This is a genomic window from Corallococcus carmarthensis, assembly GCF_003611695.1.
In the GTDB taxonomy this organism is placed as follows: Bacteria; Myxococcota; Myxococcia; order Myxococcales; family Myxococcaceae; genus Corallococcus; species Corallococcus carmarthensis.
On record NZ_RAWE01000008.1, the window covers coordinates 57,672 to 109,422 of the forward strand.

A 51,751-nucleotide genomic window follows, 5' to 3' on the forward strand; every position below is an offset into this window, starting at 1 on the left:
GACACGGGACACCCCGCGGAGCAGTCATAGGTCTTGTGCCGGGCCATGGTTCCCTTTTGGTGCGTATGGGCGGAAATCCTGCGTACTTGTCCGTTCCAACCTTCGGGACGATGTTGCACGCAAAGGAGCCCCCAATGCGAGCCGTTGCCCTCACGAAGTACCTCCCCAGTGATCATCCCGAGGCCTTTGCCGACGTGGAGCTGCCGGACCCCACGCCCGGCCCCGGCGACCTCCTGGTGCGCGTGCGCGCCGTGTCCGTGAACCCCGTGGACGTGAAGGTGCGCGCGCCCAAGGACAAGGTGGAGGCCTCGCCGCGCGTGCTCGGCTGGGACGCGGCGGGCGTGGTGGAGGCCGTGGGCAAGGACGTGAAGCGCTTCCGCCCCGGGGATGAGGTGTTCTACGCGGGCTCCATCGCGAAGCCCGGCACGGACTCCGAGCTGCACGTCGTGGACGCGCGCATCGTCGGCCGCAAGCCGAAGGGGCTGACGTTCGCCCAGGCGGCCGCGCTGCCGCTCACCTCCATCACCGCGTGGGAGCTGCTGTTCGAGCGCCTGGGCGTGCCCCAGCGCAAGACGGGCACTCCGAAGGACGCGCTGCTCGTGGTGGGCGGCGCGGGTGGCGTGGGTTCCATGGCCATTCAAATCGCCAGCAAGCTGACGGACCTCACGGTCATCGCCACGGCGTCGCGGCCGGAGACGGTGGAGTGGTGCAAGTCGTTGGGCGCGCACCATGTGGTGGACCACCGCCAGCCGCTGGCGGCGCAGGTGCAGGCGCTGGTGCCGGGTGGCGTGCGCTACGTGATGGCGCTCACCGCGACGGAGCAGCACTTCGCGCAGCTGGTGGAGTTGATGGCGCCGTTCGGCCAGCTGGGCATCATCGACGACCCGCAGACGCCGCTCGACGTGAACGCGATGAAGCGCAAGAGCCTGGCGCTCCACTGGGAGCTGATGTTCACCCGCGCCCTCTACGACGCGGATCCGCTCTCCCAGCAGCGGCTGCTCGACAGCGTGGCGGACCTGGTGGACGCCGGGACGCTGCGCACCACCATGACCCAGGACTTCGGACCGCTCACCGCCGCCAACCTGCGGCGCGCGCACGCGGCGGTGGAGACAGGCCGCACGCTGGGCAAGATTGTCTTGAGCGGCTTCCCCTGAGCCGTTCCGGAGGCGGTGAAGTCCGCCGCGCGCGCCGGTAGACTCGCGGCCCTCTTGGGCTTCGTGGAAGACACCTCCGGAAACACGTGGCGCGCCTGGGCGAAGCGGGCCGCCGCGTGGTCCGCGCCCGCGCTCTTCTCCGCGCTGGAGACCTACACGTTCAGCCGGGGCATGCCCGAGCCGCCCGCGCTGTGGCGGGTGCTCGCCGCGCAGATGCCCGCCTGGTACGTGTGGCTGCCGCTCACGCCGTGGCTCACCCTGCTCGCGGCGCGTGAGCCCCTGAGCCCCCCGAAGCCGCGCCCGGTCCTCGTGCACCTGGCGGCGTGCCTGGGGATGGGGGCCCTGTTCGCCGCCGTGTATGCGGTGACGACGGCGGGGTTCATGCCTACGGCCGGGAGGGACGCCGCCTGGGCCGCGCGCTGGCTGCGCGCGTGGTGGGGCTGGCTGCCGATGATGGGCATGGCCTACGCGACGGTGCTGGCGGTGGCCTCCGCCACCCGGGCCTCCCTCCGTGCGCGGGACAGCGAGCGGCAGGCCGCGGCGCTCGCGGTGCAGCTGGCCGAGTCCCGATTGCTCGCGCTCCAGACGCAGCTGCAGCCGCACTTCCTCTTCAACACGCTCAACGCCATTGTCGTGCTGGTGCGCGAGCGGGAGACGGAGGAGGCCGCGCGCATGCTGGTGCTGCTGAGCGACCTGCTCCGCCAGTTGCTCCAACAGGGAGCCACTCAAGAGGTGCCCCTGCGCGACGAGGTGGCGGTGCTGTCGCGCTACCTGGAGCTCCAGCAGCTGCGCTTCGCGGACCGGTTGCGCGTGGAGTGGGCCGTGGAGCCGGATGCGCTGGAGGCCCGCGTGCCCCATCTGGTGCTCCAGCCGCTCGCGGAGAATGCGCTCCGTCATGGCATCGGCATGCGCTCCGCGTCCGGGGTGCTGCGCATCAGCGCGAGGCGGTGCGGCGACGCGCTGGAGCTGACCGTGCGCGACGACGGCCCGGGGCTGCCCGGGGACTTCGACCTGGAGGCGGCCCAGGGGATCGGCCTGTCGAACACGCGTGCGCGGCTGTCGCAGCTCTATGGCGAAGCGGGGCAGCTGCGCGTCGCCAACGCGGAAGGGCAGGGCACCGTGGCCACCGTTCTCCTTCCGTGGCGCTCCATGTCGGGCACCGCCGGGGTGGCGCATGGCTGAGTTGCGCGTGCTGCGGGTGGCCGACGGACCACGAGTTCAGCACGAGCAGGTGCGGGCCCTGGCGCGCCAACCGGACGCCTCCGGGGTGGTGTATGGCTGAGCTTCGGGTACTGCGGGTGAATAGCGAGCCGTGGATCCGCCGCAAGCGGGTGCGGGCCCTGGTGTGCCAGCCAGACGCCTCCAGGGTGGCGCATGGCTGAGCTGCGGGTGCTGCTGGTGGATGACGAGCCGCTGGCCCGGAAGGGATTGCGTCAGGCCCTGGCGCGTCATCCGGACGTGGTGGTGTGCGGCGAGTGCCGCGACGGCCGGGAGGCGGTGGAGGCCATTCGCGGTCAGCGTCCCCACCTGGTGCTGCTGGACGTACAGATGCCGGAGCTGGACGGCTTCGGTGTGCTGCGCGAGGTGGGCGCGGAGCACATGCCCGCCGTCATCTTCATCACCGCGTTCGACACCTTCGCCGTGAAGGCCTTCACCGTGCACGCGGTGGACTACCTGGTGAAGCCCTTCGACGATGCACGCTTCGACGAGGCGCTGGCCCGGGCCCGGCAGCGGCTGCGCGCGGGCGAGGCCGCGGAGCTGGGGCGGCGGCTGGCGGACCTGCTGGCGGACGCGGGCCCGGCACCCAGGCCCGCCGAACCCCCAGCGGACCGGCTGCTGGTGCGCGTGGGGCTGCGCTCCGTGCTCGTCCCCGTCGCGGACATCGAGTGGGTGGAGGCGGACGACTACTGCGTCACGCTGCACGCGGATGGCAAGGCCCACGTACTGCGCGAGAGCCTGGCGGCGCTGGAGGCGCGGTTGGATCCGGAGCGCTTCGTGCGCATCCACCGCTCCGCCATTGTCAACGTGGAGTGCATCCAGGAGGTGCACCGGCCCTCGCCCACGGAGCAGGTGGTGGTGCTGCGAAGCGGCCAACGGCTCCGTGTGAGCCGCAGCCGCCGCGAGCACCTGGAGCGGCGGCTGGGCCGGGCCCGCTAAGCCCCCCGGACATCCCTGCTGTCCACCTCCCGTCTGGCGCGGTCCTCCAAAACCTGTCCGACAGTCGGACAGGTTTCCGCTGTGCGCCGCCGACAGGGAGCCCCGGCAGGGTTCTCACCTTCTCATCCGCGGGGACCGGACTCATGTCCGGGGGCAGGGCCTCAGGGCGCTCGGGCCTTCTGCACGGCGGTGGTGAGCGTGCTCCAGTCCGTGGGCTTCAGGTGCATGCCGAACACCCGGGCCACCGGAAGCTTCTCGCGCGCGGCCACCTGCACTGTTTCGTCCACCTGCTGCACGTTGAAGAACGTGCCGTCCGGCTGGGGCTGCACCAGGTCGGACGTGTAGAGCAGCCCGTGCTCCGGCAGCCACGCGAACAGCATCCGCTCCCCCGTCTCCGTGCGCACGGGGACGAGCTCCAGCCGGTTCTTCCCGCTGCCCACCACCCGCCGCCCCTCCACGACCTGGAGCTTCGCGGCGCGCGGCTTCCGGGCGAGCGCGTCCGGCAGCAATGTACGCGGCGACGCCACCAGCCGCTCCACCAGCGCGCGGTTGAGGTCCAGCACGTACACCGGGATGCCCCGGGCCACGTACTCGCGCAGCCCGCCGATGTGCGGCCACGCGTCGCTGGTGGACACCACCGCCTTCACCTTCAGGCCCGGGAAGCGCTTCGCGGCCTCGTCCAGCACGCGCGCCGAATAGCCGGACGCGAGCGGGCCCTCCACCACCACCAGGCCGTCGTCCTGCGCCACCAGGGCCACGTTCCACGCGCCCGGCAGCTGCACCACGCCGGGCGCCAGCTCCACGGGCGGCGCGTCCGGACGGAGCACGGGCGTGTCGTCCAGCTTCCTCGCGCGGCGCGCCTCGAAGCCCTGCTTCACGTCGTCCGTCACGGTGAAGTCCGCGTCCGCGAGCGGCGGATCCACCGTCACCGCCGTCACGGTCACGGAGTGGTGGGGCTGCCCGTTGCGCGCCCACTCCCAGTGGCGCGGGTAGCGCAGGCCGCCCGGCTCCAGGGCCCACGCCTGGAAGGACAGCACGGTGCGCACGTCGCCCCAGACGCTCCAGAAGGGGTCTTCCGGATGCGCGTCCACCGTCTCCACCGCTGTGGGCAGGCCCGTGCGGGCGTTGAGGAACAGGCGCACGCTCGCGCGGTCCAGGTGGAAGGCGACGACGTGGTGGGGCACTTCCTGCAACACCGTGTCCGCCTGGGCGCGCAGGTCCTTCGCGTCCAGGGCCGCGAGCAGCACGTGCTCCGGCGCGAAGGCCAGCCGCTCCTGCATGTCCTGGAGCTGGGCCGCGCCCATGGGCCGCCACTTCCCATCGAACTCCGCCGCGGCCACGCCGTCGGCCAGCAGCATCGTCACGCCCTTCCAGGCGTCCATCACCATGCCGCGCCCTTCGGACTTCTGGCGCAGGCGGCTCCGGCGCAGGTCGCGCAGCTCGTCGAACTGCTCGTAAATCACGAGGAAGGGCGGGGTGGGGCGCTCGGACTGCTCCAGCAGGTTCCAGTGGCCCACGCCGCGCACGCGCAGGCCGGTGAGCGCGCGGAGCCGGGCTTCGCCGCCCATGGCCTCGGCGGCGGCGCGGACGTGGGCGCGGCCGGCGTCCTCGGCGGCGGAGGCGGGCAGGGTGAGCAGCAGCACGGCGACAGCTGACAGCAGCAGAGGTCTTCGCATGGCCGCGAGGATGTCGCGGTTGGAACCTGCCCTCGGGGGCCATGCCGCCAGTGACGCGAACGGCGCGGCGAACGGTGCGCGGGGCGCGGCGAATGGTGGATGCACGGCAGTCCCTCCCGCCCCGGGCAGCCAGCCTTGCGAGGGGCCCGCCCGCACGGCCGGTCGCAGGGCGGCGGGACGGTGCACATCTTCGCCCGAAGTGAAGCGGCCCTGGCGAGGAGCGGACCATGAAGAAGACGGTGGCGGACCAGTTCGTGGAGGTCCTCGCGCTCGCGGGGGTGAAGCGCATCTACGGCGTGGTGGGTGACAGCCTCAACGCCCTCACGGAATCGCTGCGCCGGCGCGGCGACATCGAATGGGTCCCCATGCGCAACGAGGAGTCCGCCGCCTTCGCGGCCGGCGCGGAAGCGCACCTCACCGGGCAGCTCGCCGTGTGCGCGGGGAGCTGCGGCCCCGGCAACCTTCACCTCATCAACGGTCTGTATGACTGTCACCGCAGCCGGGCGCCGGTGCTGGCCATCGCCGCGCAGATTCCCTCCGTGGAGCTGGGCACCGGCTACTTCCAGGAGACGCATCCGGAGGTGCTCTTCAAGGAGTGCAGCCACTACTGCGAGCTGGTCTCCGGGCCCAACCAGATGCAGCGCACGGCGGAGATCGCCGTCCGCAACGCGGTGGGCAAGGGCGGCGTGGCCGTGGTGGTGCTCCCCGGCGACATCGCCATGCTGAAGGCGGAGGACGCGCGGGCCCCCACGCCGGAGTCGCTGCGCGTCTCCGCCTCCCAGCTGATGCCCGCCCAGGAGCAGGTGGAGCAGATGGCCGCGCTGCTCAACCGCGGAGGGCGCGTGACACTGCTGTGCGGCGCGGGCTGCGAGGGCGCGGGCGCGCAGGTGGTGGAGCTGGCGAAGCGGCTCCAGGCGCCCGTCGTCTCCGCGCTCCGGGGCAAGGAGTTCCTGGAGAAGGACAACCCCCACTTCGTGGGGCTCACGGGGCTCATTGGCTACGCGTCCGGGTACTGGGCGATGATCGACTGCGACGTGCTCCTGATGCTGGGCACGGACTTCCCCTACCGGCAGTTCTACCCGGACGGCGCGGACACCCGCATCATCCAGGTGGACGCGCGCGCGGAGAACATCGGCAAGCGCACGCGCGTGGACCTGGGCGTGGTGGGCAGCGTGTCCGCCACCGTCCAGGCGCTCCTGCCCCGCCTCGAAACGAAGCGCGACACGAAGCACCTGGAGCGGGCGCTCGCGCACTACCGCAAGACGCGCGAGGAGCTGGACTCCCTGGGACAGGGCACGGTGGGCAAGAAGCCCATCCACCCGCCACAGGTGGCCCGAGCCTTCGACCTCCAGGCGTCCGACGACGCCATCTTCACCTGTGACGTGGGCCTGCCCACGGTGTGGGCCGCGCGCTACGCGACCATGAAGGGCGGCCGGCGGCTGGTGGGCTCCTTCAACCACGGCTCCATGGCCAGCGCGCTCGCGCAAGCGATTGGCGCGCAGAAGGCCTTCCCGGACCGGCAGGTCATCTCCTTCTCCGGTGACGGCGGCTTCACGATGTTGATGGGGGACTTCATCGGCCTGGTGCAGCTGGGGCTGCCCATCAAGGTCGTGGTGTTCAACAACAGCTCCCTGGGCTTCGTGGCCATGGAGCAGCAGGTGGGCGGCATGCTCGACGTGGGCACGGCGCTGAAGAACCCGGACTTCGCCGCGCTGGCGGAGGCCGTGGGCGTCAAGGGCCTGCGCGTGGAGGACCCGGGTCAGGTGGACGAAGCTGTAAGGCAGGCGCTCGCGACGCCCGGGCCCGTGCTGGTGGACGCCGTGGTCAGCAAGGCGGAGCTGGTGATGCCCCCGCGCATCACCGCGTCCATGGCCGCCGGCTTCACCCTGTTCGGCATCAAGGCCCTGCTCAACGGCCGCACCAACGAGGTCCTGGAGCTGGCGCGCACCAACCTCTGGCGCTGAAAACCCTGTTGTTCCAGGGGGTTGGACGGGGTCGGAGAAAAATCAGCGGTGCCGCGAATCCATTCGGCCCGTGGCTGCCTCTTAGCTTGCGAATGGGGATTTTCCCCGCCGCATGAGGCAGGTCCATGGGCTCGACCACCACCCCCGACGCGTTGTTGCTGGCGGCCCACGGCGGTGACCGGGACGCGATGGTGCACCTGCTCCAGGTGCACCAGCCCAGCCTCCGGCGCTACGCGCAGAAGCGCTGCCTCATCAGCGACGTGGACGACGCGGTCCAGGAGACCCTGCTGGTGATGTCCCGCCACCTGACCGCCGTGCGCAAGCTGGCGTCGTTCACCGGGTGGATGTTCAAGATCGTCCAGCGCGAGTGCCGCCGCCTGGCCCGCACGGTGCTGAAGCAGGACCCCTACGAGGAAGCGCTCGCGGACCAGTGGGTGTCCGCGCACACGCCGGACTCGCTGCGGCTGGACCTGGCGTCCGCGCTGGAGTCGCTGCCGCCGCAGTACCTGGAGGTCGTCGTGCTGCGCGACTTCGAAGCGCTGTCCATCCGCGAGATGGCCGAGCGCCTGTCGCTGGACCCGGCGGCGGTGAAGAGCCGCCTGCACCGCGCCCGCGTGATGATCCGCGAATACCTGCTGGCCTGAATTCCAAACCCTCTCATCCGGAGTCCTTCCATGGCGAACCCCCTGTCCATCCTTGGCATCATCCACACGCTCGTGAGCGTGCCTCCCATCGTCTTCGGCGTCTGGGGCTTCGTGCGCGACGGGCGCATCGACCCGGGGACGCGCGTCGGCAAGGCGTACATCGTCAGCATGGTGACGTCGGTGGTGACGTCGTTCGGCCTGTCGAGCACGGGCGGCTTCAACCCGGGCCACGCGCTGGGCATCCTGGCGCTGCTGCTGATGGCGGTGGGCGCGGCGGCCCCGGCCCTGGGCGTGTTCGGCCGCGCCACGGAGTACGTGCGGACCCTCACGTACTCGGCCAGCTTCATGGTGTTGCTGGTGCCGGGCATCAACGAGACGCTGACCCGGCTGCCCGCGAACAAGCCCCTGGCGGACAGCCCCCAGTCCCCCCTGGTGCAGGCGGCCCTGGCGACGCTGCTGGGCCTGTTCCTCTGCGGCGCCTCGTACCAGGTGGTCCGGCTGCGCGCACGGACGCAGTCCCGGCCCCACCTTCAGGCGTAAAGCCCGTGTGGGCCCAGGTGCGGTAGGGCCCGGCGGGAAAGTGAAGAGGCGTGTCGATTGGTGGGGCCTTCATTCGACGTGGAGTAGAAGGCCCGCCTTTCCATTTGAACGGAGCACGCCATGGACGCCACCCTTTCCTCCTCCACCTCCGGGGTGGAAGCCGCCTCGAAGAAGAAGTCGTTCGCCCGCTACCTGCCGACGGTGGCCCGCGTCTTCATGGGGTTGGTGTTCTTCGTCTTCGGTCTGAACGGGTTCCTGGAGTTCATCCCCACGCCCAAGGACCTGAACCCGGCGGACCCGGCGGTGGCCTTCGGGATGGCGATGAAGGCGACGGGCTTCCTGTTCTGGCTGGTGAAGGGCACGGAGACGGTGGCGGGGCTGCTGCTGCTGTCCAACCGCTTCGTCCCGCTGGCGCTGGCGCTCATCGCGCCGGTCATCGTGAACATCTTCCTGACGCACGCCTTCCTGGCGCCGTCGGGCCTGGGGCTGGCGGTGGTGCTCCTGGCGGCGGAGCTCTTCCTCGCCTGGTCCTACCGGGCGGTGTACCGCCCGATGCTCGCCATGCGTGCGATGCCTTCCTGAGGGACGCGAAGGACCTTCGCCGCTCACGAGTCCGGTGGCCCCAGGGCGTGAGCAATAGAGCGCCAGAGCCGAGCAGCCCACCGGCCCATGTGGCCCAGGAAGTGGTGAAGCGGTCCGCCCTCCTTGTGCACCGTCACACCGGCTTGTCCGCGGGAGCCGGTGGGTGGGGGCTCGGACTGGCGGCCTTTCTCGGGAGCGGCCGCGCTCTGCTCGTCCTCATTGGCGGACTCAACACCCGGCTTGTCGGGCGTAAGCCCCAAGGCGGATGGAGACAGCAGCACCTCGCTGTCCGGTTCCCCGGGGCAAGCCTCCGCATGGGAGCGGGGGGCAACCTCGAGCACCTCGGTGTTCCTGGCTGGCGCAAGGCCGTCGAGGCCTGGCTCCGTCACGAGGGAACGTGCCTCCAGCGCCGCGTCCTGCTCGGGGAGGAGTGCAGGAGGATCCAGGAGGCACTCTTGGGCGCGCGTGGCTTCGGAGGGCGACTGCCTTTGGGGTGCAGGGGCAAAGGCGTCCATCACGCGCTCATCGCACGCATTCAGGAGCACTGGCAGTTGGTGCTGGAGGGCCCGCGCGTCGCGCTCCCCCAGGGCCACCATCGCGCAGTTGGCCCACTGGCGCAGCGCCTCGCCCCCCATGAAGGGTACCAGCTGGGCCACGCCTCCCAGGAAGGCCCGTTGTAGGGATTGAACAAGGAGCACGTGCCCGGGACGCGACGCCACCCGGGCCGCCAGCCGCAGCAAGTCGAATTCCACCTGCGCGCACCGGGCCCCATCCTCCCAGCGCGCCGCGTCCCAGAGACGGAAGCACATGCTCTCCAACTGGGACATGTCCGACGCAGAGGCCCTCTCACAGCAGTCGGTCAGGAGTTCCACCAGCACCTGCCGCTTGAGGCTGAAGTAGCCCTCCAGGAGCCACCGGGCTTGTGGGCTGCCTGCTTCATGCAGCGCCAGTCCCAGGTTCTCCAGCGTCAGCGACTCATCCAACGCTACCGCGCGCGTCTTGCGCCCCGGGCGCTGCACCACCAGGCCCCGCGCAGCCAGCCGCCGCAGCGCCTCACGGATGGTGCCTCGGCATACATCATAGCGACGCGCGAGCTTCGCTTCCGAGCCGAACTGCCCGCATGGCGGCAGCCTCCTGAGCGCAATATCGCGCTCGAGCTGCGCCTCCACGTACGCCACGAGCCCTCCCCGTCCCATCCCCGTCCCCTTCCTCGTCCCAACGCCGCCATCCAACCACAGGGGTCTGACATTCACGCGCGGCCCACGCGTCCTCCTTCGTTGCCTGCCGGGATGGCGCGTCCCCGGGCGCCGGGCGGCGAGAACCTGTCCGACAGTCGGACCGGTTCGCGGGCTCGGGTCTCACGCGGCGAAAGCCTGTCCGACAGTCGGACAGGTTTCCGGAACGCGCGCCCGGCGGGCGGCTTTGCCCGTGGGCCTGTCTCGCGGTCCGCGCACGCACACCGTCACGGACCACGTCTCCGCTCCGCGGGGAATGCGTCCTCGCGGAGAACCCGGGTTGCGGCTGGGGGCAACGAACGTCTGGCGGTCTATCTGGCCGCCGCGCGCAGCTCCAGGAGAAGGCGGCCCAGCATGTTGCTGCCGCTGCCGTCTCCCCCGTCGCCCCAGGAGTCGTCGTGCTCTGTGGGCTCCACCAGCTTCGCGTCGCCGATGGCCTGGAGCAGGCGGGCGAGGTCCTCGTGTTGGGAGAACTTCGCCTGGAGCGCCTCCCGCATCACCGCCACCTTCACGGATTCCCAGTCGCGGCGGAGCTTGCGCTTGCGGTCTTGGCCCATGCGCGCCGCCAACATCGGAGAGTTGGCCCGGCGGAGTTCCTCCTGGTCCGAGGCGTTCTCGAACTTCTGGGCCTGGAAGAAGTGCTCGGTGGTGGGCCAGGTCTTGCCGCGGACCTTGATGGGGGAGTGCGCGAAGTTCGAGCAATCCCCCGAGATCGAGCGGAGCTTCGCGCACCGCTCACGCTCGTGCCAGGGACGGAGGGGGCCCGGCCTACTTGAGGCTCTTCGCATCAATGACGAAACGGTACTTCACGTCGCCCTTCTCCAGCCGATCGAAGGCGTCGTTGATGCCCTGGATGGGAATGAGCTCGATGTCGGAGACGATGCCGTGCTTGCCGCAGAAGTCGAGCATCGCCTGCGTCTCCGGCAGGCCGCCGGTGCCAGAGCCGGAGAAGCTGGCGCGCCGGGAGAGGAGCGCGACCGGGGCCACCTCCAGCGGCTTCGCCGGGAATCCCACCAGCACCAGGTGGCCGTCGCGCCGCAGCAGCCCCAGGTAGGCGTTGACGTCGTGGGCCGCTGAAACCGTGTCGAGGATGAAGTCGAGCGAGTTCGCCTTCGCCGCCATCTCCTCCGGCTTCGACGACACCACCACCTCGTGCGCTCCCAGCCGCAGCGCGTCCTGCTTCTTGCGGTCCGTGTGGCTGAAGACGGTGACGTGCGCGCCCAGCGCGAGCGCGAACTTCACGCCCAGATGCCCCAGCCCGCCCAGCCCCACCACGCCCACCTTCTGGCCGGGCCCCACCTTCCAGTGTCGCAGCGGTGAGTATGTGGTGATGCCCGCGCACAGCAGAGGCGCCACCGCCGCCGGATCCAGGTTCGTGGGCACCTTCAGCACGAAGTGCTCGTCCACCACGACGCTGTCCGAGTACCCGCCCTGCGTGAAACTCTTCCCGTCCTGTTCTGGGCTGCCGTACGTCAGGACACCGCGGACCTTGCAGTACTGCTCATACCCGTCCTTGCAATCCACGCAGGCGCGGCATGAGTCCACCATCGTGCCCACGCCGGCCAGGTCCCCCGGCTGGAACTTCTTCACGTCGCGGCCTACTCGCACCACGCGGCCCACGATTTCGTGCCCCGGCACCAGCGGGTAGGGGGAGAAGCTCCAGTCGTTCCGGGCCATGTGCAGGTCCGTGTGGCAGACGCCGCAGTAGAGGATCTCCAGTTGCACATCGCGCGGACCGGGGTCGCGGCGCTCGAACTGGAAGGGCGTGAGAGGGGACCGGGCATCCGGGGCCGCGTAGCCGCGAGCGGGAATCATGGGCAGTGCTCCTGGGGTGGTACCGCGTGACGCCCGGAAGCATGCGGTGGGGCCTCCCTTCGCGAAACCGATGGAATCCGCACGTGGCATGTCGGAAAACTTCGGAATGGCCCTCACCCCGCTCAATGCCCTGAATGCCTTCCTCGCCGTGGGGCGCCGGCGCAGCTTCGCGGCGGCGGCCACGGAGCTGGGTATCTCCCCGTCCGCGCTGAGCCAGCAGGTGCGCCAGCTGGAGTCGCGGCTGGGCGTGCCGCTGCTCACCCGCACGACGCGCAGCGTGGCGCTGACGGACGCGGGCCGGCGGCTGCTGGAGCGCGCGGGCCCTTCCGTGGAGCAGGCGTTGGAGGCGCTCCAGGCGGCCACCGCCAGCGCGGGCGAGGTGACGGGCCGCGTGCGGCTGTCCGTGCCCACCATCTCCCTGTCCACGGTGGTGACGCCCATCCTGTTGCGCTTCGCCCAACGCCATCCCCAGGTGGAGGTGGAGCTGCGCATCGAGGACCGCTTCGTGGACATCGTGGCGGAGGGCCTGGACGCGGGCATCCGCCCGTTCGAGGCCGTCGAGCGGGACATGGTGCAGGTCCGCCTGTCCAAGCGCTTCCGCTACGTCGTCGTGGGGTCTCCCGCGTACCTCAAGCGCAAGGGCATTCCCCAGCGCCCGGAGGACCTGCTGGACCATGACTGCGTGAACATCCTCCTGCCGTCCACCGGGGCGAAGTACGCGTGGGAGCTGGAGCGCGGCAGGAAGACCTGGCGCATCCCGGTGCGCGGCCCCGTGCTCGCCACCCACGAAGGGGTGCTGGTGGCGATGGCGGAGGCGGGCCTGGCCCTCATGTATGCGTTTGAGCCCACCGTGGCGCCGCACCTGAAGCGCGGCACCCTGAAGCTCGTCCTGGAACCCTACGCGGCGTGGGTCGAGGGGTTGTTCCTCTACTTCCCCAGCCGCGCCCAGGTGTCCCCCGCGTTCCGCGCCTTCCTCGACGTGGCCCGCGAGGTGACGGCCGAAAGGGCCTGAGGGTCAGTCGCGCGGCGGGCCGCGGCGGCGGTCCACCACGCCCGTGGTGACAGGCAGCTGCGCGGACTTCGCGCTCCGGGCCCGCAGGCTCATGGCCGCGGCGCTCTCCGCGGGCAGACCCGCCCAGGTCCGCAGCCGCTCCAACGCCACGGCCTGCTCCGCTTCCGGCAGGCCCAGGATGCTGGAGCCGTGGTTGCCGCCCGGCTCGTAGAACCGGTACGAGTCATTGCGCGCGCTCACGCTGAAGGCGCCCGTGGACCACGGGTCGTTCTCTCCGTAGACCAGCAGGATGCGCTCGCCGAACGCCTTCACCCAGCCCTCCACGAGCGGCATGACGAAGGGGTTGAAGGGGTACGGCCTCATGTCGAAGGGCACGAGCGCCCGCGGGTCGTAGCCTCGGGGATAGCGCAGGACGCCGCGCAGGTGCTCCTCCGCGGACGCGTAGCTGCCCAGCTGCGTGCCGGCCTGGAAGTCGTAGGGCGCGTAGTAGTCCAGGTCGCCGTCGCTCATGTACGAGAGGCCGACCACCTCATCCAGCGTGTCCACCAGCGTCTGCGCGGGGCCGCCCGGAGGGGGAATCCTGTCGCACAGCGACGCGTCGCCGTACTGCCAGAAGGCGAAGGCGAACTCGAGGACGCTGAACTCCAGCGCCTTGTCCACGCCCAGGAAGTCATAGGTGCTGCCGTAAGACGACGCCCCCGTCGCCTGGAAGAGGGGCTCCGTCTCCGCGCGCCGCTCCAGCACCTCGCGCTGGAAGACGCGGATGCTCTCACGGCACGCGGGCGTGCCCAGCTTGCCCAGGAACTTCACGTAGCGCGGGTCCTGCGTGCCGTAGCTGTTGGGGGCCACGTAGGCCACCGTGGCGTCCACGTCGCGTGGGAAGAACGCCCGGTGGTAGAGCGACGTCATGCCGCCCTTGCTGCCGCCGGTGCTGATCCACCTGGCGGGGAAGAGCGGCTTGAAGGCCTGGACGATGCGGTGGTGGTCCGCCGCCGCCTGCTCGATGCCGAGCAGCTTCCAGTTCGCGGGCTGCGGGATGGAGGGCGTGAAGAAGCGGTGCTCCACCGTCAGTTGATTGCCCTGCACCAGGTAGGTGGGCTCCCACTGGGAGGGGGACGTGCCAATGCCATAACCGGTGCTGGCCAGCACCATGGGCGCTTCCGCGCTCCGGAAGCGCAGCGTCATCCGCTGCTGGAAGCGTGTGCCATTCGGGTGCAGGTGGTCCGCCGGCTGGTCATAGCTCAGCAGGAAGAAGCGCACGCCCGGCGCGGGGGCCGGCCGCTCCTGCACCACCGTCAGGCCGGGAATCGCCTGCAATTGCGCGAGGATGTCCGGCGCCGCGTCCTGCGCGCGCTCCTGTGTCTGGAGTTGCTGCGTGCCTGGGGCCTCTGCCTCGTTGGGAAGTTCGCTGCCGCCACAGGCCTGGAGCCCCAGGGCCAGCGCGCACGCGAGCACCGCGGGACGACGGAAGAAACGTGACATGGGTAAAGCCCTCCTTGTTCGAAAGACAGAACGAACATGCCGGTCCTGTATTTCCAGAAGAAGGACTTCCCAGGTGCCTCCGGCCAACTACTTGCGTCTTGGATGTGAATCGCGCAGCAGCGGTTGGCCTTGACGCAGGTGCTTCGCCAGCGCGGCGTAGGAGCCCTGCTGGTACCTGGCCCACGCCTCGGGATGCAGCAGCTGCTCCAGCGCCCCGGCGATGACCTGGGCGTGTCCCTGGAGGTGCGTGTCGGCGTGGAGTTGGTCCACGGCGTCGGCGCGGTCGTCGGCCACCACGGCTCGGGCCGTCAGCGTGTCCGCGTAGGTGGAGTAGTCGTTGTAGTAGGTCCAGGCCGCGCCGCGCAGGGTGAGGCCTTCCAGCGCGACCAGCTCTCCGTGGAAGAGGAGGTTGTCCGCCTGGATGGAGCCGCCCGCGAAGAGCAGGGCGTAGTCGAACCCTTCGTGGACGATGTTGCCCTCCACGACCACATCCCCCGCGACCAGCAGGCGGGACTGGTCGTCCAGGAGGAGGTGGCCCTTCACGTGGAGGCTGCCCTCTTCGACGAGGAGGTCCGTGCCTTCGGAGAGCGTCAGGTCGCCGTCCACCTGTCTTGTCGCGGCGGAGGGCGGAAGACTGGCTTTGAGGAGGGCCCGCTTCGCGGCAGTCCCGCAGGGGGCATGGAGCGAGGGGTGTTCCATCAACTTCTGGAGCAGTGACATGGCGGGACCCTGTTCGGTGTGGAGTCCTGGCTCTAAGGTCATACGTCATGAACGTCTACGAGATTCGCGGTGCCTTCGGTCTGGACAACCTGGTGCGCGCGGAGCGGCCGGACCCCGTGCCTGGACCCTTCCAGGTGCGCGTGCGGGTGAAGGCCACGAGCCTCAACTCGCGCGACCTGATGATGATTGAGGGCCGCTACAACCCGCGCCAGAAGCTGCCGCTGGTGCCCAACTCGGACGGCGCGGGCGTGGTGGACGCGGTGGGCCCGGGCGTCACCCGCGTGAAGCCCGGGGACCGGGTGATGACGCTGTTCGCGCAGGCGTGGCAGGCCGGCGAGCCCACGAAGGCCATCACCACCACGACGCTGGGCGGTCCGCTGGACGGCGCGCTCGCGGACACGATGCTGCTGCATGAGGACGGCGTGGTGCCCACGCCCGCGTACCTGACGGACGAGGAGGCCGCCACGCTGCCGTGCGCGGCGGTGACGGCGTGGAGCGCGCTGGTCACGCAGGGCGGGCTCAAGGCCGGGGACACCGTGCTGGTCCAGGGCACGGGCGGCGTGTCCATCTTCGCGCTGCAGATTGCCCGGCTGTCCGGCGCGCACGTCATCGTCACGTCCAGCCGCGACGACAAGTTGGAGCGTGCCCTGAAGCTGGGCGCGCAGGAGGGCATCAACTACGTCACCACGCCGGACTGGGAGAAGGCGGCGCGCACGCTCACCGCGGGCGTGGGCGTGGACCACGTGGTGGAGGTGGGCGGCTCGGGCACCTTCGAGAAGTCACTCAAGGCGGTGCGCGTGGGCGGCACCGTGTCCGTCATCGGCGTGCTGTCCGGCGGGGCGGGCTCCGTGTCCCTCATCCCCATCCTGATGCAGAACCTGCGCGTGCAGGGCGTGCTGGTGGGCCACCGTCAGTCCTTCGAGGCCCTCACCCGCGCGTTCGCGCTCAATGACATCCACCCGGTGGTGGACCGCGTGTTCCCCTTCGCGGAGGCGCGCGCCGCCTTCGAGCACATGAAGCAGGGCGCGCACTTCGGGAAGATTGTCATCAAGGTGAGCTGACCCACGCGAAGTGGAAGTGGGCTTCCAGCGTGGGCGCGGTGGCGTTCTTCGGCAGGGGCGGGAAGGGAGCCGCCTTCTTCACCGCGGCGAGCGCGGCGGCGTCCCACGCCTTGGAGCCGGACTCCGTGAGGATGGCGGTGGAGATGAGCTTGCCGTCCTTGCCGAGGACGGCCTGGACGATGGTCTTCTGCCCCAGCGCCGGCGTGCCCTTGGGGCCCGGCTGCTTCCAGACCTTCGCGACGCGCTGGAAGGCCTGCTGCTGGTAGGCAGGGCTGTCCACCGAGCCCTGGAAGTAGGTCTGGAGCTGGGGACTGCCGCTCGCGGCCAGGGCCCCGGAAGCGAGGGCCAGCGCGAGCACCACCACGGCGGTTTTCGGGATGCGGAGCATGGGCCGAATATAGGGCCCGCTCAGTTCCTCGGCTGCGGCCCGCGAGGCGGCGGCGCCTTCGCTTCGGGCGGTTTGCCGGCGCTCTTCTCCGGCAGCCAGGACAGGTCGTACACCGCCGCGTCGCCCGCGCTGCGCATCAGCACCACGGAGGCGCCCTGCGCGCCGCTCTTCTCCAGGCCGGCGGCGAACAGGCCCCGGTAGAAGCCCGCCACCACCACCGGGCGGCAGGTGAGCACGTAGCGCGTGGGCCCCGTCTGCTCCAGCCGCGCCTCCAGGTAGTTGGTGCCCGTGCGCAGGTTGCGCGTCATCCGCTCCAGCATCCGGTGCGGCCCCAACAGCCGCACACCCGCCAGCAGCGCGCTGCCGATGAGCGTGGCCCCGTAGCCTTCCAGGAAGCGCCGGCCCACCACCTCCGCGCCGTCGTCCAGCGTGGCCGCGGGCGCGAGCACGGAGGCCGCCAGCTTCAGCGACTCCACCCACACCTCCAGCGGATAGGCCACCGCCAGCTTTCCGCGCGGGTCGATGCCGGCCTCGCGCAACTGGCGCGCGCACGGCTCGTCCAGGTGGTCACCCAGGGCGCGAATCAGCCCTTCGAAGCTCTGCTGGAACACGAGGCGTTCGGGGGTCGTCGGCATGCCTTCCCACGCTACCCGTGTGAGCGGGGCTGTCTCAACCCGGTAGGTTCCCAGACTTCAAGAACTTTACGTGGATTGTTCGAAAACGCAGTGCGGCAGGGGGGCCGACGGGTCGGTCGACGCGGTTTCGACGCGTCGAAAGGGGGGCGTGGCGTGGCCTCCAGAGGGAGCGGGGCGTGGCATCGCGGTTGCTCTGGGGGGAGGCGTCACCTCAACCACCTGAAGGAGCAAGACCATGGGCACTCCCTCCGTGATTTTCGTCGCCAACAACACCAGCGGCGCCAACTGGCTGCCGGGCACCCCCACCATCGACCACGGCGCCATCAACCCGTCGTCGCTGCCCAACGTGACGGCGCAGTCGGGCACGCAGAACCTGTTCACCGCGGAGCCCAACTGGGGGCTGATGGGGGACGAGGGGGCCGTGACGTATTCGTGCGGCGCGAGCCCGTCGACGGACCAGTTCGTGCTGTGGTGGGACAACCGCTGGTCGCACGCCTCCGGCCCGGGCGTCATCGCGAAGAGCACGAACTACGACGTCTCCTCCACGGTGTCGTTCAGCCAGGGCTCCGGCAACTACACCGTCACGGTGAGCCTGGCGCCCAAGACGGCGAAGCGCTGACGGCGCGGCGGCCGGGAGCGGGTGCGGTAGGGTCGTGGGCCATGCCGCACGACCCCCTCGCAGACCTCTCCACGGCCGCGATGCAGGAGCGTGGAGCCTCGCGGGGGGCTCCCCGTGCCGTGCCCGCGCTGACGGTGGTGTCCCATCCGGTGCCCCGTCGCGTGGGAGACCGGCGGCTGCTGGACGCGGTAGTGGCGGGGCGGCCGGTGGCCCTGTCTCGCAACGCGCCGGACTTCGCGAAGCCGGGCAGCTCGTTGGGGCTGCCGCTGGCGGATCCGTTCGTGAGCCGCAAGCCGTTGGAGTTCTCCGCCCTGCCGGACGGAGGCGTGCGGCTGACGGTGCCGGAGGACGGCACGCACGTGGTCGCGGCGGGCGTGTTGCTCCTGGGCACGAGGGACTTCAGTCCGCCGGAGTTGATGGAGGGTGTGGCGCTGGAGCTGTCGGGCCGCGTGGTGCTGTTGCTGCATCAGGTGGAGCTGGACGGCGAGGGCGCGGCGGAAACGCTGGACATGGTGGGCGAGAGCGCGGGCCTGCGGAGGCTGCGCCGGCACATCGAGCGCGTGGCGGACCTGGACGTGTCGGTGCTCATCCGGGGCGAGACGGGCACGGGCAAGGAGCTGGTGGCGCAGGCCATCCACAGATTGGGACCGCGCAAGGCGGGGCGCTTCGTCAGCGTGAACCTGGGCGCCATTCCCAAGGAGCTGGCGGCGGCGGAGCTGTTCGGCTCGCAGAAGGGCGCGTACTCGGGGGCGACGCGGGACCGCGAGGGTTTCTTCCGCGCCGCGCACGGGGGCACGCTGTTCCTGGACGAGGTGGGCGAGGCGCCGCCGGAGGTGCAGGTGATGCTCCTGCGCGTGCTGGAGACGGGGGAGCTGTACCCCGTGGGCGCCAGCCAGCCGGTGACGGTGGACGTGCGGCTCATCGCCGCGACGGACGCGCACCTGGAGGAGCAGATCCGCGACGGGCGCTTCAAGGCGCCGCTGCTGCACCGGCTCGCGGGCTACGACCTGCGCGTACCCGCGCTGCGTGAACGGCGCGAGGACGTGGGCCGGTTGTTCTTCCATTTCGCGCGCGAGGAGCTGGCGGCGCTGGGAGAGGCGGCGCGGCTGGACTCGGAGGATCCGCACGCGGAGCCGTGGCTGCCCGCGCCACTGGCGTCCCGGCTGGTGCGGGCGGCGTGGCCGGGCAACATCCGGCAGCTTCGCAACCTCACGCGGCAGCTGGTGATTGGAAGCCGGGGGCAGGCGCGGCTCCAGGCGGACTCGCAGCTGGATGAGCTGCTGGGCGTGCCGGAGGTGCCGGTGACCGCGGCGGCTCCGGTTCGCGTGGCGGTCGCTCCGGAGGCGCGTGAGGCGGCGGTGCCCCGGCGCAAGCCCTCTCAGGTGACGGAGGCGGAGCTGCTGGCCGCGTTGCGGGCGAGCGCGTGGGACCTCAAGGCGGCGGCGGACGCGCTGGGGATTCCGCGGCCGTCCGTCTACGACCTCATCGACAAGAGCCCGAACCTGCGCACGGCCGGGGACCTGGGCGCGGACGAAATCACCCGCTGCTTCGAGGCGTGCGGCGGCGACCTGGACGCGATGGTGCGCACGTTGGAGGTATCGAAGCGCGCGCTGGGACGGCGGTTGAAGGAGCTGGGCCTGGTGGCGAAGGGGACGTGAGCGGGCGGTCGCGCCGCGTGGCACGCTGGCTGCTGAGTCGTCGCGCCGTCAGTGCCCAACCTCTTGGAGGGTTCCCCATGCGAAGCCGCGTCCTCTTCCCGCTGTGTCTCACCGGACTGCTGCTGGCCTGTGCCAGCGGTCCCCGTTCCTCCCCTGAAACCGGGCTGTCCGACAGCGGGCCGGTGCAGCCCTGCACGTCGGGCGCGCCCGCGGGGTCCGAGGGCGGCACGGTGGTGGACATCACCGCCAGTTCGGACGGCAAGGTGCACTTCAGCAGCAAGACGGTGCAGGTGCGGGCCGGTCAGGCGGTGACGTTCGTGTCCCAGGTGCAGCAGGACCGGTGCATCGGGGTGTCGAACAGCGCGCTCCTGAAGGATGGGTCGCAGAACCCGCTGCCGGTGCCCGCCTGCCAGAGCGCTTCCTGGACGCTGCGCGGTGGCGATGAGCCGGGGACGAACACGCAGTGGTGGTCCTGCCCGACGAGCGACTGCTCCAAGTGCACACAGCCCCAGCAGGGCATCACGGAGACCATCAACGGCACGCTGGAGGTCACCGGGCGCGGCGAGGACTGAATCGAGCAGCTCCTTTGCCCGTGGGGTCATCCCGGGACGGAACCGGTCAGGGCTTGCGGGCCCTGGCCGGCCTGGTGGGCCGCTGTGGCGGCGCGGCTGGGGCAACGGCCGGGGCCACGGGGCCGGTGCTCGCGGTGACGGCCCTGAGCTCGTCGAGGCCGAGCTGGATGTGCCTTGAGAGGTCCTGCTCCTTCGGGTCCTCGAGCCAGCGCTCGAACGCGACCTTGAAGACCGCGATGCCTGCCTCCGCGGCCAGGCTCGCGGTGGGCTCGGTGACGCCGCGCTTCCGCAGGGTGTCCGCGGCGGCCGAGGCGAGGGAGGCCAGCTTGATCAGCTCGCGCTCCCGGAGATCCGCGTGCGCGGCGAGCAGCGCCTGCCGTGCCCGGGCATGCTCACGGCGGTCCTTGAAGAAGGGGGCCATCGCATCCAGGGCGGTGGCGACCGCGTCGAGCGGCGCGGTCCCCTGGGGGGCGCCCGCGATGGTGGTGACGATGCGCTCGTGCAGCGCGTCCGAGCCCCCGAACAGGACCTCCTTCTTGTCGGTGAAGTAGCGGAAGAAGGTCCGCTCCGTGAGCCCCGCGCGCGCGGCGATCTCCTCCACCGTCGTCCGGTCGTACCCGTGCTCCTGGAACAGGGTCATCGCGGCCTGTGCGAGCCGGTCTCGTGCGTTGGGTTCCCAGCGGCCCATGGGCATCAGCATAACCTGATTGCAGTCACTGACATCACTTGTTAGATGTGATGTCAGCAGCTGACATCAAGGGGCTTTTCCATGCGCGTATTCGTCACGGGTGCATCGGGTTTCATTGGCTCGGCGGTCGTCCCTGAACTCCTGGGGGCGGGGCATCAGGTGGTGGGGCTTGCCCGCTCGGATGCTTCGGCCCGGGCCCTGGAGGCGGCGGGGGCGGAGGTCCATCGCGGTTCGCTGGATGACCCGGACAGCCTGCGCGCCGGGGCGGCGAAGGCGGACGGGGTCATCCACCTGGCGTTCATCCACGACTTCTCGAAGTTCCAGGACTCCATCCGGGCCGACACGCGCGCGATTGAAGTCATGGGCGCCGTGCTCGAGGGTTCCCATCGGCCGCTCGTCATCGCCTCGGGGCTGTTGGGACTCGCGCCGGGCCGCACCGCCGTGGAGACCGACGCGCCACCCAAGATGGGGCGCGGCGCGTCGGAGGAGCTGATGCTCGCGCTGGCCACGCGTGGCGTGCGCACGTCCATCGTGCGGCTTGCTCCGTCGGTCCATGGCCAGGGCGACCATGGCTTCGTGCCGCACCTCATCCACTCCGCGCGCCAGAAGGGCGTGTCCATCTACGTCGGAGAGGGGGCGAACCGCTGGCCCGGCGTGCACCGGCTCGACGCGGCCCGGCTCTTCCGGCTCGCGTTGGAGCGAGCCCCCGCGGGCTCGAAGCTCCACGCCGCCGCCGACGAGGGCGTGCCCACCCGGGACATCGCGAGCGTCATCGGCCGGCGGTTGGGGGTGCCGGTCGTTTCGAAGAAGCCGGAAGAGGCGGGCGACTTCGTCGGCTTCCTGGGGGCGTTCTTCGGGTTCGATGCCCCCGCGTCGAGCGCCCTCACGCGCGAACAGCTCGGCTGGCGTCCCGTCGAGCCCGGGCTCCTCGCCGACATCGACAACGACTACTACTTCGCGTCGGACACTGGCATGCGGATGTCGTAGTCGTGGCGAACGAGCGCTGGAGCCCCGGCGTCACGGGGGGCCCCCGTCAGCGGCGTGCCGCACGAACCTGTCCGACAGTCGGACAGGTTTGGAGAACCGAGGCTCGGGCGGCTACGCGTTTCCGGTGAGCAGGCTGATCAGGCCGTGGGGCGCGTTGTCGTCGAAGCAGAGCCCGAAGTCGCGAGTGGCTTCGATGGCGGCCTCGGCGCTGCGGATGAACAGGGCCTCCTCGTACGCGGTGAGCGCGGCTTCGACATCACCGGGGTGCGCGGCGATGGCCTTGCCGAGCTCGGCGCCGTCGTACATGGCCAGGTTGGCGCCTTCGCCGTTCGGGCGTGTGAGGTGCGCGGCGTCGCCGAGCAAGGTCACGCCGGGCACGCGGTCCCACCGGTGCCCGATGGGCAGGGTGTTGATGGGCCGGAGGACCGGTGGGGTGTCGCCGTCGGTGATCAGCGCGGTGAGCTCCGGTGCCCAGCCGGTGAACTCCTGCGCGATCCGCGCGGTGGCCGTGGCGGAATCGGTGAAGTCGATGCCGGCGAACCACTCCTTCGGCTGGGTGAGCGCGACGTAGGTGTGGAGCGTCCCGCCGCTCTCGCGGTGGGCCTGGATCCCCTTTCCCCCCGGTACGAGCGCGGCCATCGCCCCGCCGCCGACCGCTTTCGCGCTGGCGGGGTGCCGGGTGTCGGCGTCGAACAGGTAGGTCTCGATGAACGACGTGCCGACGTACTCAGGAGTGGCGTTGGAGAGCAGCGGCCGGACCCGTGACCACGCGCCGTCCGCGCCGACCAGCAGGCGGGTGACGACGGTGGTGCCGTTGGCGAAGGTCACCTCGTGGCGGCCGTCGCCGAGGGCACGGACGCTGCTGACCTTGTGGCCCCACCGGACGGTGCCGGCGGGGAGTGAGTCGATCAGGAGCTTTCGCAGCTCGCCGCGGAGGACCTCGGGGCGTCCCCCCGTGCCGTCATCGGGTTGGTCGAGCAGCACGGTCCCGTCCCAGGCGAGGACCCGCGTCGCCTCGCGGCCCTCCAGGATGAGGCCGCGGAACGCGTCCATCAGGCCCGCCGCCTGGAGCGCCAACTGGCCGTTGTAGTCGTGGATGTCGAGCATCCCGCCCTGCGTGCGCGCCGTCGGTGAGGGCTCCGCCTCGTAGACCGTGGCCGGGATGCCGTGGACGTGGAGGACGCGGGCCAGGGTGAGTCCGCCGAGTCCGGCGCCGATGATCGTAACGGGGGTCTGCATGGGGGCTCCTTCGGGCTCCAGGCCACCGGTGAGGTCCGGCCGGCCATCCATGGAACGTCGTTCCATACTTAAATTGGAACGGCGTTCCAGAGATGTCAAGGAAGTTGGAACGGCGTTCCAGGCATGCCACGATGGAGGCATGGCACCGCGGACGCGCAAGTCGGAGCGGCGGACAGAGGCGCTCTCCCGCGAGCGCATCATCGAGGCGGCCGTCGAGCTGCTCGACACGGCCGGCGAGGGCGGGCTGACGTTCCGGGCGCTGACCGAGCGCCTGGCCACCGGGCCTGGGGCCATCTACTGGCATGTGGCGAACAAGGACGAGCTGCTCGACGCGGCGACCGACGCCGTCGTCGCCGCCGCGCTGGCCACCGAGCCCGCCGGGTCTCCGGACTCACCGCGGGATGCGCTCAACGCCGTCGCGCTCGGCTTGTTCGACGCGATCGACGAACACCCGTGGCTCGCCACGCAGCTCGCCACGCAGTTCTCACGCGGCCCCTGGAAGTCGGTGACGCCGCGGATCCTCGAAAGTATCGGTCGGCAGGTCCGTGCGCTGGGTGTGCCCGAGCGCCGCTGGTTCACCGTGGCCACCGTGTTGATGCACTACATCCTCGGCGCCGCTGGCCAGAACGCCGTCAACGGCCGTGCTCACGGGCCCGGCGTGAACCGCGACGAGTTCCTGGGCGCTGTGTCAACGGCATGGAAAGAGCTCGACCCCGACGACTACCCGTTCACCCGGGCTGTCGCCGACCAGATGCCCGGCCATGACGACCGGGAGGAGTTCCTCGCGGGGATCGCGCTCATCCTCGCTGGCATCACCGCGGTTCCCCCGCCACCCCGGAGTCACCGGGCGAGGCGCTGACCTCGAGACGTCTCAGCCCGGGGTCTCCCGATGGCTCACGGCCATCATCGTCGCGAGCATGGTCGCGACGGGTTTGAGGCCCGCATCGGTCTCCGCGAACACGTCACCCGTGGTGACAGTGAGCGTCCGGCCGGGCTTCGTCACCCGCCCATGCGCGATGAACTTCCTGCCAGCGGCGGGCGCGAGGAAGTTCACCTTGTACTCCACCGTCAGCACGGCGGCGTCCACGGGCATCAGCGAGTACGCCGCGTAGCCGCAGGCGCTGTCGACGATGGCCGTGACGATGGCCGCGTGCAGGTATCCGTGTTGCTGCGTGAGGTCCTCCCGGAACGGCAGCTCGATGACGACCTCGCCCGGCGACACGGAGGTCAGCGTCGCGCCAAGGGTGTCCATGACGCGCTGGCGCGCGAAGCTGTCGCGAACACGCTGCTCGAAGGCGGCATCCGCTGGAGTGAAGACCTGCGGTCCGAAGGGCGGCCTGGTAGCGCTCATCGACGTGCTCCCACACGAAAGGGTTCGGGGCGTTCGAATGTACCGTCAGGGCGGGAGCAAACACCGCGTTCGTGGGCGTGGCGACGAACATGGGCGGTCCCCCGAACAGTCGCGAGCCGTGGCTTGGTCCGAGACCGCGATTCCGGTGTAGAGGGCGAGTGGCATGCACCGGCGCTACGTACGCTGCGTCAGGGCTGCAACGCCTCGAACGGCGACGATGTCGCGCCATCCACGGTCAGTCCTGCGGCAGCTTCGCGAGGGCGCGGCGCAGGTCATCGCGCAACCCATTCGCGTCCTTCCACTTCGGGCGCGCGGTGAGCACGGCTTCGGTGAGCGACAGGCCCTGCTGGAGGTGGGCGCGGGCATCCGGACCGGAGGCGGTCGCGCCCCATTCGCGAAGGAAGGCGCCGTAGGCCAGGCGCGGGTCCAGGTTCTCGGGGTCCAGCTCCAGCGCCTTCTGGAAGTCGCTCGCCGCGGCCTGGAAGGACGCGTCTGGCTTCAGGCCCCGATGTGCTTCGTCGCGAGCCTGAAGTGACCTCACTTCGCCCCGCCAGCGCCATGCCTGCGCGAGCGATGGATTGAGCTTCAGCGCGCGCTCCAGCGCCTCCGTGGCCTGGGCCAGTGCCGGACGCGGATCCCTCCCGTGCTTCAGCGCATACGCGGCCACGGTGTGGTGCACCTGTCCCAGGTTGGCCCACGGTTCGGCGAGCCCCGGCAGCAACGTGGTGGCCTGCTGGAGCTCGGCCTGGGCCTCCTTCGCGCTCGCGGTGGGGTCCTGGTCGCGCAGCAGGCGCCAGGTCGCGCGCCACATGCGCACCTCGCCCAGGTTGTTGTGCGCGAAGCCCACGGTGGGCGCGATGGCGATGGCCTGGGTGAAGGCCTGCTCCGCCTGGTCCAGCAACGGCTCAGGCGCGTCTCCCCGGTCCCACGCCTCGCGGGCCTGGTCGAGCAGGACCGTGCCCACGCCGTTCTGGAGCGGTGGCAGCTTCGCGTTGATGACGACGCCGTGGCGGTAGGCTTCCAGCGCGCGGGCAAGCCCCGGCCCTGCGTCGCCGCCGTGGTCGCGCAGGCGCAGGGCGAGCGTGCGGTGGACCTCCGCGAGGTAGAACCACGCGACGACGTGTCCCGGGTCGAGCGTGCTCGCGCGCTCCAGCGCCGTCCGGGCCTCCTCCAGGTCCGAGTCCTTCGACGGCGCACGCGGATGGTTGGCGCGGTTCACGTAGGCGGTACCCAGGTTGATCCACGCATCCGGCCGCTTCGCGTCCAATTCCAGCGCCCGCCGGTAGGACGTGATGGCCTGCTGCCGGAAGGGCAGCGAGTCCCCACCGCGTCCGTCCTCTGAATCCGCCCACACCTTGAAGACGAGCCCCAGGTCCAGGTGGAAGTCGTAGTCGCGCGCGGACTCCGGGATGGACTCGAAGGCAGCGACGGCGGCCCGCAGCTGTTCGCGCGGATCCTCGTTCCGTTCCTGCCGGTAGCGGGCCCACTGCCACCAGCCCATGGCCAGCGCGTGGCGTGCCTCCACCTTGGAGGGCTCCAGCCTCAGGGCCTCCTTCGCCGCGTCGAGCGTGCGGGTGAGGAGTGGCTCCACGTCACCTCCGCTGCTCAGGCGCACCTGAGCGAGCCGACGGTGGAGCCTTGCCTCCAGCACCCAGGTGTCCGCTTCATCAGGAGCCGCCGTGCGCGCGCGTGACACGGCCTCCATCCCACGCGTGTACGCGGGCAGCACGTCACCCTGGCCGGACTGCTCCAGCAGCAGGGCCTCCTGTTCCAGCTCCGCCCGAGCCCGGTGCACGGCGGACACGCTGCGGCCGATGTCCGCCGCCGCGTCGTAGGCCCGGCGTCCGGCCTCCAGGTCGTCCCGGGCCGCGTCGCGTTCGCTCGCCAGCGCATGGCGTACGGCGAGGGCGAGCAGGACGTCGCCCCGAAGCAGTGGCGCTTCGTGGAACCACGGCAGCCGCGTGCCCAGTGCGTCCAGTGACTTCAGCGCGTCCTCGAAGCGCTCCTGATGGAAGGCGCGGAGGGCCTCCGCGTATTCGGGGGCGGGCACCTCCGCGCCACGGCCCTGCTCCAGGAAGGCCAGCGCCGGGTCGCGGGAGTGCGTCTGGGCTTCGCGCCGCTTCGCCTCTCGGCTGACGGTGTCCGGGATGCGGTCCGCTTCCAGCCGTTCCCGTTGGTAGCGGTGGCCCAGCACCAGCGCGAGCGCATACGCCACGCGAGGCTCGCGGAAGCCCTTTGCCCATGCGGCCTCCAGGTGCGTGAGCGCGGTCTCCTCGTCCCCCAGCGCGAGGAACCCGCGTCCCAGCGCGTAGTGGCCCGGGCCTTCCGCGACGGGGCCGGCGTCGCGCATGGAGGCTTCGATGTCGCGCATGCGGGCGCGCATCGCCTCGCGGTCCGGCCGCGTGTCGTGCAGGGGCGCCTGTCCGGAGTAGCGGGCCTGGGCCTCGATGCGTTCAACACCTTCGGTGAAGCGCCGGGTCAGGGCCTCGCGGTGGGCCACTTCCCGCCGGGCCATCACGCCCTGTCCCACGGCGCCCGCCACGGCGAGCCCGGTGATGCTCGCGACGACGACGGCGATCCGGTGACGGGCCACCCACTTGCGCACGCGGTACGCGGGGCCGGTGCGCGCGAGGACGCGGTCGCCTTCGAGGAACCGCGTGAGGTCCTCCGCCAGCGCCCGCGCGGAGCCATAGCGCCGCGAGCGTTCCTTCTCCAGGCACTTGAGGACGATGGCCTCCAGGTCCGCCGGAATCTCCGCATCCAGCTCTCGAGGACGGCGAGGTTCCTGGGTGGCGATGCGCCCGAGCACCTCCAATCCATTGGCACCGGTGACAGGCGGTTGGCCGGTGAGCAGGTGGTACAGGGTGGCGCCCAGGCTGTAGACGTCCGCGCGCCGGTCCAGGCGGGACACTTCGCCCCGGGCCTGCTCCGGGGCCATGTACTGGGGCGTACCCAGCACGGTGCCGGTGGCGGTGGCGGCATCGTCGCTGGACCAGTCGCGCGCCAGGCCGAAGTCCATGACGTAGGGGCGCAGGGCGCCGTCCTCGCCGCGCTCCACGAGGATGTTGGAGGGCTTGAGGTCGCGGTGCACGAGCCCGGCCAGATGGGCCGCGTGTACTCCCAGCGTGGCGTCGCGAAGCACGAGCGCCTTCTGCTCCATGGACAGCGTTCCGGCCAGGGCGTGCAGCGGCGTCCCCGCGATGTACTGCATGGCGATGTACGCGCGGCCCTGGACCTCGCCGACCTCGTACACGCGGCAGACGCGCTCATGGTCCACGCGGGCCTGCGCGCGGGCCTCGGAGATGAAGCGGCGGGACAGCTCCGGGTCTTCGTCGCGAACGAACTTCAGCGCCACGTCCCGGTGCAGCCGCAGGTCCCGGGCCAGGAAGACGCGGCCCATGCCGCCTTGACCCAGGAAGCGCACGGGCCGGTAGAGCGTCCAGTGCGGCACCGGAAACGCAGGCCCGTCCACCACGGCGGCGGGCGCGGCGCCCGGAGGCAGCGTGTCGTCACCGGTGCCCTTGCGTGCGCCGTCATGGGGGCGTTCGTCATCGCTCGGAGGCGTCTCGGCCTCCGCCTCCATGCTCCTGCGCATCGACACGAGCGAATCCGCGGTGATCCGCCCCTGCTCCACGAGGAGCTGGAGCGGAGAGATTCCACGCCGCGCGGCTTCCTCGCGCACGGCCTCCACGTCCTCGCGGGAGAGGAGGCCCTCGGCCAGGGCCATGCGCAGTTCTGCTTCATTCGCCTCAAGCACGCCAGGACGCTCCCATCGCGGGGGGAGCGTACCGGAGCCTTCAGTCTCCACGCACTTCGCCCCCTGGCGGCGCGGCGCGACTTGCGGTGCCCGCCCGCCCGTTCCCAAGATGCGCGCATGAGCTCCATGTGGGTCCTGGAAACGCCGCAGCCGCCGCCGGACGCGCGAATCGCCTATGGCGAAGCCCCGCAGCAGTTCACCGAGCTGCGCAAGCCCAAGGGCAAGGGCCCGCACCCCGTGGTCCTCTTCGTCCACGGCGGCTTCTGGCGCGCCGAGTACGGCCTGGAGCACGCGGGCCACCTGTGCGCGGACCTGACGAAGCGCGGCTTCGCGACGTGGAGCGTGGAGTACCGGCGCGTGGGCCAGGACGGCGGCGGTTTCCCCGGCACCTTCGAGGACGTGGCCTCCGCCGCGGACCACCTGGTGGACGCGGCCCCGTCGCTGGGGCTGGACCTCTCCAACGTGGTGGCCATGGGCCACTCCGCTGGCGGACACCTGGCCATGTGGCTGGCCGCTCGGCACCGCCTCACGCCGAAGCAGCCGCTGTACCGGGACGCACCGCTGAAGCTGAAGGGCGTGGTGTCCCTGGCCGGCGTGGTGGACCTCGCGCAGGGCGCGGCGCTGGACCTGGGGAACGGCATCGTGAAGACCTTCATGGGCGGCACCCCGGAACAGGTCCCCGAGCGCTACGCCGTGGCCTCACCCGCCGCCCTCCAGCCGCTGAAGCTGCCGCAGGTCCTCATCCACGGCACCGAGGACGACACCGTCCCCCTGAAGGTCAGCGAGGGCTTCCACGCCCGGGGCGTCCAGCAGAAGGACCCCGTGCACCTGGTGCCCCTGAAGGGCGCGGGCCACTTCGAGCTCATCGACCCGCGCTCCAAGGAATGGCCCCGCGTGGTACAGGCCGTGCGGACGTTGCGCTAGCGACAATGCCAGTCTGGCATCGCTGTCGTCGCATCGGCTGATATCTTGTCGTTCATGTACCTGACCCGAATCTCCATCCGGAACTTCCGCGGCATCGAAGCACTCGACTGGGAGCTTCCGTCCAAGGCGCCGCGGGCCGGATGGCACGTGTTCATCGGGGACAACGGAGCCGGCAAGAGTTCCGTCCTCCGGGCCGCGGCACTTGCGCTCGTTGGACCGGAAGAGGCGCCGATGCTGCGTCTCAACTGGAACGACTGGGTGCGCTTCGGAACCGGTTCAGCGGACATCGATCTCCTGGTTGAAGCTGACCCGAAGCAAGATCGGCCTGTCGGCAGGTCAGCCGTGAAGGGTCCGCTGCGCGTGGGAGTCGACGTGCTTCGTCACCCGAAACCTCGGGTTGTCGGGTCGACGCAATGGAAGACGCGAGGCGCGCCGCCCGAGTCGAACATCTGGGGAAGCCCGCGCGGCTGGTTCGCGGCGTCCTACGGGCCGTTCCGCCGCTTCACCGGCGGTGACCGGGAGTGGGAGAAGCTCCTTGAAGCGCAGTCGCGCGTCACGCGCCACCTTTCGATTTTCGGTGAGTCGGTGGCGTTGACATCCGGCCTCAAGTGGCTGTGCGACCTCGCGCTGCTTGAATACTCGCCGGGTGGGCGAAAGAAGCCGCGCGTTGCGCCAGTCACCGTGGACAAGGTGAGCAGGTTCGTGAACCAGCCCGGGTTCCTTCCCCACGGGATGCACATCGACGAGGTCACGCCGCAGGAGGTCGTTTTCCGCAATGCCTCCAAAGCGCGCGTCCCCGCTGAGAACCTGAGCGACGGGCATCGTGCCGTCCTCAGCATGACGTTCGAGCTGCTCCGCCAACTGTCACTCGCGTACCCCGGTGTCGCTCTCTTCGACAAGTCGGGTCTGAACGTGGCGCGGCCCGGTGTCGTGATGATTGACGAGGTCGACGCACACCTGCACCCGACATGGCAGCGGGAGATCGGCCCCTGGTTCTGCAAGCACTTTCCGAACATCCAGTTCCTCGTCACGACCCACAGTCCGCTCGTCTGCCAGGCAGCGGAGTCTGGCACCGTGTTCAAGCTCGCCGCGCCGGGCTCTGACGAGGAAGCGCGGTTCCTCACCGGCCTCGACCTGGAACGTCTTGTCTTCGGCAATGTGCTTGAGGCCTACGGGACCGGAGCCTTCGGTCTGCAGCAGACGACCCGCTCGCGCACGTCGCAGGCCCGCGTCGACGAGCTCGCGGACCTGAACGCCAGGGAGCTGACGGATGGACTGACGAAGAAGGAGATGACCCGGCAGCAGGAGCTCCGGCGGTCCTCTCCAACCGTCGCGTACGTGTCGGAGCCGAAGGAGTCGAAGGCATGATCCGGCTGCCCCGGTTTCGCCTGGAGGCGAAGGTCGCGAAGCAACTGAATGCGTATCAGGACGAGGTCCTGGCGCATCGTGGCTACACCGGCCGCGTCGCGGAGGCGAAGCGGCTCTTCTCCCGGTACAATGCGAGGAAGAACGCGACCTTCGCGAGCGTGAAGGCGGTCCTCACGCGGATGTGTTCCGGCGCGCGGCGCTGTTCCTATTGCGAAGACTCGGTGGCCGACGAGGTCGAGCACATCTGGCCGAAGGACCTCTATCCGGAGCGCGTCTTCGTCTGGGACAACTACTGCTACGCGTGCGGTCCCTGCAACGGCCCGAAGAACAACCAGTTCGCGGTCTTCGTCGGCGCGAGCCGCAGTCCTACGTTGCTCGCCCACCCGAAACGCAAGCAGGGCCAGACCCAGCCCACGCTCAAGAAGCCGGCCACCGGCAAGCCGGTGCTCCTCGACCCGCGCAAGGACGATGCGACGCAGTGGCTGACGCTCGACATCCTCGACACCTTCCAGTTCGTCGTGACGGCGAAGGGCGGGACGCGCGACGCGGCCCGGGCGAGGTACACGCTGGAGGTGCTCGGACTGAACCGTGCACCCCTGCCGACCGCCCGCGCACAGGCCTTCGATGGGTATCGCGCGAGGCTGCGCGAGTATTGCGAGGAGAAGCGCGCAGGCGCATCCGGCAAGCGACTGGTCCTGCTGCGGGACGCGCTCCTGCGGGTCAGCCACCCCACCGTATGGGTCGAGATGAAGCGACACCGTGCGAGGGTTCCCGCGTTGAAATCGCTCTTCGCCGAGGCGCCCGAGGCGCTGGATTGGGCCCCCCTCCCAGGCGCCGCGGGGGAGCGCTGACGCCCGGCGCGAAGACTGCGCACCCCAGCGTCTGCCGAGGGTGTGCGCCAAGGAATCCTGCTGGGCTGTCAGGCGTCTTGTCCGGCCTATCCGGCCCCGTCACCGAACTCTTCCGTACGCCAGGTCGCGGAGATCCGCCCGTCCAGTGAAACCCAGCCGTGGATTCGTTCCAGCAGGTTCTTGTCGTTGTAGAGCGCGCGTTCAATGGAGAAAGACTTCCCAAGATTGAACCGGCGCTGATGGACCGTCACGGTCTCTTCGGCCAGGACGCTTCTGGAGAGGGAGAGACCGGGCAGGATGTGCTCCTGTAGCTCCTGGAGCGCAAGCTCGAATGGGCCTCCGGCATCCGGGTTCTCGAAGGCATGTTCGTAGGCCGCCCAGCCCATGGACATCCGGAGCTCACCTTCGCGAAGGAAGCCGAAAGACGCGAAGCTGGCGTCGTCCCCTCTGACTTCCTCGACGACCTCCTCCTCGCCGGTGACCTCTCGAAGCGTTCGGTGGCCAAGACGGTGGGGCTTCACGGGCTGCTCGGGTCCCGCCGGGCTGTCCGCCTCGCGCTGGAGTGCAACGAGGGCTGGACCGGAGACCTTTCGCTCCTGGAGAAGCCGCTGCGTGATTTCTCTTCGCCGAGCCTGGGATGCGCGCGCCGCGGTGACTCGTAGATGGTGATGCAGCAGGGCCGCTGCCTGCTCCGGGTCGATGGCGTCGGAAGCCTCGGTGAGCGCTTCCGAGAGCCGGGCAAGCCCCACATCACATCCGTGGCTGCTTCCCGTCCACGCGGCGGTCTCGCAGGCCAGGGCGGCGCTGAGGACACGACTCCAATGGCGGTCCCTCTCTCTCCTCGGACGGGACTCATTCTCCTTGTGCCAGAGAAGGCTCACCAGGCTGGCGGACTTGTCACCGGAACCCATGGGGCCTTTCAAGCAGGCATCAATGCACCGTTTGCTTGGGGGACAGTAGCGCTTGCCAACAGGCTGGTGTGTGTACTGACCGTGCAGTGAAGCTTGTGGGAGGACGACGACGGTCAGCGCTTTTCCCCCCAAGGTCACGCCGCGCCCACCAGGGCTTCCAGCGCCTCCAACGGCTACGCTCGGGGCACCCGCCTTGGGCGCCACTGGAGCCTGCTCGAGCTGCACTCTCCCTCGAAGATGCTGCCGGTAGACACGCTCACAGGTGTCGAGGACTTTGCCTCGTTGTTCACTGGCAAGTGGAGCGACGGCCTTGTGCTCGATGAGCCAGGGGGCCCCTCTCCGGGGAAGGGCGTAGGTGTCCGGGGTGGACTCCGTCGTTTCAGGAATGCGGACGAAGAGCCACGCCTGTGGGAAGTGCAGCATGAAGTGCACCAGGCCGATGATGGCACCCAGGATGCTCGCCTGTGAGAAGGGGCCGGTATCCATGGGCGAACCCGTATCGGGGGTCAGGAGATGTTCGCGCAGGCTCGCGGAGAGAATGCTGCGTTGCGCACGCGTGAGCGACTGTCCGCCCAGGATGCTGAGCATCTCGACGGAGGTGTCGCTCAGCTCAAGAAGTGCGGGCGGCGGTCCCCCTGCAATCGTCTCGCGAATCTCGGAGCCCGTCATCTTGAGAACTGGAACGGGAAGGAGACGGATGGGGATCCGGCTCTTGGCGCGCGGGCGGCTGCCGCTGAGAATCCGGCCGACGTCCGCGAAGATCTTGTCCTGGGTCTCGGTGACGGCGGAAGCGACCGCCGCCTGCTGCTCGGCATTCCTACGGTCCGTGTAGACTTCCAAGAGCGCGGACGACAGGGCCTCGTGCAGCTCTTTTTCTGGAAGGTCCAGCGTGGATATGGCGCTCTGGATAACCAAGAGTCCATCGACGAGGTAGGATTTGTGTGAAGGGCCTGGCTCAGCCAGATGGAAGAAGTCCCTGCGCGTCAGCATTCGTGCCAGCTCTTGCTGGGAAATCAGGTCGGACCAGGGACCGAGGATCGACTTGTACTTGGCGAGGAGCTGCGCGAGCTTCTTCTCGGTGCTGAGGCTTGGCATCGGCATCTCCAGTGGGTCTTGCTGGAGGACAGACGGTCCCTCAAGTGTGCCGGTACTCCGTTCCCACTCTTCTCCACTTCGAGGAGGCGGGGCAAATCTTGCCCGGGCTACAGGTGGCACGGTCGTGCGGCTGCGCTTGCTTTCCCGGTGCCGCATGGAGCGATTGGCACTGAGGGCCGGCGCCTGAAGCATCCACTCATGGGCGATCAGCAACCTTCTGCATATCGCGCTGCTTCGTCACGCTCGACTGAGCAAGCAGCCAGCCGGGCCCCCCGTTCCCCGCTCGGAAGGGGGACCGGGGGAGGCGGCTGGCGTCCGTCCGCGCCGCCGGATGCGCACCCTGTCCTTCGGTCCTGGGTGAGGGACGGAGGAGCATCCACATGGCGACGATGGACGTGATGCGGGGGCCGGGCATGGAGCGGCTGTCGCGCGGCGCGAAGGAAGCCGCGAACCACCCGTGGGCGAAGAAGCTGGGCCGCATGGGCTACGCCGCGAAGGGCTGCGTTTACGCCATCATCGGCGTGCTCGCGCTGAAGCTCGCGGCGGGCGAGGGCGGCCGCGCCACGGACAGCCACGGCGCGGTGGCCACCGTGGCGCACGGGCCCTTCGGCATCGCGCTGCTGTCCCTGCTGGCGGTGGGCCTGATGGGCTACGTCGTCTGGCGCTTCGCGCAGGCGTTCGCGGACACGGAGGAGAAGGGCTCGGACGCGAAGGGCCTTGCCGCGCGCGCCATGTACTTCATCAGCGGCGTCATCTACGGCTCGCTGGCGCTGTTCGCCGTGAAGACCGTGGTGGGCGCCTCACAGGGGAGGGGCAAGGGCACGCAGGGCTGGACGGCGACGCTGATGGAGCAGCCCTTCGGCCGCGTCCTGGTGGTGCTGGTGGGGCTGGGCATCGTCGGCTTCGCGCTGAAGCAGTTCCACACGGCGTGGAAGGCGAAGTTCCGGGAGAAGCTCACGCTCACGGGCCTGGCGGCGACGCATCAGCACCGCGTGGAGCGGGTGTGCCAGTTCGGCATCGCGGCGCGGGGCGTGGTGTTCGCCGTCATCGGCGGCTTCCTGGTGCTCGCGGGCGTGGACGCGAACCCGGGAGAGGCCAAGGGCCTGGGAGAGGCCCTGGCCGTCGTCGCCCGCCAACCCGCGGGCGACGTGCTCCTGGGGGTGGTGGCGGCGGGCCTGGTGGCCTACGCCGCCTACCTGTTCCTCCAGGCGCGCTACCGCGAACTCTAGAAGAGGTTCCAGAGGTACTGGTTCGTCACCTCATGGTGGAACTGGATCTCCGCGTCCTTCACGCGGGTCCCCAGCTGCTTGGGGCAGCGGTCCGCGGAGGCCACCTTCAGCTCCGCGTACTTGCCCTGCACCTGCTCACCCAGCGTCTGCGCGATGAACTGGCTGCCCTTGAAGAAGCGCACCGCGTCGTAGATGTTGTCCGGCAGGAAGCGCGTGCGGCTGCGCTTGGTCTCCGCGTCCTCCTGCGGCTGCGGCCCCTCCAGGCCCGTCTTCAAGAGCGTGTAGAGGACCATGTACGGGTTCGCGTCCGGCGCCACCGAACGGCACTCGACGCGCGCGCTGCGCTCGTTGCCGAACGGGATGCGCACCATGGCGCCGCGGTTGTTCGCGGAGGCCTTGATCTGGTTGGGCGCCTCGTAGTGCGGATCCAGGCGGCGGTACGAGTTCACGCTGGAGTTGAGCACCAGGCAGATGTCGTTCGCATTGGTGAGGATGCGGTCGATGAACTCCCAGCCCATGGGCGACAGGCCGTCCTGACCGCCCTTGTCGTAGAACAGGTTCTTGTTGTTCTTCGACAGCGACATGTTGATGTGCATGCCGTTGCCGTTCACGCCCGTGACGGGCTTGGGCAGGAAGCTGGCCGTCAGCCCCTGCTGCGCGGCGACCTGGCGGCAGAGCAGCTTGTAGAGCTGGATCTGGTCAGCGGCGACCAGCGCCTCGCTGTACGAGAAGTTCATCTCGAACTGCGAAGGGGCCACTTCCGGGTGGTCCTTCTCGTTCTGGAAGCCCATGGCGCGCTGCGCTTCGGCGGCCTTGTCGATGAAGGTGCGCAGCCCGTCGCCCGGCAGCGCGTGGTAGTAGCCGCCGATGGAGATGAACTCGAACTTGCCCTCTTCGTGGTAGTGGCGCTCGGCGTCACGGTTCTTGAAGAGGAAGCCTTCGATTTCCGGCGCCGCGTGGAACACGGTGCCGTCCTTCTGGAACAGCTGATCGGTGGCGCGCTTGAGCTGGCCGCGCATGTCCGAGTGGTACGGCGTGCCGTCGCGCTCCAGCACTTCGCAGAACGCCAGCACCTTGCCGGGGCCGAAGATGTCCGACGGCAGCCAGTAGAACGCGCTCCAGTCCACGTTCAGGCGCAGGTCGCTCTCCGCCTGCGCGGAGAAGCCGCGGATGGAGGAGCCGTCGAAGGTGAGGTTGTCCGCGCTCTTGAGGAGGAACTTCTTGTCGTAGTCCAGCATGTGCAGCCGACCTTCCAGGTCGGTGAAGCACACGGTGACGGCCTTGATGCGCTTCTCGTCCGTCAGGTACTTGATCCGCTCCTCGCGAATCTTGTCGGCCGACTCGCGGCGGAGGCGCTGCTCCTTCACCTTGAGGTTGAGCTCCTCCAGCTCGTCGTAGGGAATCTCCAGGAAGTCCCGCAGCGGCTTCTGCTCCATGGTCCTGCCTCCAGGTGGTCCCCTCCCGGATGACCGGTGGGGACATCAAAATCACGCGCGCAGGTATTTACATTCCGCGACTTGAAATCAAGCCTAAATTCTGCGGACTGAAGCCTAAAGGGCTTGCTGGGTCGCGCACGCAGGGCTGGACGTCAAGGGACGGGGTGTCTGACGCCCCGGCCAGTGGACACTGCGCGCCGCGCTGCGTCGGCCGCGTGTCCGCCTTCGGACGCACGGGGCTACGGGAGGGGCGTGAGGCCCTGTGAGGGCAGCGGGGTGCCGGCGGGCCAGAGCACGTACGCGGCCCCCCGGGAGTGCTGCCAGGCCCGCCACAGCTCGGCGCGGGGGTAGGTGGCGCTGGTGGTTTCGTTGGAGCCGAAAGCAGGGTCGTTGACCACGACGTCGCCCTTGTCGGTGAAGCCCTTCACGACGATGAGGTGGCCGTCGGTGCGGCGGGCGGCGCCGCCGGGGAGCTCGCCGGGTTCGTAGGCGATGCTGATGCTGACGGGGATGCCGGCGTCGATGAGGCGCTCCACGGGGGCGAAGGAGTCGAAGCGGGCGACGAGTCCGTGCAGGGCGCCGTTGGACATGCTGGCGGCGTAGGCGGTGTTGAAGCTCCAGTTGCCGGTGCCCTTGTAGACCCAGTCATAGGTGTGGGCGGCGGCGGTGGGCACGGGGTGTTCCAGGTCCGCGCGGCCCAGCTTCCGGCTCCAGTAGCCGAGCAGCATGGTGGTGGACGTGGGGGAGCACCAGACCTCGCCGCCGTCGGGGTAGATCATCTGCGAGTAGCCCGGCACGTCGAGCACGATGCCCCACGCGGTGCGGTCCGACGTGGCGTCCTGGGGCTTGAGGCGCGTGTCGGTGACGGCGGCGGCGAGCGCCCGGACGCGGGGGCTGGCATCCGCGCGGTCGGAGAAGAGGTGGACGGTGACGCGCAGGGCGTCCGCGCGGCGCTTGAGGTTGAGCGTGTCGGTGAGGACGTTGCCGTCGGCGTCGCCCTGGCCGTCCACGCTGTGGCGCGCGACGGTGGCGGTGTCGAAGGCCCAGATGCCCAGTTCGTAGTCCTTGGTCCAGGTGCCTTCGACGCGGGCGGAGACGGTGAGCTTCACCCAGGTGCCGGGAGGCGTCTGCGCGTCGAAGGACGGCACCACGCTGTCGAAGCCGCCGGGGACGGACTGGACTTCGGAGGTGGCGGTGCCGAAGCGGAAGGTGCCGCCGTTGTAGAAGCTGCCGCCGTCCAGCCAGGCGCCAGCGGGGAACGGATCCGTGCCGTCCTTCGCGGTGGAGGGGTCCAGCTCCAGCGCGCCTTCCGCGGTGACGCGGGTGCCGTCGCGGGAGAAGCGCGCGAGGTCCCCCGTCACGGACGTCTTCTGCCACAGGCGCGCGGGCGAGCCTGTGTCCGGGGACGCGTCCGGCGAGGCCGGCGGCGGCGAGGAGGCGCAGGCCCAGATGCAGGTGGCCAGCAGGACGGCGGAGAGGACGCGAGCGCGGGCGTTCACACGCGGGATTGTCGCAAACGGTCTGACACGGTCACAAGGCGGATTCCTGGAAAGTCCGGCTGAGCGGACAGAAGCGGGTCCAGGCACGCGAACTCGAGCCCGCGTGACGGGCAGTCACCGCCTCACAGGATCCGCGAGGTGCGGCTCGAAGTCGCAGGTCTCGTCACCCCCGCGCAGCACGTGGCTCTCCATCTCGCGGACCTCTCCGGAGGTGGACACGTGGAAGACGTGCTGGGTGATGGGGATGTCCCGGGCGCATTGGATGCCCCGGAAGCCGATGACGTCGTAGCTTCCGTCCGCGTTCGCCTTCACGCCTCCCTGGTCCACGTCGTAGCAGAGGAAGTCGTAGCCCAACGCGTAGACCATGAGGACGGCCTCCTGCTCCGTGTCGATGGTCCCCAGCACCTCCCTGACGGCGGCCGGCGTGGAATGGATCCGCACCTCGTCCCCCTGGGTCGTGAGCAGGAAGTGGTAGGCGCAGATGCCATTGGAGTAGCAGGAGAAGTGGAAGCCCTCGGAGGGGCGTGATGCATCCACCTCGGCCTGACACGCGGAGACGTCACCGGCCGTCGCACAGGTCTGCCCCCAGGCGTCGATGCTGCTGGAGGGATATTCCGTCGAACGAGGCTCGCTCGAGCTGCGGACCTGGACCGCGTCCAGCCCCGCCGCGGGACGAAGGTCCTTGAAGTGGGGATGGGTGCTCGCCCAGAAGGAGCAGGCGACCTCCCTGTAGCCATCCGTGTCCGCCGAGGAGTCGCAGCCGGCCAGCAGCAGCGACATTCCCACCAGGGTCCTCGGGAGGAAGCTCCTCACGCCCAGAGCTCCTGCTCCAGCGTGTCCAGCAGCGCCAGCGCCGCCTCCGGCGTGGGCATGCCCGCCTCCGTGACGATGCACGCGTCGAGCGGCACCGCGACCTCCTGCCGCAAGAGCGCCACCGCGCGCCGCTGGGCCTCCCTCACGCTGTCCCGCTCCTTCGCGGAGAGGCGCGGCCGGGCCCACTGGTCGACGTCCCACGACAGCGCCGCGTGCCGCGTCTCGTCCTCCGCGATGCGGACCATGGCCTGCCGCACCTCCAGGTCGCGCGCGTGCATCGCCTGGTGGTGGGCGAGCAGCGCGCCGTACGTCTCGCGCACGCAGCCCTCCACGGCGTTCTCCAGGGCCACGTCCACGAGCGTGCGCAGGGGCAGCTCCTCCACCACCGGACGCTGGGGCGTGCCACCGAAGCGGCGCGCGAGCCGGTCCGTCACCCGGGCGTGCTGGACCTCCTCCATGGCGCTGCGGCGTGCCGCGTCCTGGAGGCCCAGGTCCGCGCCGTGCAGTTCCAGTTCATCGCGCAGCCGCAGGAACGCATGGACCGACGCCGCTTCCAGGTGCGCTGCGTCCGCGAAGTAGCGCCCCAGTGCCTCCGGACTCTGGCACGCCTCCGCCACCTGGAGCCCCACCGGCCGCCGGCCGATGTTGCAGTTCGGGTCGCCCTTCTCCAGGACGTAGCTCTCCAGCTCTCGCACCTCACCGGAGGTGGACACCCGCGCCAGGTGCTGTGTCAGCGCGGTGTCGGGTCCGCACGCGTAGCCCTTCGTGCCGATGACGTTGAAGCTGCCGTCTTCGTTCTTCTTCACCGCGCCCAGCTTCAGTTCGGAGCAGCTCACGTTGTAGCCCGCGGCGAAGGCCCGGAGCACCGCCTCCTGCGAGGTGTCGACGGTGCCCAGCAGGCCCTGGACGGACTCCTCGGTCGTGTACGTCGTCACCGCGTCGCCCGACGTCGTGACCAGGAAGAACTCCTGGCAGTAGTCGATGCACTCGCGATGGAAGCCTTTGCCGGTGGTCGCGTCCTCCAGGGCCGCCTCGCAGGTGGGGACGTCCGTGGCCGTCGCGCACGCCTGTCCGGAAGACGAGGCTTTGTTGGCGCGCGGATCCGACAGCGCAGGGTGGAAGTAGCGGAGCTGGACGAAATCCCGGGGCTGGGACAGCGTCAGGTCCCCGAGCGCGGGGAAGCGGCCGTCGCACTCGACTCGCGAAAAGCCCGTCACGTCCGAGCTGTTCCCCAAGCCGCCACAGCCCGCGAGCACCAGCGGCGTGGCGAGCGAGGCGCGCAGGGCCCGCGAGAAGAGATGGCGCAACCGGTGGACGTTCAAGAGGGCTCCAGGAAGAGGTGTGTCCGGGGCCTTGAGCAATGAAGATGCCAGCGGCGCTTCACAGGGAACCCCTCCCGCCACGGCGCCCGGAACGCCGTGGAATGATCAGAATCCTGAGGGGGGATGCCTCCGTTCATGACGCGTGTGCCCGGCCCGCCTCCAGCCCTGATGCGGGATGAAGGTCCGCGAAGAGGGGAGGGTCGGCCAGCGCCTGCTCGCAGGCCACCTCCCTGTCGCCCTCCGCGTCCACGTCGGAATCGCAGCCGGACAACAGCAGCGACGGGCCCATCAACGCCCCTGCGCGATAGGTGTTCAGGCCCAGAGGTCCTGCTCCAGCGTGTCCAGCAGCGCCAGGGCCGCCTCCGGCGTGGGCATGCCCGCCTGGGTGATGATGCTCGCGTCGAGCGGCACCGCGACCTCCTGCCGCAGCAGCGCCACCGCGCGCCGCTGGGCCTCCCTCAAGGTGTCCCGCTGCTGCGCGGAGAGGCGCGGCCGGGCCCACTGGTCGACGTCCCACGACAGCGCCGCGTGCCGCGTCTCGTCCTCCGCGATGCGGACCATGGCCTGCCGCACCTCCAGGTCGTGCGCGTGCAGCGCCTGATGGTGGGCGAGCAGCGCGCCGTACGTCTCGCGCACGCAGCCCTCCACGGCGTTCTCCAGGGCCACGTCCACGAGCGAGCGCGGGGGCAGCTCCGCCACCACCGGACGCTGGGGCGTGCCACCAAAGCGGCGCGCGAGCCGGTCCGTCACCCGGGCGTGCTGGACCTCCTCCATGGCGCTGCGGCGTGCCGCGTCCTGGAGGCCCACGTCCGCGCCGTGCAATTCCAATTCATCGCGCAGCCGCAGGAACGCATGGACCGACGCCGCCTCCAGGTGCGCCGCGTCCGCGAAGTAGCGGCCCAGCGCCTCCGGGCTCTGGCACGCTTCGGCCACCTGGAGCCCTACCGGCCGCCGGCCGATGTTGCAGTTCGGGTCGCCCTTCTCCAGGAGGCGCTTCTCCAGCTCCTGGACCTCACCCGAGGCGGTCACCTTCAGCACGTGCTGTGTCATCTCCGTGCCCGGCCCGCACGCGAAGCCCTGCGTGCCGATGACGTTGAAGCTGCCGTCCGCGTTCTTCTTCACGGCGCCGTATTCCTTCTTCCCGCAGAGGAGGCTGTAGCCCGAAGCGAAGGTCTTGAGCACCGCCTCCTGCTCCGTGTCGATGGTGCCCAGCACCTGCTGGAGCTCCGCCAGCGTCGCGTGGGTCTTCACCTCGTCACCCCGCGTCGTCACCAGGAAGGCGTCCGTGCAGAAGTCCAGGCAGACGTGGTGGAAGCCGGCGGTGACGATCGCGTCCTCCAGTGCCGCCTCGCAGGTGGGAACGTCGGTGGCCGTCGCGCAGGCCTGTCCGGAGGAAGCCGCCGGAAGGTAGTCGGCGGGAGGCTCGCCCACGTGGGTGCTGATGTAGCGGAATTGCACGAAGTCCGGCGCCGGGGTCATCGTGAGGTCGTTGACGGAGAGGTAGCCCGCACTGCACGCGACCTCCGAGTAGCCCGTCAGGTCCGTGCTGCCCTCCGTATCACCACAGCCCGCCAGTACCAGGGGCGTGGCGAGCGAGGCGTGAAGAGCCCGCGAGAAGAGACGGCGCAGTCGATGGATGTTCACGGACAACTCCGAGGCAAACGGTGTGTCCGGGCACTGAGCAATGCGGATGCCAGCAGGTCTTCCCAGGAGGGCCCTCTGTCCGCACCGCTCGGAAAGCTGAGAAGGACTCGGAAAGCTGAGGGGGACAGGACCTGGCCGCCGCGCATCTGGACCCGGCCGGACGACGCGGAATCCGCACGCAGGGGACACCACGGCATGAAATCCAGATGCCCGGACGGGTCGTCCGTCCCCGGTTCTGGAGCCGACCTGGAAGGCAGCCAGGACGTTTGCCGGATGTCAGACCAAGTGGATAGCGTGCAGCTCATGCCGGACATCCGCCTGCCTGCCGAAGCGAAGTACAAGAACGAGCTGGACGCCCTCGCCGCGCATGACGACAAGCCCCGCCCACCGGGTTGGGCGCTGTCGCCCCGCGCCGTGGAGATGTACATCCTGGGTAGTCCCAAGCCCGTGGGGGGCGTGGCCATCACGCCCAAGTACGTGGGCGACAAGGGGCTCATCCAGGTGTGCATCGCCACGCTCGCGTCGGACCGCGCGCTGATGCTCGTGGGCGAGCCGGGCACCGCGAAGAGCTGGCTGTCGGAGCACCTGTCCGCGGCCGTCAGCGGCACGTCCGCGCTCGTGGTCCAGGGCACGGCGGGGACCAGCGAGGACCACATCAAGTACTCGTGGAACTACGCGCTGCTGCTCGCGCAGGGTCCCACGCCGGAAGCGCTGGTGCCGTCGCCCATCCTGCGCGCCATGCGCACGGGCAAGTTCGCCCGCTTTGAAGAAGTGACGCGCACGTCGCCGGAGATTCAGGACTCGCTCATCTCCATCCTGTCGGAGAAGCAGGTGTCGGTGCCGGAGCTGGGAGAGGTGACGAGCGCGCAGCGCGGCTTCAACCTCATCGCCACCGCGAACACGCGCGACCGCGGCGTCAATGAGATGAGCGCCGCGCTCAAGCGCCGCTTCAACTTCGTCACCGTGCCGGTGGTGGAGGACCTGGAGCAGGAGATCCAAATCGTCACCAAGCGCGAGGCGGAGCTGCGCACCGACTACCAGGTGGGCGTGCCGCCGCCGGAGGAGCTGTCGCGCGTGCTGCTGACGCTCTTCCACGAGCTGCGTAAGGGCGTGACGAAGGACGGCAAGACGAAGGTGCGCACGCCCGGGGCGGTGCTGTCCACGGCGGAGGCCATCAGCGTGCTGTTCAACAGCTCCATCCTGGCGCAGCAGTTCGGCTCCGGGACGGTGACGTCGCAGGAGCTGGCGGCCTCGCTGGTGGGCGCGGTGGTGAAGGAGCAGGAGGACGACGTGAAGGCGCTGCGCGAATACATGGAGACGGTGGCCAAGAGCCGCACGGGCCCGTGGAAGGAGCTGTACACCGCGAGCAAGAAGCTGCTGAGGGGCTGATGGACCTGGCACTGCTCTCCCGGGTGCAGCACTTCCCGGTCCGTCACCACTCGCCGCGCACCACAGCCGTGCTCCTGAAGTGGCTGGAGCGGGTGAAGCCCACCGTCGTCCTGGTGGAGGGCCCCTGTGACGCCACGGGGCTGGTGGACGTGCTGTGCGACGCGCAGACCCGGCCGCCCGTGGCCATCCTGGGCTACCGCACGGATGGCACGCCGTCCTCGTCGCTGTGGCCCTTCGCGGCGTACTCGCCGGAGTACCAGGCGCTGAAGTGGGCCCGGGCGAACGGCGCGCGGGCGGAGTTCATCGACATCCCGGTGGGTGTCAGCCTCGCGGTGGACCGCGCGCCTCCCGGGCTGGGAGTGGAGTCCGAGTCGGAGTCCATGGAAGGGAGCACGCCGGTTCCCGATGAGGCGGTGCCGCTCACGGAGGCGTTCGCGCGCTCGCAGGGGCACCGCTCCTTCGAGGAGTTCTGGGAGGCGGCCTTCGAGGCGCCGGACTGGAGCCCGGAGCAGTTCCGGCCAGTGCTCATCGCCTGGGCGGACGTGGTCAACGCGGGGCCCCGGTCGGCCTACCACCGCCAGCGCGACGCCTTCATGGCGCGCAAGGTGCTGGAGGTGGTGGCGAGCGGCGTGGCGCCGGAGAAGGTGGCGGTGGTGGCGGGCGCGGCGCACACCGCGGCGTTCCTGGCGGGGGACGTGGACCCCAAGGAGGAGGCGAAGCTGCCACCGCCCGGACCGTGCGCGGTGACGGTGATTCCGTACAGCTTCCCGCGCCTGGCGGAGCAGCTGGGGTACGGCGCGGGCAACCGGGCGCCGCACTTCTACCAGAAGGCCCACGAGGCGAACTGCGACTTCCGGCGGGCCACGCTGGAGGTGCTGCTGGACTTCGCGGCGCACCTGCGGATGCGCGGCTTCTCCGCGTCGCTGTCGGACGTGCTGGAGGCGTACCGGCTGGCGGTGACGCTGTCGGACCTGCGCGAGAAGAGCGCTCCGGGCCTGGATGAGCTGAGAGAGGCGACGGTGGCCACGCTGTGCCGGGGCGACGCGACGCACGTGGACAGCTTCCTGTGGAAGAGCGTCGTCGGCCATGAAGTGGGGCAGGTGGCGAGCCGCATCGGACAGAACTCGCTCCAGGCGGAGTTCTGGCGCGAGGTGGGCGAGCGGCGGCTGCCGCGCACGGACAGCCCGGAGACGTTCTCGCTGCGGCTCAACAACCCGGTGGAGGTGGGCTCCTCCGTGTTCCTCCACCGGCTGCGCGTGGCGGGCATCCCGTACGCGTCGCTGTCCGGCACGGGCTCGTCGCGCAAGGGCGGGGAGGCGGAGGCCGGTGGCTACGCGGCGCTCACGCGCGTGCGCGAGGCCTGGCAGGCGCAGTGGACGCCGTCCACCGACGTGGCGCTGGTGGAGAAGATTGTGTTGGGCGACTCGCTGGAGGCCGTGACGACGCGCGTGCTCCAGGAGCGGCTGACCCAGGCGAAGACGACGGCCCAGGCGGCGGACGTGCTGCTGGAGTCCGTCATCACCGGCTGCTCCCAGACGGTGGTCCAGGCGCTCAAGGTCTGTGACGCGCACGCGGCCACGGACGCGGACCTGCCGTCGCTGGCGTCCGCGGCCCGGGCGCTGTCCGGGCTGATGGCCTATGGCACGTCTCGCGCGCATTCGGACGTGGGCGACGAGGCGGTGGCCTCGCTGGGGGAGAAGACCTTTGGCCGGGCGCTCCTGCGCGTGCGCGACGCCAGCGCCTGCGGGCCGGACGCGGTAGCCCAGGTGCTGGACGCGCTGCGCACGCTGCACGAGGTGGCGCTGTCCCAGCCTCGCGCGGACAAGGCGGGCTGGTTCGTGGAGGCGCGCGGGTTGATGGAGAGCCACGCGGTGAACCCCGCCACGTCGGGGCTGGCGACGGGCCTGTTGTACTTGGCGCGCGAGCTGCCGGAGGCGGAGGTGGCGCTGGAGGTGGGCCGGCGGCTGTCGCAGGCGGTGGACCCCGCGGACGCGGCGGCGTACCTGGAGGGCTTCCTGCAGGTGAACGCGCTGGTGCTGGTGAAGAGCCGCGACGTGGTGAAGGCGCTGGACGACTTCCTGGTCAGCGTGGAGCCCGAGCGCTTCCGGCAGACGCTGCCGGTGCTGCGCCGGGCGCTGGGCTCGCTGGGGGCCACGGAGCGCCGCTACCTGATGGAGAACGTGATGGGCGTGCGCCAGTTGAAGGACAAGGGCCGCGCGGTGAAGGCGGTGCTGGAGGAGAAGGACAAGGCGACGCTGAAGGACCTGAGCGCGGACCTGGGCAAGGCGCTCGACGACCTGGATGACCTGCTATGAGCGTGGACCCCAAGGACCTGGAACCGAAGGACCGCGACGCGCTCTTGCGCTGGCGGCTGGCGCTGGGCCCGGAGGCGGAGAAGACGGGCTCCTGTCCGTCCCTGAGCGCGCTGGGCGCCAGCGCGGGCACGGTGGACCTGAAGGGCGACGACCTGGAGGGCCTGGATGACGCGCTCTCCTTCGTCTACGGCGAGCGCTCCGCGGGGCGGGGCGGCTCGCGGCCCTATCTGCCCAGGTGGCTGGGCGCGCTGCGCGACTTCTTCCAGGACGACGTCATCGCGCTGGTGCAGAAGGACGCCATCGAGCGCAAGGGGCTCACCGAGCTGCTCTTCGAGCCGGAGACGCTGCCCTTCCTGGACAAGAACGTGGAGCTGGTGACGACGCTGGTGAGCGCCATCGGGCTCATCCCGGAGCAGGCCAAGGACACCGCGCGCGCCATCATCCGCGAGGTGGTGGAGGACCTGCGCAAGAAGCTGGAGTCCCCGCTGCGCACGGCGGTGCTGGGGGCGCTGCGGCGCGACCGGACGAGCCCCATCCCCATCGCGCGCAACATCGACTGGCGCCGCACCATCCGCTCCAACCTCAAGGGCTGGGACGCGGAGAAGAAGCGGCTCATCCCGGAGCGCTTCTACTTCTGGCCCAACCAGCGCCGTCACCATGAGTGGGACGTGACGCTGGTGGTGGACCAGTCCGGCTCCATGGCGGAGAGCGTGGTGTACAGCTCCGTGATGGCGGCCATCTTCGCGTCGCTGGACGTGCTGCGCACGAGCCTGGTGCTGTTCGACACGGAGATTGTCGACATGACGCCCGTGCTGGCGGACCCGGTGGAGGTGCTCTTCTCCGCGCAGCTGGGCGGCGGCACGGACATCAACCGGGCGGTGGCGTACGCGCAGGAGCACTACGTGCGCCGGCCGGAGAAGACGCTCTTCATCCTCATCACCGACCTGTACGAGGGCGGCAACGCCGAGGAGCTGGTGGCCCGGCTGCGGCAGCTGGTGGACTCACGCTCGAAGGTGCTGTGCCTGCTGGCGCTGTCGGACAGCGGGCGTCCGTCGTACGACCACGCGATGGCGGAGCAGCTCACCGCGCTGGGGATTCCGTGCTTCGGGTGCACGCCGCGCAAGCTGGTGGACGTGGTGGAGCGGGTGATGCGCAACCAGGACCTGGCGCCGCTGCTCGCGTCCAACGACAAGAAGGGGGAGCGTCATGGCTGACGTACGGCCCGTCATTGGCATGGGCGGAATGACGGAGATCATCAGCGACAAGGGAGAGCTGGCCAAGGGCGCGGCCCTGTTCGACGGCAAGCAGCTCACCAACCTGTCGCGCTACGAGAACCGGCTCTTCGCGGACGCGGCGGGTTCCGGGGCGACGCCGTACAAGGTGACGCTGGTGTTCGGCGAGGCGCGCCTGGACGTGAAGGGGCGGTGCTCGTGCATGGCGGCGCGCTCGCGTCCCTTCTGCAAGCACGCGGCGGCGCTGCTGGTGGCGTGGGCCCGGGCCCCGCAGGCCTTCGTGACGGCGGAGGCGGCCCCGGTCGCGCCCGCGGGCTCGGGCGGCGCGAAGAAGAGCGTGAAGAAGGGCAAGGCGGAAGCCGGCGACCTGATGAAGGCGGGCGTGGCGCAGGTGTCCACGCTGGTTCGCGAGCTGGGCCTGTCGGGCGTGGCGTCGCTGGGCGTGGAGCGGCCGGAGCAGGTGCGCGCGTTGGGTGAGGCGCTCCGGGCCAACGGCCTGCGGCGGCTGTCCGCGCGGGCGGTGGAGCTGGCGGGCCTGCTGGACGCGGCGGCCGCTCGCACGGGCACCTTCGAGGCGCCGGCGTACACGGACCTGGTGGCGGACATGCTGCTCACCGCGCGCAAGGTGGAGAAGCACCTGGGCGGCGACGCGCTGGAGGCCCGTCACGTCGAGGAGCTGATTGGCAAGACGTGGACGAAGAAGGACCGCGCGCCCGTCACCGGGCTGACGCTGGTGGAGTACGCGTTCTCCTCGAAGGTGACGCCGGACCGGTTCCTCATCCGCGAGAGCCGCTTCGTGGACCTGGTGTCGGGCGGGCACTACAGCGAGAAGCAGATCCTCCCCGCCACCCTCAAGACGGTGGCGCCCAAGAAGAGCCACGCGGGCTACGTGCTCCAGGGCGCCAAGGGCGGGCAGTACCCGGGTTTCGCGCCGAACCGGCTGGACCTGGAGGAGTGGACGGGCGGCGCGCCGGTGGACAAGGCGGTGCTGGAGCGGCTGGTGGAGGTGGCGCTGCCGGACGTGGGCGCGGTGATGACGGCCTTCCAGGAGCACCGCAAGGACGTGTTCGCGCCGGACCTGCTGCCGGTGGCCGTGCGGGTGGAGTCGCTGCTCGCCAGCGGGACGCGTTCCCAGTTCGTGGATGGCACGGGGCGGGGCCTCTTCCTGCCCGTGGACCCGGCGCTGGAGGAGCCGCTGTCGAGCGCCCTGGAGGACGCGAAGCTCCTGGCGGTGCTGGGCGACGTGGGCCTGGAGGCGGCGCTCCCCACGCTGTTCCCCACCGCCGTGGTGGTGCGGACGCCGGAAGGGGTGGACCTGCGCGCGTTGGGCCGTTCGGAGGACGCGCCCGTGTCACCCCGGCGGCGGGGACGCGTGCGGGCTCCCACCGCGCCGAACGCGCTGCCCCGCAGCGGGTGGGCGGAGGCGGCGCGGGCGGCGGGTGCGTCGCGGGCGGCCATCGCGCTCGCGGAGGTGCGAGACGAGCTGGCGGACGCGTTCGCCAGCGGCCTGTCCGCGGTGAGCCCTCGCACGGTGGATCCGCTGGTGTCTCGGCTGAAGGAGCTGGGGCTGGAGAAGCCGGGCGCGCTGCTGGAGGCGCTGGCGCAGCGGTCGGACCCGGCGGAGCGGCTGGATGACTTCATCAAGGTGTACCAGGTGCTGGGCATCGCGCTGGTGAGGCTGTCGGGCGCGGTGCAGGTGGACATGGCCCAGCTGGAGGCCGTGCCCACGCACCCGAGCATCCGCGTGCACCGGCCGGAGGAGGTGCTGACGCCGGGCGAGGCCATGGTGCGCCGGGCGCGCGGAGAGCTGACGCGCTACGAGGCTGCGGCACACGCGGCGCGCTACTACGCGAGCCTGGGCGCGGACGTCCTGGCGCGGGAGTTCTACCCGACGTGGAGCGACGGCGCGGCGAGCGCCTTCGTGGCGCGGACGGTGGCGGCGCTGGGCGAGAGCGCGCTGGGCTCCGTGCGCAGCGCGCTGGGCGAGCACCACAGCCGCATGGTTCGCCGCACCGCCATCCGCGTGCTGGGCGTGATGGGCGGAGTGCAGGCGCGGCGCGAGCTGGATGCGCTGACGCGCAAGGGCCATGACATGGGCCTGCGCCTGTTCGCGAAGGAGACGCTGGAGGACGTGCAGGCCCGGGAGACGGGTGATGCGGCGGTGGCGGAGCTGGCGCGGCGCCGGAGGGAGAAGGCGGTCCCGCTGATGCAGGCGGCGCTGTCCGAGACGACGAAGGACGCGCGCGGGACGGCGGTGGCCATGCTGGCGGACCTGGGCACGGTGGCCATGCCCGTGCTGCGCCAGGTGCTGCACGGAGACCCGGCGCGCGAGGTGCGGCGCGAGGCGGCGGAGGCGCTGGCGCGGATGGGGGACGCGGAGGTCCTCGACCGGTTCATCCTCATGGTGCAGGGCCGCGGCCACGACGACGTGGAGGCGAAGCACGCCGTGTATGCGCTGGGCATGCTGGGCGACGTGCGCGGCGCGGAGGCCCTGCTGCTGGCGTTCGTGGACGGGTGGAAGCCCGGCGTCGTCGCGGAGGCCATGCGCACGCTGGGGCTGGCCATGCTGCAGCCCGCGCTGGACCTGGCCGAAAAGCGCCCGGAGGAGCTGGAGCGGAAGGCGTTCCGGAGCGTCTTCGAGGGCTTCCAGCCCACCGACCTGGCCAGGGCGCTGGAGGCCCGGTTGAAGGCGTCCCTCGAGCACCCGGACCTGCTGGCCCGCGCGGCGGTGTACCTGAAGGTGGCGGCTTCGAGCGCGGTGGTGGGCAAGCACATCGCGCAGCGCCTCATGGACCTGCCCGCCGTGGCCGCGGACAAGAACCTGTCCAAGGCGGCGAAGAAGCTGCTGTGAGGCCGTGGACCCGCCGCTGTGCTCCTCGCGGCGGCGGGCCCTGATGGAGGTGGGTCAGCTCCCCAGCTTCGAGGTGAGGTCGATGCTGGTGGGGGAGGCCGGTACGGGGAAGGGCTTCCCGGCGGCCCCGCTGAAGTCCAGCGTCTTGAGGTTCACCGAGTACACGCAGGGGTTGGCGTAGAAGCGCACGGACAGGGTCAGCGCGACCAGGTCCTTCACGACGACCCACTGCGTGTAGTCCAGCTCGTCCTTGCCCAGCTTGTTCGTGGAGCGGCTGGTGCCGGCGGGGATGTCCACCGTGTTGAGGATGTGGAAGGCGAGCGTGGTGGCGTCCGCGGCCGTGATGAGGGGCTGCGAGTACTGCTTGAGGTACGCGGCGCGCACGAAGCGCGCGGGCGGCGTCGAGTCACCCGGCAGGCCGCGCATGCCGCTGCCGTGGCCGGCCGGCGCGAACGACTGGGAGCCCAGCTCCGTGGGCTTCGCGTCATAGGGCGTGAGGTTGGCGTAGCCGCCCAGGTTCAGCAGTTGGTCGGGGAACGGCGGGTCGTTGGTGCAGACGCCCACGGGGTTCTCGTAGACGTTGAGCTGCCCGTGGGTGAACTCCACCACGATGCTGTTGCCCTTGGCGTCGTGGATGGGGAAGTGCAGCGGGAGCAGCTTCGCCAGGAGGTCGCCCTCCCAGACCTGCACGCTGCCGCTGGTCAGCGCCGTCTGCACGTCCGCCACGCTGCCGCACGTGCCCAGCGCCCAGCTCACGAAGTCCACCAGCGCCAGCGCCTGCGCCGGCTGGCTCACCTTGGGATAGGCGGAGCCCGGCAGCCACAGCGCGCCCACGGACAGGCCCTGCGTGTTGAGGCCGTCCACGATGACCTTGTCCGTGAGGGCGGTGAGGCCGACGAAGCCATACGTCGACTTCCACGTCAGGCCCGGCTTGCCGCTGGGGCCCATGGACTGGAAGGACTGGCCCGCGGCGTGGACCATGAGCTGCGAATTCAGGTCGGGACCGAACTCCATGCTGCGGCCATTGACGGCGATGGGCCCGGAAGCGACGCGGGCGTCATTGCCGGTGATCAGGAAGTCGGTGCACATGGGCGGTCTCACTCCCCGTGACAGTCAATTCCTCCCACGACGGTGGGAGCGTTCCACGGTGCCTGGATGCCGTTGCACGGTGCGCACCAGCACCCCGCCAAACCTGCAACCCACCAGATTCCAGGGGATTGCGAGGAGGGCCGGCGTGGAAGGTCCCCGGGCGCGTCCGGGCAGGAGGCAGGCGCGTCCCGCGCAGACGCGGGGCATTGCGTGAGGTCCGGAATCCGGCAAGCCTCCGCGCCGCATGACGGACCCTGCTCCTCCTCCCGCGTCCCCACCGCGCCGCGACGACGCGCTGGACGCGTACGAGCTGTCGTTCTTCGAGCGGCTGTCGCTGCAGTCGCAGGGCATCGTCATCGCCGTCGTGTTGCGGGTGACGGACCTGCTGCTCCTGCTCTTGCGTCCCCGGCTCCTGAAGCCGTACCTGGGGTTGTGGTGGCAGCGCATCCTGCGGACGCCCTACAGCGCGCGGCGCACCTTCGAGATGGCCCGCGTGCTCCAGGCCACGGGCCAGACGTTCCGCGAGCTGATGTACGGCGAGACGCCGCTGGTGACGGCGCTGTGGTTCCTCAAGCGGGCGGGCGTGGGGCGCGGCAGCCGGGTGGTGGACCTGGGCGCGGGGCGGGGACGCGTGCTGCTCGCCGCGCGCTGGTGGGGCGCCGGGGCGCATGGCGTGGAGCTGGTCCCGGACCACGTGGCGCGCGTGGCGCCGTGGCTCCAGCCCGCGGGCATCACGCTCACCGTGGGCGACCTGACCCGCGAACCGCTGGGGGACGCGACCCACATCTTCTGCAACTGGGTGGCGTTCAGCCCGGAGACGAAGGCCCGGCTCGTCGCGCACCTGCGCACCTGCGCGCCAGGCACGCGCATCATCACCGTCACCCGCCCCATCCAGGCGGAGGGCTTCACCGGCCATGCCGGCCACTGGATGCTCTTCACCTGGGGCCTGGAGAAGGTCTGGCTTCAAGAATACCGGCCGGACCCCATCGCATCCACCTGACACGAAAAGGCCGGGTGCAACTTCGAGCCTGCCTGACGTCACTCGTGATTGGATGGGAAGGACGGGCAGCGGCGTTCCCGTCGCGAGAGGTGATGGCAATGACCGAGCGGAGGAAGACGCAGCCTGTGGTGACTCGCGAGCAGCTTCTTCGGGTGGCCGCGGACCTCATCCTGGCCCAGGGGCTTCAGGCCGTGACGCTCGACGCCATCGCCCGGCGGGCAGGCATCCCGAAGGAGGACCTCCTGGAACATTTCCAGAGCAAACCCATCCTGTTCGATGCGCTGTTCGACGACGTGACGCGGCGCTTCTCCGAGGCCGTCGCCGCGGAGATGGAGAAGGACCCGGACGCCAACGGCCGGGGAACCCGCGCGTATCTCCGGGTGACGGTCGCCGCTCCCGCGGATGACGACGAGGCCCGGGTCATGCGCTCGCTCATCGGGCTCATGCTCTTCGACCCGGAGGTCCGGGAGCTCTGGAGCTCCATCTGGGACGAGGCGCGGGAGGCGCAACTCAGCCGCGAGGAGCACGAATCGCCGGAGCTCACGCTCTGCCGTCTGGCGATCGACGGGTTGTGGATGTCGGACATGCTCGAGCAGCGCACGGTCTCAAGCCAGATGCGCGCGGCGGTCATTCATCGAATCGAAGAACTCACGCGCAAGTAGCCTCCCCTCCAGGCGCAGGCTTCGCCTGCCATGTCAGACGCCACTCCTAGTCTGCGCGCCTTCACTCGCAGTCGGATGGGAAAGGCAGGCAGTCATGCACTTCGGGTTGAAATGCCGCAACGCCTTCGCCGCGGCGGTGGTCGCTGTCTTCGTGGGTGGGGGCACGGCGCAGGCCGCGCCAGAAG

45 protein-coding genes (1 of these 45 running past the window's edge) are annotated in these 51,751 nt (G+C 70.3%); 24 read left to right on the plus strand and 21 right to left on the minus strand.

The features are described from left to right. A protein-coding gene (locus D7X32_RS03960; protein WP_120601152.1) for a winged helix-turn-helix transcriptional regulator crosses the window boundary here: on the minus strand, positions 1-47 show its 5' end (the start). Its footprint begins 334 nt before the window's first position; the window shows 47 of its 381 coding nt (coding positions 1-47); its start codon is at positions 45-47; its stop codon lies off the left edge, out of view. Positions 48-134: 87 nt separating this feature from the next. Between D7X32_RS03960 and D7X32_RS03965 the strand changes: the two genes are divergently transcribed. From D7X32_RS03965 to D7X32_RS03975, 3 genes are all read left to right on the plus strand, one after another. Next, positions 135-1,154 carry a zinc-binding alcohol dehydrogenase family protein gene (locus D7X32_RS03965; protein ID WP_120601153.1) on the plus strand — a complete coding sequence of 340 codons (1,020 nt, stop codon included), beginning with the start codon at positions 135-137 and terminating at the stop codon, positions 1,152-1,154. A 15-nt stretch (positions 1,155-1,169) separates the two neighbouring features. Further along, complete coding sequence (locus tag D7X32_RS03970) at positions 1,170-2,336, plus strand: sensor histidine kinase (protein ID WP_147450018.1); 1,167 nt, start codon at positions 1,170-1,172, stop codon at positions 2,334-2,336. 192 nt (positions 2,337-2,528) lie between these two features. Continuing rightward, positions 2,529-3,311: a LytR/AlgR family response regulator transcription factor gene (locus D7X32_RS03975; RefSeq protein ID WP_120601155.1), complete on the plus strand. Its 783-nt coding sequence runs from the start codon at positions 2,529-2,531 to the stop codon at positions 3,309-3,311. Between the two features lie 161 nt (positions 3,312-3,472). Here D7X32_RS03975 and D7X32_RS03980 read toward each other — a convergent pair whose 3' ends face one another. Continuing rightward, positions 3,473-4,987: an MBL fold metallo-hydrolase gene (locus D7X32_RS03980; protein WP_147450019.1), complete on the minus strand. Its 1,515-nt coding sequence runs from the start codon at positions 4,985-4,987 to the stop codon at positions 3,473-3,475. A 227-nt stretch (positions 4,988-5,214) separates the two neighbouring features. Between D7X32_RS03980 and poxB the strand changes: the two genes are divergently transcribed. The 4 genes from poxB to D7X32_RS04000 all read left to right on the plus strand — a co-directional run bounded on the left by poxB (position 5,215) and on the right by D7X32_RS04000 (position 8,717). Then, positions 5,215-6,951, plus strand: coding sequence for a ubiquinone-dependent pyruvate dehydrogenase (poxB, locus tag D7X32_RS03985; protein WP_120601157.1), 1,737 nt, complete (start codon positions 5,215-5,217; stop codon positions 6,949-6,951). A gap of 125 nt (positions 6,952-7,076) precedes the next feature. Then, on the plus strand, positions 7,077-7,595 hold the full coding sequence (locus D7X32_RS03990; protein ID WP_120601158.1) for an RNA polymerase sigma factor: 519 nt from the start codon (positions 7,077-7,079) through the stop codon (positions 7,593-7,595). A 30-nt stretch (positions 7,596-7,625) separates the two neighbouring features. Further along, complete coding sequence (locus D7X32_RS03995) at positions 7,626-8,135, plus strand: hypothetical protein (RefSeq protein WP_120601159.1); 510 nt, start codon at positions 7,626-7,628, stop codon at positions 8,133-8,135. A gap of 120 nt (positions 8,136-8,255) precedes the next feature. After that, a complete protein-coding gene (locus D7X32_RS04000) occupies positions 8,256-8,717 on the plus strand; it encodes a DoxX family membrane protein (protein WP_120601160.1) in 462 nt (153 codons plus the stop codon). A 23-nt stretch (positions 8,718-8,740) separates the two neighbouring features. On the opposite strand, the gene D7X32_RS04005 is transcribed toward D7X32_RS04000, so the two are convergent. From D7X32_RS04005 to D7X32_RS04015, 3 genes are all read right to left on the minus strand, one after another. Then, complete coding sequence (locus tag D7X32_RS04005) at positions 8,741-9,913, minus strand: FadR/GntR family transcriptional regulator (RefSeq protein WP_120601161.1); 1,173 nt, start codon at positions 9,911-9,913, stop codon at positions 8,741-8,743. A 350-nt stretch (positions 9,914-10,263) separates the two neighbouring features. Then, entirely contained in the window at positions 10,264-10,740 is a 477-nt protein-coding gene (gene ybiA / locus D7X32_RS04010) for a riboflavin biosynthesis intermediates N-glycosidase (protein ID WP_120601162.1), read from the minus strand. Next, positions 10,721-11,767, minus strand: a complete 1,047-nt coding sequence (locus D7X32_RS04015; RefSeq protein WP_120601163.1) for an NAD(P)-dependent alcohol dehydrogenase — start codon at positions 11,765-11,767, stop codon at positions 10,721-10,723. The genes ybiA and D7X32_RS04015 overlap by 20 nt, the downstream gene beginning before the upstream one ends. 106 nt (positions 11,768-11,873) lie before the next feature. Here D7X32_RS04015 and D7X32_RS04020 point away from each other — a divergent pair, with 106 nt between their 5' ends. Then, the gene (locus D7X32_RS04020; protein ID WP_120601196.1) at positions 11,874-12,779 is read left to right on the plus strand and encodes a LysR family transcriptional regulator; all 906 of its coding nucleotides are present in this window, start codon (positions 11,874-11,876) and stop codon (positions 12,777-12,779) included. Between the two features lie 3 nt (positions 12,780-12,782). On the opposite strand, the gene D7X32_RS04025 is transcribed toward D7X32_RS04020, so the two are convergent. Then, positions 12,783-14,261 carry a S28 family serine protease gene (locus D7X32_RS04025; protein ID WP_120601164.1) on the minus strand — a complete coding sequence of 493 codons (1,479 nt, stop codon included), beginning with the start codon at positions 14,259-14,261 and terminating at the stop codon, positions 12,783-12,785. Between the two features lie 87 nt (positions 14,262-14,348). After that, on the minus strand, positions 14,349-14,867 hold the full coding sequence (locus tag D7X32_RS04030) for a hypothetical protein (protein ID WP_244238836.1): 519 nt from the start codon (positions 14,865-14,867) through the stop codon (positions 14,349-14,351). A 161-nt stretch (positions 14,868-15,028) separates the two neighbouring features. Here D7X32_RS04030 and D7X32_RS04035 point away from each other — a divergent pair, with 161 nt between their 5' ends. Beyond that, positions 15,029-16,042, plus strand: a complete 1,014-nt coding sequence (locus tag D7X32_RS04035) for a zinc-dependent alcohol dehydrogenase family protein (RefSeq protein ID WP_120601166.1) — start codon at positions 15,029-15,031, stop codon at positions 16,040-16,042. Here the strand turns inward: D7X32_RS04035 and D7X32_RS04040 are convergent. Both D7X32_RS04040 and D7X32_RS04045 read right to left on the minus strand, forming a co-directional pair. After that, positions 16,029-16,430 carry a TonB family protein gene (locus tag D7X32_RS04040; protein WP_120601167.1) on the minus strand — a complete coding sequence of 134 codons (402 nt, stop codon included), beginning with the start codon at positions 16,428-16,430 and terminating at the stop codon, positions 16,029-16,031. The genes D7X32_RS04035 and D7X32_RS04040 overlap by 14 nt on opposite strands. Before the next feature lie 20 nt (positions 16,431-16,450). Beyond that, the gene (locus D7X32_RS04045; RefSeq protein ID WP_120601168.1) at positions 16,451-17,065 is read right to left on the minus strand and encodes a DUF2378 family protein; all 615 of its coding nucleotides are present in this window, start codon (positions 17,063-17,065) and stop codon (positions 16,451-16,453) included. Positions 17,066-17,300: 235 nt separating this feature from the next. On the opposite strand from D7X32_RS04045, the gene D7X32_RS04050 reads away from it, so the two are divergent. The 3 genes from D7X32_RS04050 to D7X32_RS04060 all read left to right on the plus strand — a co-directional run bounded on the left by D7X32_RS04050 (position 17,301) and on the right by D7X32_RS04060 (position 19,914). Continuing rightward, entirely contained in the window at positions 17,301-17,684 is a 384-nt protein-coding gene (locus tag D7X32_RS04050) for a hypothetical protein (RefSeq protein WP_120601169.1), read from the plus strand. A 41-nt stretch (positions 17,685-17,725) separates the two neighbouring features. Continuing rightward, positions 17,726-19,342: a sigma 54-interacting transcriptional regulator gene (locus D7X32_RS04055; protein WP_120601170.1), complete on the plus strand. Its 1,617-nt coding sequence runs from the start codon at positions 17,726-17,728 to the stop codon at positions 19,340-19,342. A gap of 77 nt (positions 19,343-19,419) precedes the next feature. Then, positions 19,420-19,914 (plus strand): hypothetical protein, encoded by a 495-nt coding sequence (locus D7X32_RS04060; protein WP_120601171.1) that lies wholly within the window; start codon positions 19,420-19,422, stop codon positions 19,912-19,914. Between the two features lie 46 nt (positions 19,915-19,960). On the opposite strand, the gene D7X32_RS04065 is transcribed toward D7X32_RS04060, so the two are convergent. Then, the gene (locus D7X32_RS04065; protein ID WP_120601197.1) at positions 19,961-20,602 is read right to left on the minus strand and encodes a TetR/AcrR family transcriptional regulator; all 642 of its coding nucleotides are present in this window, start codon (positions 20,600-20,602) and stop codon (positions 19,961-19,963) included. Positions 20,603-20,683: 81 nt separating this feature from the next. On the opposite strand from D7X32_RS04065, the gene D7X32_RS04070 reads away from it, so the two are divergent. Continuing rightward, complete coding sequence (locus tag D7X32_RS04070; RefSeq protein ID WP_120601172.1) at positions 20,684-21,589, plus strand: SDR family oxidoreductase; 906 nt, start codon at positions 20,684-20,686, stop codon at positions 21,587-21,589. A gap of 111 nt (positions 21,590-21,700) precedes the next feature. Here the strand turns inward: D7X32_RS04070 and D7X32_RS04075 are convergent, their stop codons facing one another. Then, the gene (locus D7X32_RS04075; protein WP_120601198.1) at positions 21,701-22,828 is read right to left on the minus strand and encodes an FAD-dependent oxidoreductase; all 1,128 of its coding nucleotides are present in this window, start codon (positions 22,826-22,828) and stop codon (positions 21,701-21,703) included. A gap of 139 nt (positions 22,829-22,967) precedes the next feature. On the opposite strand from D7X32_RS04075, the gene D7X32_RS04080 reads away from it, so the two are divergent. Then, entirely contained in the window at positions 22,968-23,687 is a 720-nt protein-coding gene (locus D7X32_RS04080; RefSeq protein WP_120601173.1) for a TetR/AcrR family transcriptional regulator, read from the plus strand. 12 nt (positions 23,688-23,699) lie between these two features. On the opposite strand, the gene D7X32_RS04085 is transcribed toward D7X32_RS04080, so the two are convergent. Both D7X32_RS04085 and D7X32_RS04090 read right to left on the minus strand, forming a co-directional pair. After that, a complete protein-coding gene (locus D7X32_RS04085; protein WP_120601174.1) occupies positions 23,700-24,179 on the minus strand; it encodes a PaaI family thioesterase in 480 nt (159 codons plus the stop codon). Positions 24,180-24,414: 235 nt separating this feature from the next. After that, positions 24,415-27,936, minus strand: coding sequence for a protein kinase domain-containing protein (locus D7X32_RS04090; RefSeq protein ID WP_244238837.1), 3,522 nt, complete (start codon positions 27,934-27,936; stop codon positions 24,415-24,417). 117 nt (positions 27,937-28,053) lie between these two features. Here D7X32_RS04090 and D7X32_RS04095 point away from each other — a divergent pair, with 117 nt between their 5' ends. The 3 genes from D7X32_RS04095 to D7X32_RS04105 are packed head-to-tail and all read left to right on the plus strand — an operon-like array spanning position 28,054 to position 31,079. Next, positions 28,054-28,860 (plus strand): alpha/beta hydrolase family protein, encoded by an 807-nt coding sequence (locus D7X32_RS04095; protein ID WP_120601176.1) that lies wholly within the window; start codon positions 28,054-28,056, stop codon positions 28,858-28,860. A gap of 54 nt (positions 28,861-28,914) precedes the next feature. Next, positions 28,915-30,228: an AAA family ATPase gene (locus D7X32_RS04100; protein WP_147450020.1), complete on the plus strand. Its 1,314-nt coding sequence runs from the start codon at positions 28,915-28,917 to the stop codon at positions 30,226-30,228. Continuing rightward, the gene (locus tag D7X32_RS04105; RefSeq protein WP_120601178.1) at positions 30,225-31,079 is read left to right on the plus strand and encodes an HNH endonuclease family protein; all 855 of its coding nucleotides are present in this window, start codon (positions 30,225-30,227) and stop codon (positions 31,077-31,079) included. Before D7X32_RS04100 ends, D7X32_RS04105 begins: the two co-directional genes overlap by 4 nt. An 86-nt stretch (positions 31,080-31,165) precedes the next feature. Here the strand turns inward: D7X32_RS04105 and D7X32_RS04110 are convergent, their stop codons facing one another. Next, positions 31,166-33,085: a hypothetical protein gene (locus D7X32_RS04110; RefSeq protein ID WP_147450021.1), complete on the minus strand. Its 1,920-nt coding sequence runs from the start codon at positions 33,083-33,085 to the stop codon at positions 31,166-31,168. A 380-nt stretch (positions 33,086-33,465) separates the two neighbouring features. Between D7X32_RS04110 and D7X32_RS04115 the strand changes: the two genes are divergently transcribed. Next, positions 33,466-34,314 (plus strand): DUF1206 domain-containing protein, encoded by an 849-nt coding sequence (locus D7X32_RS04115; RefSeq protein WP_120601180.1) that lies wholly within the window; start codon positions 33,466-33,468, stop codon positions 34,312-34,314. Here the strand turns inward: D7X32_RS04115 and D7X32_RS04120 are convergent. The 6 genes from D7X32_RS04120 to D7X32_RS04140 all read right to left on the minus strand — a co-directional run bounded on the left by D7X32_RS04120 (position 34,311) and on the right by D7X32_RS04140 (position 41,028). Next, positions 34,311-35,750: a glutamine synthetase family protein gene (locus D7X32_RS04120; protein WP_120601181.1), complete on the minus strand. Its 1,440-nt coding sequence runs from the start codon at positions 35,748-35,750 to the stop codon at positions 34,311-34,313. The genes D7X32_RS04115 and D7X32_RS04120 overlap by 4 nt on opposite strands. A gap of 239 nt (positions 35,751-35,989) precedes the next feature. Further along, positions 35,990-37,249, minus strand: a complete 1,260-nt coding sequence (locus D7X32_RS04125) for a C39 family peptidase (protein WP_120601182.1) — start codon at positions 37,247-37,249, stop codon at positions 35,990-35,992. 114 nt (positions 37,250-37,363) lie between these two features. Continuing rightward, complete coding sequence (locus D7X32_RS04130; RefSeq protein ID WP_147450022.1) at positions 37,364-38,062, minus strand: hypothetical protein; 699 nt, start codon at positions 38,060-38,062, stop codon at positions 37,364-37,366. After that, a complete protein-coding gene (locus D7X32_RS04135) occupies positions 38,059-39,384 on the minus strand; it encodes a ferritin-like domain-containing protein (protein WP_120601184.1) in 1,326 nt (441 codons plus the stop codon). Before D7X32_RS04135 ends, D7X32_RS04130 begins: the two co-directional genes overlap by 4 nt. A 133-nt stretch (positions 39,385-39,517) precedes the next feature. Beyond that, entirely contained in the window at positions 39,518-39,673 is a 156-nt protein-coding gene (locus tag D7X32_RS45325) for a hypothetical protein (protein ID WP_158625607.1), read from the minus strand. Between the two features lie 23 nt (positions 39,674-39,696). After that, on the minus strand, positions 39,697-41,028 hold the full coding sequence (locus D7X32_RS04140) for a ferritin-like domain-containing protein (protein ID WP_120601199.1): 1,332 nt from the start codon (positions 41,026-41,028) through the stop codon (positions 39,697-39,699). Between the two features lie 273 nt (positions 41,029-41,301). On the opposite strand from D7X32_RS04140, the gene D7X32_RS04145 reads away from it, so the two are divergent. From D7X32_RS04145 to D7X32_RS04160, 4 genes are read left to right on the plus strand one after another with little or no spacing between them, the layout of a single operon-like run. Further along, entirely contained in the window at positions 41,302-42,417 is a 1,116-nt protein-coding gene (locus D7X32_RS04145; RefSeq protein WP_244238838.1) for an ATP-binding protein, read from the plus strand. Next, the gene (locus tag D7X32_RS04150) at positions 42,417-44,732 is read left to right on the plus strand and encodes a DUF5682 family protein (RefSeq protein ID WP_120601185.1); all 2,316 of its coding nucleotides are present in this window, start codon (positions 42,417-42,419) and stop codon (positions 44,730-44,732) included. Before D7X32_RS04145 ends, D7X32_RS04150 begins: the two co-directional genes overlap by 1 nt. Continuing rightward, on the plus strand, positions 44,729-45,946 hold the full coding sequence (locus D7X32_RS04155) for a VWA domain-containing protein (protein ID WP_120601186.1): 1,218 nt from the start codon (positions 44,729-44,731) through the stop codon (positions 45,944-45,946). The genes D7X32_RS04150 and D7X32_RS04155 overlap by 4 nt, the downstream gene beginning before the upstream one ends. Beyond that, positions 45,939-48,815: a HEAT repeat domain-containing protein gene (locus tag D7X32_RS04160; protein ID WP_120601187.1), complete on the plus strand. Its 2,877-nt coding sequence runs from the start codon at positions 45,939-45,941 to the stop codon at positions 48,813-48,815. The genes D7X32_RS04155 and D7X32_RS04160 overlap by 8 nt, the downstream gene beginning before the upstream one ends. 54 nt (positions 48,816-48,869) lie before the next feature. On the opposite strand, the gene D7X32_RS04165 is transcribed toward D7X32_RS04160, so the two are convergent. Continuing rightward, positions 48,870-49,904, minus strand: coding sequence for a linear amide C-N hydrolase (locus D7X32_RS04165; protein WP_120601188.1), 1,035 nt, complete (start codon positions 49,902-49,904; stop codon positions 48,870-48,872). Between the two features lie 244 nt (positions 49,905-50,148). Here D7X32_RS04165 and D7X32_RS04170 point away from each other — a divergent pair, with 244 nt between their 5' ends. After that, positions 50,149-50,904: a class I SAM-dependent methyltransferase gene (locus D7X32_RS04170; protein ID WP_244238839.1), complete on the plus strand. Its 756-nt coding sequence runs from the start codon at positions 50,149-50,151 to the stop codon at positions 50,902-50,904. A gap of 98 nt (positions 50,905-51,002) precedes the next feature. After that, a complete protein-coding gene (locus D7X32_RS04175; RefSeq protein ID WP_158625608.1) occupies positions 51,003-51,566 on the plus strand; it encodes a TetR/AcrR family transcriptional regulator in 564 nt (187 codons plus the stop codon). Positions 51,567-51,751 lie beyond the last annotated feature (185 nt).

Bases quoted from the DNA above. Each gene is read 5' to 3' on its own strand.
- D7X32_RS04155 (WP_120601186.1), top strand. From the start codon at position 44,729: ATGAGCGTGGACCCCAAGGACCTGGAACCGAAGGACCGCGACGCGCTC.
- D7X32_RS04015 (WP_120601163.1), bottom strand. From the start codon at position 11,767: ATGATTCCCGCTCGCGGCTACGCGGCCCCGGATGCCCGGTCCCCTCTC.
- D7X32_RS03965 (WP_120601153.1), top strand. From the start codon at position 135: ATGCGAGCCGTTGCCCTCACGAAGTACCTCCCCAGTGATCATCCCGAG.
- D7X32_RS04055 (WP_120601170.1), top strand. From the start codon at position 17,726: ATGCCGCACGACCCCCTCGCAGACCTCTCCACGGCCGCGATGCAGGAG.
- D7X32_RS04165 (WP_120601188.1), bottom strand. From the start codon at position 49,904: ATGTGCACCGACTTCCTGATCACCGGCAATGACGCCCGCGTCGCTTCC.
- D7X32_RS04065 (WP_120601197.1), bottom strand. From the start codon at position 20,602: ATGGGCCGCTGGGAACCCAACGCACGAGACCGGCTCGCACAGGCCGCG.
- D7X32_RS04040 (WP_120601167.1), bottom strand. From the start codon at position 16,430: ATGCTCCGCATCCCGAAAACCGCCGTGGTGGTGCTCGCGCTGGCCCTC.
- D7X32_RS04170 (WP_244238839.1), top strand. From the start codon at position 50,149: ATGACGGACCCTGCTCCTCCTCCCGCGTCCCCACCGCGCCGCGACGAC.
- D7X32_RS04000 (WP_120601160.1), top strand. From the start codon at position 8,256: ATGGACGCCACCCTTTCCTCCTCCACCTCCGGGGTGGAAGCCGCCTCG.
- D7X32_RS03975 (WP_120601155.1), top strand. From the start codon at position 2,529: ATGGCTGAGCTGCGGGTGCTGCTGGTGGATGACGAGCCGCTGGCCCGG.
- D7X32_RS04060 (WP_120601171.1), top strand. From the start codon at position 19,420: ATGCGAAGCCGCGTCCTCTTCCCGCTGTGTCTCACCGGACTGCTGCTG.
- D7X32_RS45325 (WP_158625607.1), bottom strand. From the start codon at position 39,673: ATGGGCCCGTCGCTGCTGTTGTCCGGCTGCGATTCCGACGTGGACGCG.
- D7X32_RS04005 (WP_120601161.1), bottom strand. From the start codon at position 9,913: ATGGGACGGGGAGGGCTCGTGGCGTACGTGGAGGCGCAGCTCGAGCGC.
- D7X32_RS04075 (WP_120601198.1), bottom strand. From the start codon at position 22,828: ATGCAGACCCCCGTTACGATCATCGGCGCCGGACTCGGCGGACTCACC.
- D7X32_RS04020 (WP_120601196.1), top strand. From the start codon at position 11,874: ATGGCCCTCACCCCGCTCAATGCCCTGAATGCCTTCCTCGCCGTGGGG.
- D7X32_RS04045 (WP_120601168.1), bottom strand. From the start codon at position 17,065: ATGCCGACGACCCCCGAACGCCTCGTGTTCCAGCAGAGCTTCGAAGGG.
- D7X32_RS04025 (WP_120601164.1), bottom strand. From the start codon at position 14,261: ATGTCACGTTTCTTCCGTCGTCCCGCGGTGCTCGCGTGCGCGCTGGCC.
- D7X32_RS04110 (WP_147450021.1), bottom strand. From the start codon at position 33,085: ATGCCAAGCCTCAGCACCGAGAAGAAGCTCGCGCAGCTCCTCGCCAAG.
- ybiA (WP_120601162.1), bottom strand. From the start codon at position 10,740: ATGCGAAGAGCCTCAAGTAGGCCGGGCCCCCTCCGTCCCTGGCACGAG.
- D7X32_RS03995 (WP_120601159.1), top strand. From the start codon at position 7,626: ATGGCGAACCCCCTGTCCATCCTTGGCATCATCCACACGCTCGTGAGC.
- D7X32_RS03980 (WP_147450019.1), bottom strand. From the start codon at position 4,987: ATGCGAAGACCTCTGCTGCTGTCAGCTGTCGCCGTGCTGCTGCTCACC.
- D7X32_RS04035 (WP_120601166.1), top strand. From the start codon at position 15,029: ATGAACGTCTACGAGATTCGCGGTGCCTTCGGTCTGGACAACCTGGTG.
- D7X32_RS04050 (WP_120601169.1), top strand. From the start codon at position 17,301: ATGGGCACTCCCTCCGTGATTTTCGTCGCCAACAACACCAGCGGCGCC.
- D7X32_RS04100 (WP_147450020.1), top strand. From the start codon at position 28,915: ATGTACCTGACCCGAATCTCCATCCGGAACTTCCGCGGCATCGAAGCA.
- D7X32_RS04160 (WP_120601187.1), top strand. From the start codon at position 45,939: ATGGCTGACGTACGGCCCGTCATTGGCATGGGCGGAATGACGGAGATC.
- D7X32_RS04080 (WP_120601173.1), top strand. From the start codon at position 22,968: ATGGCACCGCGGACGCGCAAGTCGGAGCGGCGGACAGAGGCGCTCTCC.
- D7X32_RS04150 (WP_120601185.1), top strand. From the start codon at position 42,417: ATGGACCTGGCACTGCTCTCCCGGGTGCAGCACTTCCCGGTCCGTCAC.
- D7X32_RS04120 (WP_120601181.1), bottom strand. From the start codon at position 35,750: ATGGAGCAGAAGCCGCTGCGGGACTTCCTGGAGATTCCCTACGACGAG.
- poxB (WP_120601157.1), top strand. From the start codon at position 5,215: ATGAAGAAGACGGTGGCGGACCAGTTCGTGGAGGTCCTCGCGCTCGCG.
- D7X32_RS04115 (WP_120601180.1), top strand. From the start codon at position 33,466: ATGGCGACGATGGACGTGATGCGGGGGCCGGGCATGGAGCGGCTGTCG.
- D7X32_RS04095 (WP_120601176.1), top strand. From the start codon at position 28,054: ATGAGCTCCATGTGGGTCCTGGAAACGCCGCAGCCGCCGCCGGACGCG.
- D7X32_RS04145 (WP_244238838.1), top strand. From the start codon at position 41,302: ATGTCAGACCAAGTGGATAGCGTGCAGCTCATGCCGGACATCCGCCTG.
- D7X32_RS04175 (WP_158625608.1), top strand. From the start codon at position 51,003: ATGACCGAGCGGAGGAAGACGCAGCCTGTGGTGACTCGCGAGCAGCTT.
- D7X32_RS04085 (WP_120601174.1), bottom strand. From the start codon at position 24,179: ATGAGCGCTACCAGGCCGCCCTTCGGACCGCAGGTCTTCACTCCAGCG.
- D7X32_RS04070 (WP_120601172.1), top strand. From the start codon at position 20,684: ATGCGCGTATTCGTCACGGGTGCATCGGGTTTCATTGGCTCGGCGGTC.
- D7X32_RS03990 (WP_120601158.1), top strand. From the start codon at position 7,077: ATGGGCTCGACCACCACCCCCGACGCGTTGTTGCTGGCGGCCCACGGC.
- D7X32_RS04105 (WP_120601178.1), top strand. From the start codon at position 30,225: ATGATCCGGCTGCCCCGGTTTCGCCTGGAGGCGAAGGTCGCGAAGCAA.